This is a genomic window from Nonomuraea sp. NPDC052116 (genome assembly GCF_040680035.1).
Taxonomy (GTDB): Bacteria; Actinomycetota; Actinomycetes; order Streptosporangiales; family Streptosporangiaceae; genus Nonomuraea; species Nonomuraea angiospora_A.
In genome coordinates this window covers 1-45,208 of record NZ_JBFAWA010000063.1, presented here as the reverse complement: position 1 = coordinate 45,208, position 45,208 = coordinate 1, and the positions used below count along the sequence as shown (strand labels likewise).

Genomic DNA, 45,208 nt, shown 5'->3' with positions numbered 1-45,208 from the left:
AGCCACGACTACCTCCCAGCTTCAGAGGCAGCCAGCCTGACGGGTTCACCAGCCGAGATCAATTACCCGGTCAACGTTCCGGGACGGCCCACTAGCTGAACAGGATGGTGGTCCGCAACGTCCGCCGGTTCGCCTTGTCGTACAGGTCCTGGCCCAGCGGACTCCTGGCCTGCCCGGTCACGTGCCGGCCACGGCTTCTTCAACCGCGCGATCCTGCGTGAGCGTGATGAACGTGCCAGAGGCCTTGGGCCCGCGCGCCTCCAGCCCTCCGGGGACTCCCGCCGCAATCGCCCTACGGGTCTCGCCAACCGCGTCGGCCGCTCCCTTCGAGCCGTACTTGGGCTGCGCGACATCAGCGCTGAATATTGACCACCAGAGCGGAACGAGTGCGGGAGATCTTCGCCTCCATCACGTGCCCGCAGCTTCGACGTTTTTGTCTTCTTGGCAGGCGGCCCGGCGTAGGGCGTAGGCGGCGGCCAAAAGCGCGAAGCCGAACCAGACGGACGGTAACTCCCAGCCACCCGAGGGCAGCGCCTCGAAAACGACAAGAAAGAAGCCCTCGTTTCCCAGCACCCTGCCCAGCGCGTTCGCCAGTACGTTCACCATCCCACCGATGATCAGCAACCCGATCACGACCTGGGCGAACCGGCGTCCAGGCCACTTGCCCGTCAGCGCCACGAGCAGCGCAGGAAATGCGAATATCATCAGCGTGGACTCGATAAGCGTCAGCCAAATCAGCACATTCCCACTGAACACCACCGAGGCGAGAGCGGCGAACCCTAAACCACCGTCTGAGCTCGTGATCTCGCAGTAGCCGGGGGTCGTCCGGGCCCAGCCGCATGGGGAATACATCGTCGGAAGCAACGCCAACATACCGCTGATGAGTCGCCATAAACCCTGTCGCATATCCCGTCCCCCAATATGTTGATCACGGCGAATAAGGAGTATGCCACAGTAACTGGTTCGTGTTAAGTGCGTGATTGAAAGCCTCTCTTCGGCTGTGTATTCAATTGCCGATGTTGCGAGGTTGGCGTCGGGCGGGTCCGCCTCGGGTGAGTCGGCGGGTCATGCCCGCGATGGCGGCCCAGCGGATGATCGCCTCGGAGACGCTGGGGTCGCGTTCGAAGTCGCGCGCAAGCCATGGACAGGCGGTCACGTTCTCTCCACCACCCAAGGGCGGAAGACGACGCTGAAGCCGAGCCGGTCAGCGGGTTTGCGCGTGGTCTCCAGAGTGGTGCGTAGAGTGTCACGACCCCCGCGAAGGCTTGGTCGGCGAAACGTGCCGGCTCGGGGTGGTCAGGTACGCCGACAGCAGGGCGGTCATGGCGCCATCGCGGTCTTGCCGGCCTGCCGCCACCACCGCGACCGCGATGAGCAGGCCAGTGGTGTCAGCGATGATGCGACGAGCCTTGGTACGCAGCTCGGTCAGCAGCGCCTCGGCGACGCCGACTCGTTCCCACTGCTGGATGTGCCAGTACACGGCCTGCCAGAGCGGCAGGTCGGTGGGCAGGTACCGCCACGCATTATGCAAAGGCGCGCATTGACGATCTCTCGGCGCGGGTGCTTCTCCAGGTGCCCGGACCGATGTCCGGTCCGGCTGTAATGGCAGAAGGCCGCAGAAACGCCGAAGAAACAAACTGCGTGCTTGCATCCCCCTCGCAGATCTTTCCTCGTGAAAGGATTTCCATGGCGTTGTCGCATCCCTCCTCGTCCGACCACGGCCCTTCGCGCCGCTCCGCCCTCGGGTTCCTGGGCGCGGTCCCGCTGGCGGCCGGTGGTCTGCTGGCCTCGCAAGGAACCGCCGAGGCGAACGCCGACCGGTCCTCAGGCTCTGGCCGCATTCCCAAGGACCTGCTTCCTGGAGGCGCCTTTGACCAGCACATCAAAGAACTGGCGGACAAGGATCAGTTTTCCGGCACCGTGATGCTCGCACACCGCGGCCGCCAAGTCCTGGCCCGCGCCTACGGCTGGGCGGACAAGGAAGGCAAGATCCCGAACAAGATCGACAGCATCTACGCTCTGGCCTCGTCCTCCAAGCCGTTCACCGGGCTGGCTGTCGTGCAGCTCGTCCAGCAGGGCAAGCTCAAGTTCTACGACCTGGTGAGCAAGCATCTGGAGGGCCTGCCGGCGGAGATGGCCGAACGCATCACCGTGCATCACCTCCTCACCCACACCAGTGGCCTGGGCGACGCCCGGCGCCCGGGCGAGCAGCCACCACCGGAGGAGATCCACAACAGCTACGAGCAGCAGATGGCAAGCTTCTGGACGAATCTGAAGACCTTCGAGCTGGAGTTCGCCCCTGGGACGAAGAAGGCCTACAGCAGCATGGGCTACACCCTGCTCGGCGAACTCGTGGCGAAGGTCTCCGGCATGTCGTTCCAGGACTACGTCCGCCAGAACATCTTCCTCCCGGCCGGCATGGAGGACTCCGCCTACTACGACCGCCGCCAGTGGCTGACCGACAAGCGCATCGCTCACCCGTACATGTATCAAAAGGACGGCACGCGGGTCGACGCCGTCCGCAACCTCGACAAGGGCTCCGTCTACGGCGACGCCGGCCAAGGCAGCAACTCCGCCCGGGGATGGATGGGAACAGGCGGCGGCAACGGCTTCGCCACCGCCCCGGACCTTGTCCGCTTCGCGATCGCACTGCAGGGCGGCAAGCTCACCGCCCGGCCCTACACCGAGTTGTACGTGAACGGAAAGATCTCCGCCAAGCCGCTGAAGCCGGACACCTCCGGCAACTCCCTCCGCGGGGAGACCTTCCAGGCGTACGGGCCTGTGGCCGCCACCTACAACAACCAGCGCATCATCACCCACGGAGGCGGTGCGGGCGGCATATCGACGAGCTGGTCCATCTACCTTGACATGGACTGGACGGCCGTCATTCTGAGCAATTATGACCTGCAGAGCATCGAGCCGATCATCGACCTGGAACGACGCCTGATCACCGGCGCCTAGTGCTCTGACCGCATAGCTTCGCCGTGGTGGCGGTCGTGGCGGTTGGATGTGCGGTGACGTCCATTCGACCGCTGGAGGCGCGGTGGCTGAGCCTGTCCGTGTGCGCAGACTGACCGACCAGGAGGGGCAGAAGCTGCAGCAGATCGTGCGGCGGGGCAGCACGAGTTCGGTGCGCTATCGGCGCACGATGATGCTGCTGGCCTCGGCCGGCGGGAACCGTGTTCCGGTGATCGCCCAGCTGGTGCAGGCTGACGAGTGTGATCCACCGGTTCGACGAGATCGGTCTGGCCTGTCTGGACCCTCGGTGGGCGGGAGGCCGTCCCTCACTCCGTCGGCGACGACCGCCTCTGGGGCGTCAACCACCGCCGCAAAGGCACCGCCAACACTCTGACCGCGCTGAAGTCGACCCGCGCCGCCCGACCCGACGGCGCCCCGATCTACATCATTCTGGACAACCTCTCCGCCCACACCGGCGCGGACGTCCGCCGCTGGGCGAAGAAGAACAAGGTCGAGCTGCGCCTCACTCCGACCTACGCTTCCTGGGCCAACCCGATCGAGGCCCACTTCGGTCCGCTGCGCCAGTTCACCCTGGCCAACTCCAACCACCGCAGCCGTCCCGCGCAGACCCGGGCCCTGCACGCCTATCTGCGCTGGCACAACGCCAACGCCCGCCACCTCGACGTACTCGTCGCCCAACGCAAGGAACGCGCCCGCATCCGCTCAAACGACCCCAGCGGAGAACGTCAGATCCTCGCACTACGGGCGATGCGGTACAGCACGTTCGGACGCAGTGGCCCTTCGGGCTCGGTGGGGTCGTCGAAGTCGTCGGCCGGGTCCCGGGTCATGCCGATCCGGCGCATCACCGCCTGGGAACGAAGGTTGCTGGCCGTTGTGACAGCGAGGATCTCAGGAAGCTCAAGAGCGTCAAAGCCGTGGACCAGGACTGTCAGCGCAGCCTCGGTAGCGTAGCCCTGGCCCCAGGCCGAGCGGGCGAGCCGCCAGCCGATCTCCACTCCCGTGAACGGCATGTAGTCGTCCACTTCATCCAAGCCTGCGAAGCCGATGAACTCGCCCGTGGCCTCGTCACGCCATCGGCGCAAGATGAGGCGATCGGTACGCGGTTCAGCCATGCTGCCCAGCCAACATGAGCGCTGGTCCCGAGGCAATCACTTTTCTTCTGCGTGACACCGCCACCCAGAAACGCAGATCGCTCCCAGGGTGAACGAAGCGACCACCGACCCGGCGAACCTATGCGGTCAGAGCGCTAGCCCCGTTTTCCGCATGTGAGTGATCTTCAGCGGAGGCCTCGTGGATCGATATCGAGGAGGTCCAGGAGATGGAGTTGGAGGTCGGTGGGTTGCGGAAGGGACTTGCCGTCAGATTGAACGTATGTTTAATATGTCAAATGTGTGTTCAGCCCATGTGCAGGGCCCAAGCGCGGCGGATTTGACCGCGCAGGCCAAGATCCGTACCGCCGCCATCGCCCACTTCGCCCGCGACGGCTTCCAGAAGACGAACGTGCGGACCATCGCGGCCACCGCGGGAGTGAGCGCGGGCCTGGTCATCCACCACTTCGGCAGCAAGGAAAAGCTGCGTGCCGTGTGCGACGACCACGTCCTGCGCATCCTGACGCAGCGGGCTAACAGCACCAGCCCGGCCGGCCTGCAGGAGCTCTTCGGCCAGTACCAGTCGGACCCGGAGGAATACCACCTGCACATGCGCTACATGGTGCGCGCGATCGAAGAGGACACGCCCGCGGCCACCACGTTCGTCAACACGATGGTGGACGAGTCCGAGCAGATCCTGCGGGCCGGGATCGCCGACGGCTCGCTGCGCCCCTCTTCCGACGTGCGAGTGCTGGCGGTGCTGTCCGTGCTGGTCAGCCTCACCACGCTGACCATGCCGGCGCCGCTGGCCCGGACGCTCGGCCACGAGCAGGCCGGGCCCGACCTGCTGCGCCGCATCGGGCTGCCCATGCTCGAGGTCTTCACCCGCGGCATGTACGCCGACGACTCGATCCTGAAAGCGGCCCAGGCCGCCTGGGACGACGCGCAGGAATCACCACATCCTGAGAAAAGAGATGAATGACTCAATGGCACTGACTGTCCCGGCCTTCACGCCGTTGCAGGCCAGCCTGTGGCTGACACTGTGCGGCAGAGCGCTCGACAACCGCCTGCCCCGCCCCATCCTGGGCGACACGATGGCCGACGAGATCGTGCGGAAGGTCGACTACGACTACAAGAAGCTCCACATTCCGTCGGGCAGCGTCATCAACATCGCCCATCGGGCCAAGAAGCTCGACGAGGTCGCCCAGCGCTTCATCGCCCGCCACCCTGACGCGGTCGGCCTTGACCTCGGGGCCGGCCTGGACAGCCGGGTGTTGCGCATCACTCCGCCGCCCACAGCCGACTGGTACGACATCGACTTCCCCGAGGTCATCGCCGCGCGGCGGGAACTCCTGCCCGCCGCCGCGACACCCCATGGCATCGCCGCCGACCTGACCGGCTCCACGTGGCTGGACCCGCTGCCTACCGACCGGCCGGTGGTGGCCGTCGCCGACGGGCTGATCGCGTTCCTCTCAGAAGAGGAGATGATCTCCCTGGTGGGCCGCGTCATCGACCATTTCCCCAGTGGGGTGATCGCCTTCAACGGCTACAGCACCTTCGCCGTCCGGATGCAGAAGATCGCGCCCGTCGGCAAGGCGATCAGGGAGGTCAGCAAGTTCCCCGGCTTCAACGATCCCCGGACGCCCGAACGCTGGCATCCCAAGCTGAAGCTGGCCGAAGAGATCCTGTGCACGCGCGAGCCCGAGGTGGACCGATTCCCGCTGGGTCTTCGCCTGATGAACCGCCTGGCGGCGCCGAGCGCGGTGCTGTCCCGCCCGGGCAACACCGTCCTCGTCTACCGCTTCTAGCCCGATCCTCAGGGCCGCTCCCATCTCAGAGCCCACCCATAGCGCATTTCATCGCAAGGACACCCACCATGACGCAGACCAATGCCATCACCGTGGCCGGATTGGTCAAATCCTTCGGCGCCACCCGGGCGCTGAACGGCCTGGACCTCACCGTGCGAACCGGTGAGGTGCACGGCTTCCTCGGGCCGAACGGCGCGGGCAAGAGCACCACCCTCCGCATCCTGCTCGGCCTGATGCGGGCCGAGGCGGGCACCGCCCGGTTACTCGACGGCGACCCCTGGACGCGGGCGGCCGAGCTGCACCGCCGCCTGGCGTACGTGCCCGGCGACGTCACCCTGTGGCCCAACCTGTCCGGCGGAGAGGCCATCGACCTGCTCGGCCGCCTGCGCGGCGGCGTGGACCGGCGGCGCCGGGACGAGCTGATCGAGCGCTTCGACCTCGACCCGCGCAAGAAGGGCCGCGCCTACTCCAAGGGCAACCGGCAGAAGGTGGCCCTGGTCGCCGCGCTGGCCTCCGACGTCGAGTTGCTCATTCTCGACGAGCCCACTTCCGGCCTGGACCCGCTGATGGAGGAGGTGTTCCGGGACTGCGTCGCGGAGCAGCGCCGCACCGTGCTGCTGTCCAGCCACATCCTGTCCGAGGTCGAGGCGCTGTGCGACCGGGTCACCATCATCCGCGACGGCCGCACCGTCGAGAGCGGCACCATGGCCGAGCTACGCCACCTCACCCGCACCTCCATCGAGGCCGAGTTGGCGAACCCGCCGGCCGGGCTGGCCGGGCTGCCGGGTGTGCACGGCCTGCGCGCCGACGACAACCGGGTACGCTTCAGCGTCGACGCCATCGCGCTCGACGAGGCGCTGCGCCGGCTCACCGCGGCGGGCGTGCGCAGCCTGGTCAGCCGCCCGCCGACGCTGGAGGAGTTGTTCCTGCGGCACTACGACCGCTCCGCGCAGAGCACCGCGAGCAGGCACGCGAAGGCGGCACGATGAACGCGCTCACCGGCACCGGAACGCTCATCCGCCTGGCGCTGCGGCGCGACCGCGTCCTGATGCCCCTGTGGATCTTCTATGTGGTCCTGATCGCGGCGGTGTTCGTCGAAGCCTTCAACGGCGCGTACCCGACGGCCGAGGCCCGCCAGGCCTACTACGAGACCAGCATCCACTCCAGGGCCTTCATCTTCGCCTACGGCGCGCTGAACGGCTCCAGCCTCGGCGAGATGATCGCCTGGCGGACCGGGGTCCTGCCCTGCATGGTCGCGGTGTTCGCGCTGCTCACGGTCATCCGGCACACCCGTACGGAAGAGGAGGCCGGGCGGCGCGAACTGGTGGGCGCCACCGCCGTGTCCCGGCACGCGGACCTGGCGGCGGCCCTGATCGTCACCTGCGGGGCCGGCCTTGTCGTGGGCCTCCTGTCGGCGCTGGCGCTGATCGCCCAAGGTCTGCCGATCGCCGGCTCCCTGGCGCTCGGGCTCGGCTTCTGGATCGCCGGCTGCGTGTTCGCGGCGGTCGGCGCCGTGGTCGCGCAACTCACCACCGGCGCGGGCGGCGCACGCATGATCGCGATCGTCGTCCTCGCCGTGGCCATCATGTTGCGCGGTGTCGGCGACATCGCGGCCCAGTCCGGCGACGGGCCGGCCTGGGTGTCCTGGCTGACGCCGTTGGGCTGGGTGGAAGCGCTGCGACCGTACGGCGGTGAGCGCTGGTGGGTGCTCGCGCTCGCCGCCGTCGCGGTCGCCGCGCTCACCGCGCAGGCCGTGGCGCTGTCGGGACGGCGCGACCTCGGCGGCGGCCTGCTGCCCGCCCGTCTGGGTCCGGCCGCTGCCGAGCCGGGGCTGCGCAGCCCGCTGGCGCTGGCCTGGCGGCTGCATCGCGGGCCGATGGTCGGCCGCACCGCGGGCCTGGCCCTGGTCGGGCTCGCGGGCGGCGCCATGACGCAGAGCCTGGGCGAGTTGATGAACAACAGCGGGCCCGGGGCACGGGAGGCGCTCGCCCGGATCGGCGGTCCAGGATCGCTCGCCGAGCAGTTCCTCGTTCCCCTGATGACCGTGCTCGGCCTGGTCTGCGCCATCTTCGCGATCCAGGGCACGCTGCTGCTCCGCAACGAGGAACGCGACGGGCGGGCCGAACCGCTGCTGGCCACGCCGGTCGACCGGCTGCGATGGGCCGGCGCCCATCTCTTCCTGACACTGCTCGGCTCGGCGCTCGGCCTGGCGGCGTTCGGCGCGGCGGCCGGGCTGGCGCACGGCCTCAACAGCGGCGACGTCGCCCGTGAGCTGCCCCGCCTGCTGACCGCCGCGCTCGTGCAACTCCCTGCGGTGTGGGTGTTCACCGGCCTCGCCTTCGCGCTGTTCGGGCTGCTGCCCCGGCTGGTCGCCGGAGCCTTCGCCGTGCTCACGGTGAGCATGCTGGCCGGGTTCATCGGCCTGGAGCTGCAACTCGACGAATGGGTGGCGAAGCTGTCGGTCTTCGAGCACCTGCCCAAGCTCCCCGGCGGGGACTTGGCGGTCCCGCCGCTGATCCTCATGACCGCCGTCGCGGCCGCCCTGATCGTGATCGGCTTGACCGGCCTCCGGCGCCGGGACATGCCCGCCTCCTGACCTCTGGCCGGCCGGGCGGCCTCCCGCCTCCCGGCCGGGGCGCGCCGCATGATGAACCCCCGGCTCGGATGCGCCCATTACTGCGCAAGACTTCGGCGCTGGCCTGGGTAAACACTGGTGATCCGACGTCCGGCATCTCCTCCCGGACGCAACCTGTCGATCAATCTGTGACCACGCGAGTACAATACGTGTGCATCTTTGTTCGAGAGGTGAGCGTGATGTCCCGTGAGGGCTATCGAGTTCTGCTTCTGTCCCGTTCGTGAAGCAAGCGCCTACGTGAGAAGGGCTTCACGTGGGATCAGATCGCCGACGTCCTCGCACTAACGCAGAACGTCAGCCCGCTGCGCCGCTACCGGCTGGCCCACGGCCGGACCGCCGCCGAGGTGGTGGCCATGGTGAACGACGCCGACCCGGCGGGCACGGCCTGCATGCGAGACGCCCGGCTGTACTCCTTCGAGACATGGCCGCAAGCGGGGCCGCCGCCCGTCCGCGCGGCTCCTCACGATGCTGGCCAAGATCTACCAGACCGCCGCCGCCCACCTGGTCGCCGGTGACGTCCTGGGCTCCTACGGCGGCGTCGATCGGGACCAGATAGACGGCGCGGATTTCCGCGACCTGGACGGTAATCGTCCTCGCGAAGCTCGTGTCACCATGAAACCGAGCGCAGCGGCCACTCCCACCGACACGTCGCTCTTGGACGCTTCGGCATGCGTGCGACTGCTGCGCGCCATCGACGTCGAGGAGACCGACGTGAAACGACGGGAACTGCTTTTCCAACTGGCCCTGGTCCTGGGCGGCAGCAAGGCACTGGACTTCCGCGCATCTTCACTCCCGACGAGGAAACACGCCTGGCCGGGGTGCTCCGCGGCACGTGGCGGGTGGACGAGGCGACGGCGCGCACCTTCGAGAAACTCACCTTGCACGCCCGCCAGGCCGACGACAAGTTCGGGCCGGCCACGCTGCTTTCCGTGGTGAACGGGCATCGCACGGCGCTCGCCCAGATACTGGCTCGCGAGTCGATGCCCCCCATGCTGCGAGGCCGACTCCTCGGCTCATACGCGCAAATGTCCCAGCTCTATGACCTGCTCGATTACCCAGCAGCCGAGCAGGCCTACAACGGTGGGCTGCGAGCCGCGCTTGAGCTCGGCGACCCAACGTCGATCGGCTTCCTGCATTCCCGGATGAGCACCATGGCCGCCTACCGGCAGCAGGCGACCACGGCTCTGGACCATGCCTTCGCCGCGAGGGGTTGGGCGGCACGATCCCCGAGCAAGTTGTTGCGCGCGCACGCCGAATCGGTGACCTCGCAGGCCCATGTCCTTGGAGGCAATGCCTTGGCGAGCGGCCAGGCGCGGGACAGCGCCATCGCGATAGCCAGCAAGCCGGGGGACACCGAGCCCGCGTTCCTCTACTGGGTGTCGCCTTCCATGATCGAGAGTTTGGCGGCCCGGTCGCTGGTCTGGTTGCGACAGGCTGGGCCTGCTGTGGCGGTGGCTCAGCGGTCGCTGGCAGGGCTCGATCCGCGTTTCAAGCGGGACCGTGCGCTCACACTCGTCAAATACGCCGAGGCCGCGTGATCCTTGCCAAGGAGATCCCCGAGGCGACGGGCAGGCTGACAGAGGCCGCCGGCCTCGCCGCGAAGCACAGTTCGGCCCGCCTGACCGATCAGCTCAGAAGGGTGCGGGCCCGGCTGGAGCCGTGGGCCAGAGACTGCCACGTTCGCCGGTTGGACGAGACCCTGCGGTTTCACGGGCTGAAGGCGCAGGTTATCTCGGACTGACAAGTGACCGTACGCCGCCGTGGAGACGCTTCCGTCTCCACGGCGGCTTCCGTTTTCGCGCCCCACTGCAGATCGGCAGGGCGGAATCGTCAGTGATCCAGAAGGATCCGCGGAACTGCGACCAGTTGAGAATGACGTGACACGTCTGTGATTCGCCCAAGTGTTGGGTGGGCCTCTGGGGTGAACCGCCGAATACCGCACGGCGTATCTGCTCGATCTGGTGGCTCTCGTTCAGATCGGTGATCTCGATGGGTTCGCCCAGCCAGCCGTCCTGGCTGACCGTGTCCAGTTCCGGATAGATGGCCTTCGACTTGCCGGCCTCGGCTTCGATGGCCTCAACTCAGCGGCCTCGGCCACGCAGAATCTCCTCCAAGAGTCGTAGGCGTGAAACCGCGGCGAAGTTGCAGAGCACAGTGTTGTCGGGGAACCAGTACCAGGTCATGACGCCAGCGGGGGTTCCTCTCCGGCTTGTTCGAGCGCTTGACGGATGGTCTCGCTGTCCATGCCGATCAGGTTGGCGAAGGGACGCAGGGTCGAGGCGCCGTCGAGGTAGGCATGGAAGGTGTCGCGCAACAGCAACTGCGGGATCCGGCGGTGGGAGGCGGCGGCGATCCACTCGGTGAACGAACCCAGCTCACTGGCCAGCAGAGCCGCCGACTCAGTGGTCATGCCTCGATACCGGTCGCAGAGGTCCTTGGGGATCAGGTTCAGGTTGTGCAGCCGCCAGGCCAATGCGCTGGGTGATACCCACCACCGGAAGGACAGCTTGGCGAAGGCCTCGTTCGTCCAGACCATTCCGCTCGTCTCCGACTTCAGCATGTCTTCGGGTAGGAGAAAGGCGGTGGCGAAGGCGTTGGCCCGAATCTCGGAGGACTGCCGACTGTGGCGTTTGTCGTAAATGTCGGCTTCTGCAAGCAGGCCCTGATCGTCACCGGCAAGCACATGCCCCAGTTCATGGGCGAGTGTGAACCGCTGGCGGCTGGGGACCGTCGAGGTCCCGACAACGATCAGCCGAGCATGCTCCTTGCTGCAGGCCAGGCCGTCGAATCCGTTAGGTAGGTCGCTGATCGCCACGTCGATCGCGAAGGCATTCTCAATCAGCTCGGCCAGATCGCGTGTGTGGCTGGGATCGGCTCCGGCATTGCGTGCCAGGTCAAGGGCCCATGCGGCGAGTTGCCGCCCTTGCCCGATCCACCTGTCGCTGATCGGTTGGGTTCGAGGGAGAGCAGAGTGTTGCTCATAGCCGAGGAAGGCAAGGTCAGCGCGTAGATGAGTGAGCCGGTCGGCCTCCAGAGTGACACTCCCCGCAGAACTGTCCAGCGGGGACGAGAGTCGTGCCGCCAGCACAGGGGTTTCATCGGCACCGAGCAGCCAGTCAACCGTCACGCCGCCGAGTTCAGCGAGCCGTGCCAGGTCGAGAGAGGTGAACCTCCGGGTTCCGGAGAGCGATTTGGACATCTTGGACGGGTCGAGCCCGGCCGACGTCGCGAACTCGCCCTGGCTCCGTCCGCTCCGTGTGATCAGTTGGCGGACACGCTGCGCCACGACATCCCTGTTCATGGCTCCACGAAAATCGCAACAGAGGCTAAGAGGGTTGGTCTCGCCGGGGCGGAAACGTCGTTTGAAGATCGCTAACATGCGGAAAACGAGGCTAGCCCGCCGAAGCCGGCACAACCTAGCGGGTCGAGCTGATGACGAACGTTCAGGGCGCGTGGCTCGACAAATTCACAATCAAATGTTTCGTGGGCACAAGCCACGGCTGATGGCCGACGACGTGACTCTGGAGACCGCTTCATCGATCCTCGTGGAGCAAGGGGGTCGCCCGGCCGTTCTCAGCGCCGAGGGCGGCATCTTCGCCGCTCTCAGCGGCCCCGGCCATACCCGCAACGGACCGAGAATCTGCAGGCGCAGGTTATCTCCGGAGGAGGGCCGACCGTGGCTACCGGCACAGACCGGAGGCACTGAGCCATCCACGCTGGTTCCCACTGTGACGCGCAGTCGACGCGCAGACACCAGCCGACAGGGAAGTCGCCGTTCACTCCTCTCGGGTTTCGTTCAGTGCTAGTCAAGTTCGCTTTCGTACGTTGAGGCTGCTGAGGATCGAGCTCGCGTTGGAGGGGCCAGCCGGCACATGACCTGCCTCCCACACCAGCCCATGCGTAACCCGAGCCACAAGGAGCGTTGGATGCCAACTCGCGTGAACCGGCAGACCGTCGATCTGTCCGCCTATCCAGACCTGCTCGTCCTGTACCTCGGCATGCGGGTGAATCATCTGTACGGGATCCGGACCTTCTTCAGCTTCGGCCGGAAGATCAGTGAGTCGGTCGCGGGCAAGCCGGACGGGCTCCTGCTGCACGAGCCCGTTTACTACTCGTTCTTCCCGATGAACATGGGGATGCGTCAGTACTGGCGGGATCTGCCGTCGCTGCTCGCCTTTGCCCGGTCCGAGCCGCATCGGGAGTGGTGGTTGGACTTCCTGCGGGACTCGGGCGGCACCGGTTTCTGGCATGAGACGTACTCGGTCAAGGGTGGCATGGAGGCCGTCTACGACGACGTGCCCAAGCCGATCGGTTTTGGACGGTTCGCTGGGATCCAGCGCGCTCGTGGGCCCATGTTCGGTTCCGCGGCCCGCCTGGGACGCTCCGACGACAGCAGCCCGGTCCTGAGCGAGACGGACCTCTACGGGTCCTAGCCGCTCGGGCCATCGTCGGTGATCGCAGAGGGTGTGCGCCTGGTAACACCGACGGTGGCGAAATTCATGGGTGCTACAAATGCCCGCGAATGAAGCGATCGTGGCGGCGGAACGTGCCCGGCAGGCTCCGCCCGATGGCGCGCCGGAACAGCCCGCCTCGGTGGGCATGACCATCAGTGCGGCGATGGACCGGCCCCGGTTGGCGGGAGCGCCGTCGAGGTGGGCGAGGCCCTCGACACAGAGGCGGGAGTTCAGCGGCACGACCTGGCCTTGCCGAGCCGGACCCGCAGGTCATCGTCGGTGGGAATGCGCGTCAGGTGCCTTGCCGGGGAGCTCGCCGAGGAAGCCGCCATTGGCCTTCGTACGCACGCTGATGCATCGTCTCCTCCTCCAGACGATCAACGGAGATCAGGGGCGGCCCCGCAGGCGCCGCCCGCGGGGCCGTCAGGCGATATCGGTACGGCCCTGATCCGGCGTCAGCGCGCGGCGCGTTTGATGAGGTCGGCAGTCACGGCGGGCTGCGAGATCATCGCGACGTGCGAGGCTCCGACCTCGCGGACCTGTGCCCCGGCCCGCCGCGCCATGAACCGCTGTGCCGCGGCGGGGAGCACCTGATCGTTCCGAGCGACGAGGTAATAGGAGGGAATGGTCTTCCACGCCGGAGCGCCGGACGGCTCCCCGAGCGTGCGCGCGTCAGCGGGCCGCTGGCCGGCCTGCATCAGGTCGGTGGTCGCCCTCGGCACGTCCCCGGCGAAGACGTCGTGGAAGAACTCCTTCTTGATGTATCCGTCGACGAGGTTCTCACCGTAGGGACGGAAGTCCAGCGCCGCCTCATTGAGCTTGCTTCCCGGATACTTCGTCTGTAGGCCCAGCAGCGACTCACCCTGGTCGGGGGCGAACGCGGCCACGTAGACCAGTGCTTTCACGTTCGGGTTGCCGGTCGCGGCGTTCGTGATGACGATCCCGCCATAGGAGTGCGCGGCGAGGACGATCGGGCCGCTGAGTGTGGCGAGGATGGAGGCCAGGTAGGCGGAGTCGGCGGCCACGCTGCGCAGTGGGTTCGCCGGGGCGATCACCGGATAGTTCTCGCGGATGAGCCTGGCGCTGACGTCGTTCCAGCCGGAGGAATCGGCGAACGCGCCGTGCACGAGCACCACGGTGGGTTTGGGCCTGCCTTCCAGCCGGGGCTGCGCCTGCGCCTCGGACGTTCCCAGCAGGGTACCGGCCGCGACCGCGGCGGATCCGGCCAGCACCGCTCGGCGGGTCGTCGTCATAATGTGGTCCTTTCAACGTGGGCAGCTTGCATCTCAATTGCGGGTCAGAGTAGATCCCGGTAGTTGACGATCGCTGAGCCCGGTAATTCAGTCTTTGGTAAGTACGCCGACCTAGCCTGCAGGCATGAGAACAAAGAAGAGCGAGACCGCCCGGAAGTGGGGTCTGCGGATTCACCTGCTCTTTTATGTGCTGTCCAATGTGGTCCAGGTCGTGGTGTGGTCTCTCTACGACTCGGGAAGCCACTTCTGGCCTGTGTGGTCGATAGTCTTCTGGGGCATCGGGCTGGCCTTTCACGCCTGGAGCGTCTATTCACCGCCCCAATCGAATACCGCGCACTGAGCCGAGCAGTCAGCGAAGTGGGGATGGCCGACGTCATTCTCGACTGGTCCGCCACCCGGGGCGGCCGGTCAGTGGGCACAGGCCGGCGGTCGAATTATGGGGACCGGAGCCAGGAAGCTCGAATCCGACCCGGCACTGGCTGACGCCGGTGAGTCGGACGAAGGTGGTGGCGGAAGGCGCCAGCCCCGCGGTCAGGTCCTCAGCGTCGCCGCAACTGAGCAGGACGGAGGTTGCGGTTTCCAGGTGACCGCGGCCGTGATGTCCGGCACGCGCGCCAAGCTGAACGAGCACCTGACCGCCGAGCGGGACATCCGTGACGATCCTGCCTGGCAGGTGGATCCCTTCTACGACCAATCCTGGGCCCATATACTCGGTGCACGCTGCGGTCCGAAACGGGTCGCAAGCGGACCAATCTGTCATGTCCATCCGGGAGTCGACGTGACTGGGCCCGCCCATCCCGTTCGGCCCGACGGCGAAGATCCGCCGACCGGTGCCGGTTCGCTGCGCCTGCAGGTCCTCGGTCCGTTGCGGCTGTGGCGCGATGGCGCCGAGCTGGACGCCGGCCCCCGGCAGCAGGCGCAGCTGTTGGCCCTGCTCCTGGCGCGCGTGGGCCATCCGGTCAGTACGAGGGAATTGATCGACCTGATCTGGGCCGATGACGCTCCTGCCAGCGCGCTCAACCTCATCCAGAAGTACATCGGGGCACTGCGGCGGGTGCTCGAACCCGCGGTCCCCGCCCGGGCGGCCGGTACGTACCTGCACCGCCGCGGCAACACGTACGCGTTCAGCGCCGGCCCCGGCACGCTGGACCTCGTCACGTTCCGGGAACTCCTCGAAGCCGCCCAGACCGCCCTCGCCCAGCAGGCTCCCGAAGTGGCGCTCGACCACCACATCGAAGCGCTCGGCCTCTGGCGTGGCCCCGCGGGGGACGGGTTGTCCTATGGACCGACCGCGATCTCGATCCTGGCCACCCTCGACGACGAGTTCTACGCCGCCTGCGCGGCGGCGGCCGAACTGGCCGTGTCGTTACGCCGGCCGGAGCGGGTGATCCCGCCGTTGCAGCTGGCCGCGTCGATGGCACCGTTCCACGAACCCGTACATGCCGGCCTGATCACCGCCCTCGGCGCCGCCGGACGGCAGGCGGAGGCGTTGTCGGCGTTCCACGCGGTCCGTGGCCGCCTCGCCGAGGAGCTCGGCATCGACCCCGGCCCGGCGCTGCAGGCCGCGCACCTGCGAGTGCTGACCCAAACCCCGACGTCGCCGACGGTGCCGAGCACGGAAAGTGAGAGTGACCGCGCACCGGGGAGCCTGGTCGGCCGGGACGAGGAACTCGGCGTGCTGCGGCAGACCATCGAAGCGGCGCTCACCGGCCGCACCGGACTCGCCATCGTCGAAGGCGAACCGGGCGCGGGCAAGACACGACTGCTGGAAGAGGCCACCGCCGCCGCGGACCGGCGTGGCGCGCTCGTCGTCTGGGCATCCTGTTTGGAAGGCGACGGAACACCATCGATGTGGCCATGGGAGCAGGCGCTCACCGTTGTCCTCGACAGCCTGCCCGCGTTGGCGCGCGAGAAGTGGCTGGCCAGCGAACTCGGCCGCCTCCTCGAATCTCGGGACGATGACGCCGCGCCACCGGTTTCCGGCGGCCGCGCCCAGTTCCGCCTGTTCGAGCAGGTCGTCACCTTTATCGGCCAGGCCTCGGCAGAACGGCCGATGCTGCTCGTCATGGACGATCTTCAATGGATCGATGCCACCTCGCTCCAGCTGTTCAACCACCTGGCGGGCCGGCTACCCACCGGCACCGCGATCGTCGGCGCCCTTCGCGACCGCGCGCCCACACCCGGTCCCGACCTTTCGCGGGTACTGGCCGCCGCCAGCCGGCTGCCCAACCACCGCAGGATCCAACTCGGCCCGCTCAGCCTGACCGACGTGGCCGAACTCATCCGCCGCGAGACCGGCCACGAACCCGGTACGGACATCGCCCGCAACATCCACGTTCGCACCGCCGGCAATCCTTTCTTCGTCCGCGAACTGTCGCGGCTCCTCAGCGACCGCGGCGCGCTCAGCGACGGCGACGCGTCGGCCCGGGCCGGGGTGCCGTCCACCGTGCGAGACGTCGTCCGCGACCGGATGGCGGGCCTCGACGACAGCGCTCGCGACCTGCTGCGGGTCGCCGCGCTGATCGGCCGCGACGTCGACCTCGGCCTGCTCGCCCGCGCCGCCGGTGTCGACTTCGCAGACTGCCTCGAACACCTTGAACCGCTGCGCGCACTGGGCCTGCTCGAAACGGGGCCGGAGGACCCGTTCTCGTGGCGCTTCGCGCACGACCTGGTTCGCGAATCGATCATGGAGACAACGGAGCAACTGCGGACCATCCGGCTGCACCTGCGTATCGCGGACGCGCTCGAAGAGAGCCAGGCGGACGACGAGTCCATCACCGAACGTCTCGCCTTCCACCTGTCCGCCGCCGGTCCCCTCGCCGACCCGGTTCGTACCGTGGAGGCGCTGAAGCGCGCGGGTCGTCGCGCGACGACCAAGCTCGCGTTCGCCGCCGCCGACCGGCACCTGCAATCGGCCGCCCAGATCGCACGGAACGCCGGGCTCCCGGAACTCGAACTCTCCGCCCTCTCGCTACTCGCCATCGCCCCGCGCCGGCAAGCCGGGTTCGGGGGCACGACGTTCGATCTGCTGGAGCGTGCGGAGCACCTGGCCCGCCAACTCGGCCGGGAGGTGGAGGCCGCCGGCCTCCTCTTCGCGCGCCTGTTCGGGGCTTACACCTTCCTGGAGTGGGACCGCGTTCGTCTGGTCCGCCGGCTGTACGAGCAAGGGGAGGTGTCCTCCGATCCGGTCGTCCGGGTGTACGGCCGGCAGGCCTGGGGCCTGCACCAGTGGGACATCGGCAACATCGGCGCGGCATACCGGTGCTTCAGCGAGAACAACCCCGCCCTTCTCGACGGGGTTGTCTCCGCGCACAGCGAGACCCCGATCCGGCGTGACGTGTCGGGTGAGTGGCCCGGCTGGCAGGCCGTCATAACGGCACTGCACGGTGACGCCGGGACGGCGGAGACCATGATCGACAAATGGAACGGCCCCGACGACTCGTATGCGGTCGCGACCTGGGCCTACTACACCACGATCATTGCTTCGATGGCCGGTGACGCGGGCTGGGTGATACGCACGATCGAGCGGTGGATGGCCGTGGGCACTGGCCGCGCCGCCGTCCAGCAGGAGCACTACGTACGGCTGAACTGGTACTGGGCCCGTGCCCTCACCGGCGATGACCCGGCCGGTATCGCGGCCGAGGCCGACCAGCTCCTGGCCGGGACGCTGGTCGATCCGCCGCGGTGGGGCGTCGCGTACCACCACGCGCTGATCGCCGAGATGTGGCTGGCCGCCGGGATGCCGGACGAGGCGGGCGTCGCCCTCGACCGAGCGGACCAGGCCCTCGAGGCCTACGGCCAACGCTACGCCGAAGGACTGGTCCTGCTACTGCGGGCGCGCCTGCTCCACGCCCGCGGCGAACCGGCCGAAGTCGTACGAGCCGCCGCCGAAACGGCCCGCGACCGGTCCGACGAACGCGGGTCTCACCTCTTCGCCCGCCGCGCCGAGAAGTTCCTCACCGAGCTTTGATCGCACTCAGGCTCTGTGGATGCCGTCGAGCTCGGCTCCTGATCAACCAGCCGAATCCGGTCGCCGTGAAGAACATGACAATGCCGTACACCGCGCCCGGGATGGCGATCTCGGTACTGTTCAACAGCGTCGGGCTCAGCGCGATCGTGATGGCGAGCCCGGTGTTGTGGATGCCGATCTCGAACCCGGCCGCGGTGGCCGCGCGGTGGTCGACGCCGGCCAGGCGCGGCACGCCGTAGCCGATCAGCAGGCTCACGATGTTGAAGACCAACGCGGCGAGCCCGACCGAGACGAAATAGCCGACGAGGTTCTCCCGCTCCGCGTACAGAACGGCGTAGATGACCCCGACGAGGACCACGACCGACAGCGCCCGGACGGGGAGGTTGAGCCGCCGCGCCGCCTCCGGCGCCCATGCGCGTACGAGCATCCCGATCGCGACCGGTACGAGCACCATCACGAAGACCTGCAGTATCTTGTCGAACTGCAGCCCGAGGGCGGCCCCATCGGGTAGGAAGTACCCGGCCGAGAGGTTCACCACGACCGGCAGGACGACCACGGCCAGCACCGAGTTGATCGCGGTGAGCGTGACGTTCAGCGCGACGTTCCCGCCGAACAGGTGGCTGAACAGGTTGGCCGCGGGGCCACCGGGCGACGCCGCGACCAGCAGCAACCCGACCGCCAGCTCCGGCGGAAGCCGGAAGGCGAGCACCACGCCGAAGCAGATCGCCGGCAGCAGCACGATCTGGCACAGCAGCGCGACCACGGCCGCCTTCGGATACTGACCCACCCGCCGGAAGTCGTCCAGCGTCAGGCTGAGGCCCAGGCCGAGCATGACGATGCCGATGGCGAAGGGCAGACTGGCCAAGATCAATGCGGACCCCATAGCGGACATTCTCGGGCATACCTACAAAGTTCTGCTAGGTCGCCGCAAGGTTTGTCGGGCGGGGGACGGTGGCTACCACTCGTCAGCAGCCTGGCCACTGCTCAGGTCGGCCATGCGTGATCAGCGTGAGGCATTCCGAGCCGCGGGGACTGTGACGGCGACCGTCCCAGCCGCCTCGCCGACCTGCGCTGCCCAAGGACATGCACGAGGTGCCGGTCAGCCTCGGGCGAGGACGGCGCGGGCGGCCGCGAGCTGCCGATCCTTGGTCTCCTGAAGCGCATGGAACTCGGCGGGGTGAGCCGCGACGGCATCGTCCTGGATGCGTTTCTCCACGGCGGACCAGATGGAGACGAGGTCGGTCCGCGCCTTGCACCCCACGTCCGCCTGCGCCGCGCGGATCTCCTCCTGGGAGGCGGGGCCGCCCTTCATCCACCGCCGGTCGGTGATGGCGGCGAGCGGGTCGGCGTACTGCAGGCCCTGCTCCCGCATGCACGTGCTCCAGGCCCGGAAGACCTGGACGACCTCCGGATCCCCCTGAGAGCGCTCGAAGGTCTCCGAGATGAGCCTGTTGAACAGGGCCTCGTCGACCTGCGGGGTGCCCTGCTCCAGGTGGTTCCGCGCCTGTCGCAGGCAGCCGTCCTTCTCGTCGTACGCGGCCTGCCGTTCCTTCGCCGACAGGCTTCGCATGCGTTCGGCACGTGCGGCGGCTCGCTGGGCCACGGTTGGACGGTCCGGCGGGTTGTGATAGCCGAAGAGGCGAGCGATCTCCGGTTCGACGACACCGTAGCGGCGGCGGTTGGCCGGCTCCACGTCCTCCGCCGCGCTCTGCGGCAGCACCTCCCACGCCATGCCCCGCCGCCGCATGCAGTCGCGGATGAGGAGCTCTTCGGCGCCCTCAAGGATGCCGACGTCTGACGGCGAGAAGTTGTACCGGTCGAAGGGGATCGAGAGCTCGCGCGCCTCCACCCCCGGCGTCGGCACCGGAACCCGCGGCTCCGTCGCCGCCGCCGTCGAACAGGCGGCTGTCGCCGCGGTCAGGAGCACCCCGACCGCTCCCCGCAGCCGAACAGACACGCTGATTCCTCCGATCGGCCGCGGGGCGGGGGTACCGAACTCGGTGTCCTGCGAGCGGTTCAGGACCTTACGGCCTGACGTACCTGATGGAGCTGGTCTTGTTGTCGAACCCGTTGTTCGTCAGGTCGCCGTCCGAGGAGGAGGGCTTTGCCGCGTAGCCGTACGCGCCGGAGCAGTTGGCGGAGTTGTAGAACTGCACCCTGGCGGCGCTGTCGTTCCGCATGGAGCTCGCCTTGTTGTTCACTTTGAGCACGTGTAGCACAGGCCCCAGCCGTCGAACATGAACTCCTCTTCTGCGCCCTTGAACTTGTCGTGCTCGTACAGGCAGAAGGCCAGCTCACAGGAGCTCACCGCCGGGTCCACCTCGGCCTGCGCAGTGGAGCCGACCCCCACCAGGCTGACCAGGGCCAACGCCACCACACCGGCGCTGCGCACCCTCGCTCGCTTCATGCACACCTCATTCTCGTGGAGCCGAAATTGTTGTGATCATAGTCAGGTACATGCCGGAAAATTCCACGAATTGGGTTAAGTGGCGAGCATGCCCAACCTCGTGTATGCGGCCAACGGGTCACCCCCACGTACCCCTGTGGGGGTGCCGTGGGCGGCCGGGCACAAAGCGAGAGGCCCGTCACCGCGTTTCCGCTGGTGACGGGCCTGATCACGAGAGCTCAGCCCGCACCCGTCTGCCCCAGGATCGCCGATCCAGGGGCAACGGGGTCTTCACTGGTGAGCAGCACCCAAACGCCTTCGGCGTACTCCTGGCGGGAGATCCTGCCGTCGCCGTCGGTGTCCAGTTGGGCGAAAGCACCCTCGGCCACCTCATGGGGGATACCCATCCCGCTGAAGAAGTGATCGAGTTCCGGCGCTGAGATGAACCCGTCTTCGTCGGTGTCGGCGGCGTCGAAGGCGGCGCACGACAGCGCGCTGGTCATCTGCTGGAAGTGCGGATGGCTCGCGACCAGGTGGTCCACCGCCTGGGCGAACTCCGCCTCGCTCACCGCGGCATCGCCATCGAGGTCGGCGTCCTCGCGGATGTGTTCCCACCAGTCCGCGCACAACTGCTGAATGGCCTGATGCTGACGCGAGCCCGGGTCGGGGGCCACCGCGGCACATACCTTGTCCGCGATGTGCTTGAAGTCATCGGCAGCGATCTGCCCGTCGCCAGTGCTGTCAAGCAGAGCGAACAGGGCAGCGACGTTGGACTCGTGCAGAGAGCGGGTCACAGGTGTACCTCCCGGATCGAACGGCGTGGATCGCGACCGATCCCTAAGTATCCGGATGGCTCCGCTCAGTGACAGATGGCGTCATGGTGGCGACGCGGCAACACTAATGTGCCTTGAGAGACCGCGTGGGAGCAGTACGCCGGTGCTCGCGAAATAACGGCCTCCGGGAGAGAGTCCGACCACTGTCAAGCCATGTGGATCGTCAGTCACGCCTCAACACTCGACATCATCACTCATGACCCCGAACCTTCCTCCGATGCCGACAACACCACCCGGCGGCACAGCACCCACAACGGGCCACCGCCCATCACATAGCCGAGCCGTACAAGCTGGTGACCAGGAGCGATGCCGCTATTCGATCGTGCGGAGCGCGCCCTCGGCCAGCACGTGCGCCGCCTTGATGCCGTCGGGCACGCCCGGGGCCTCCAGCCACTTCGGTTCCAGGTGATCCGCCCAGTCGATGATCTCGGAGGCGAGAGCCAGTGCCTGCGCGTCGCGGCCGTGCACGAGCTCCACGGCGAGCCGCAGGTACGCACCCTGCCGCGTCCCGTCGAGCTCGGCGGCCAACGCAGCGATCCGGTCGGCGGCCCGCACACCGTGCCCGGGATGCTGCGCGGCAAGGACCGCGAGCACGAAACGGATTCCCGGCGGCTCGGCGTCCCACCGGTCCAGCAGCACCGGAACCTGGTCACCGACGGTCCGGAACACCTCCTCGGTCCACGCACCCGGCTGGAGTGGCTCCTCCTCGTCCAGCGCGAGGTCGGCGAACGCGACCAGGTTGTCGTTGCGGCGGCCACCGGCGGCCATCAGCCACAGATAGAGGTCCCGGCGCTGACGCGCGGGCACCACGTCGGCGACGATCAACTGGGTGAGGAACGGCAGCGCGGGGGCGGTGGCCTCATAGCAGTCGCCCTGGTGCAGCAGGTCGTCGCCGAACAACTCGTCGAGGACCTCGTCCCACTCCCCCGTCCCGTCCGCCAGCTCGCGCAGCAGGTCGGGGACGTCGTCGGCGGAACCGTGCGCATGCTCCAGATCACGCCACGGCACGTCGTCGAGACCGGCCAGCTCCACGATCCCCGGGGCGGCGAAGTCCGGTGTGAGCGCCAGTGGTTCCAGAGGCGGCGCCGGGACGACGGTGACCTCCGGGACCGGCGGACGCGCCTTTGTCCCTCTCACCTCGATCGGGGCGGTCCAGCTGCGATACTCGGCAATCCTGCCGACGTCGAACCGGCTGCCGCCACTGGGCCGGCCACCATGCATCCGCGCGATCGCCGCGGCTTCCCGGCTCACCGCCTCGATCTGCCGGTGACCCACGGTGTCGAGCGGGTAGGGCCCCTCGTCGAGCGCCATCACCAGCCAGCCACTGTCCGGGTGCGGACGGGCGAAAACGCAGGGGAACCCGTACTCCGCGAGCTGCTCGGCGAACGCCTGCGCCGTCCCCTCGTCGGGCACGACGAAGTCGTGCATCCCCGCCATCGCGCTCCAACCGGCCACGCGCTCGTCTCCGTCCTGCCGCTTCTGCCGTCCTCCTCCTGCCAGCCTGCCAGATCGCCCGTTCTCGTTTTCCGCGACTGCCCGGCCTCCCGCGGAAGGCGAGCTCGAATGACCGCGTTCGACGCCTCGCTCTACAACGCTCCCGGGCGCCTGCCGAGCCGGGGCGAGTCCGCCGCCGCCCACCACGACCTCGACGTCCGCACCATTCTCCTCGAGGTCGGCGCCCGCAACCTCGTAGGCGGCCAGGAAGACCTGATCATCGACATCGCGGCGCAACGCTGAATCACAGCCGCACCGAACAGCGGGCAGTGGGTTCGGCGGGATCGACCCGGCGACGGCCAGGGGGTTCGCGCAGGTACTGGACTGCGCTGAGGAGCAACTCGACCTGGCGATGAGCACCGCCCACAGCGCGTTCCGGGCCCGGCGGCGTGACGATGACAAACGGCGGGCCGTACTGCGCGAGGCCGCAGCCACGGTCGGGGCGCTCCCAAGCTGGTCGTGCACCAGCTTGTCCTCGATCTGCACGACAAGGGCCTGGTGAGCGTCACAGAGAGCCTCGCCTGCCAACAGGCGGCGCCTCGGGCGTAGCGGGCCGGCTGCCTGTGGGTTTGTCCGCTGCCGGGAAAGATCATCCTGCGTATATCCCACGAGGCAGCGGCAGGCAGGATCATCCCTTCACACCACCAGGCTCGACGCCACCAACGCGTGATTTCAAGATCCAGTAGACGTCTTGAGCATCTTCGCCTGCTGGTCTTACCGTCGTGGCCATGCGACAGATTGACGACCCGGACGTGCTCAAGGTCTTGACCAGCCGGTTTCGATGGAAGCTCTTCAGCCTCCTCTTCCGGATCGGCCCGGTCACGGTGAGCGAGCTCGCCAGACGGATGGATGCCGACCCCGGCCAGGTGAGCTATCACCTGCGGCAGCTGCAGAAACATGACTTGATCGAGGACGTGCCGGAGCTCGCCCGCGACAGCCGGGAACGCTGGGTGCGGTCAGCCATGGGCGGGTTGGCGGTGGTGAAAGACTTCGAAGCCCCGCAAGACAGAGCCGTGGTGCGGGCGTGGACTTCACAGTGGGTGATCGACCAGTTCGAGCGGCTGCGCGACTTCGAACGCACTCACATGACGCTTCCTGAGGACTGGCAGAACGCGGGCTTCGGAAGCAGCCGCCACCTACGGCTCACCAAGGATGAGCTCGCGGAGCTCGGCGACCAGCTCAATGCCGTGTTGCAGCCGTGGCGCGAGCTGACCAATTCGCGCGTCGAATCGAGCGAGGCTCCGCCGGACACCCGCCCGATCTTCCTCTTCTACCACGCATTCCCCGAGGAACCCTGAGGAGCCTTCCATGCATCACATGTATGAAGAGCTCGTCCGTGCGGACCTGGCCGAGCAGCGAGCCGAGGCCGCACGGTTACGCGTGATCCCGCAGCGCCCGCGCCGACCTGTTCTTCTGCGCCTCCGCGGCCGGTTCGCGATCACCCTCCGCCGCCTCGCCGACCACCTCGAACCTGCCTGACCAGTACCACCTGGCGGTTGCTCCGGGCACGAAGGTCGGCAGATGGATCGACTGGTTCCCATCTCCCGAGACGGTCACATGCGGTCACGGTCATGAGATGGCGCACCTGCTGACCATCGCCAAGTTGGGAGCACGATCCCGGATCCGCGACGAGGTGGGTACCGCTTGAGGAGCGGCCCCTCCTCAGCTCGGACTTCGACCCAGAGCAGATGGGTCCCTCCGGGCCCATGATCGGCGATGCCGGACGACACCCGGGGATGCGTAGGAAACGGTAACCTTCGGGCCCAACGTCGCGGCCCGAGCGGCTCGGGCAATGCCACGCTGAGGCTCCCACTGTCCACCTACGGCCGAGTCAGCGCCCACATGCGTGGCCACGCGATCTAAGAACACCGTTATCCGAATCTTCGATCGCCCCCGACCACGAATGGAGACCGGCCATCACCAGACGGTTGTAGGGCTGCATATGTGAGGCGGCGGCGCGAGCACCGAGCCGGTCGCGATCCCGCCGGCGTCGGTCGGTTCATCTCGCCCCACCGCCTTGCCGAGAGGACCTGTCATCCAGCTCGCCGACGCCCAAGCTCAGTGCTGATCCGCCCACTCCAGTCACGTGTCCCGACACCTGATCGGAACCGATCACTGCCGATGATGGCCGTACGCGGTGACCCGCTGCCGGACGGCTCAAGGTTGGGCGGCGGCCATGACGCCGTGTACGGCCTGATCGATGCGCTGAGCGGCCTGGTCGGGGTCGGGCTGGCCGGCATCCAGCCAGGCGATGACGGCCTCGAGGGTCAGGGTGGGGATCAGGTTCGCGGCCCAGTCCAGCCAAGGGCCCGCGGGGATCCTCCTGGCCAGGTTGCGGCGGGCGACCTCCCGGGAAGCAGCGGTCATGGAGTCGATCAGCTCGCGGAAGTCGGGCTCGCGGGCCGCGTAGCGGAACAGCAGCCTGAAACCGTCGGGGTCGGCCGCAGCAGCGCGCACGAGGGCGGGGAGAGCGCGCTCGTCGAAGTCGTCGGTGCCGGTGGCCTCGGCCAGCCGCACGCACGCCCGGTCGAGCACGGCTCGGTACAGGTCGGCCTTGGAGTCGAAGTGCCGATACAGCATCGCCCGGGTCAGCTCGGCCTCGGCGGCGATGTCGTCGAGGCCGGTGGCGGCGTAGCCGGCGCGGGCGAAGGCGCGGGTGGCGGCGTCCAGGATCTGCTCACGCCGCTCGGCGCGCCGCAGCCGCCGCACCGGTGAAGCCGGGACGGCCTCAGGGCCGGTGCCGCCTGCTTCGGGGTTGCTCATCCCGCCTCCACTTGTAGAAGCGGAAGTATACATGTAGCTTTTTAGACATTGGAGTATACAAATCCGCGTCTACCTCTTGGGGGAGCCGTGTCCGAACCCGTCCGGCTGCCGTTCCAGCAGCCCGGCCCGATGCAGCCGGCGCCGCTGCTGCGCCGGCTGCAGGCCCAAGGCCCGATCCACGCCATCCGCACCGCCGTCGGCGACCCGGCCTGGCTGGTGACCGACTATGAGCAGGTACGCGCTCTGCTGGATGACGACCGGCTCGGTCGCGCTCACCGCGAGCCCGAGCGCGCTTCCCGCACCGGCGAGTCAGCACTGTTCGGCGGTCCGCTGGGCGACTTCGACACCGAGCAGACCGACCACCGGCGGATGCGTGCGCTGCTGCAGCCGCATTTCTCGCCCAAGCGCATGCGCGCGCTGCGCGGCCGCGTCGAGGCGCTCACGGCGAACCTGCTGGACGAGATGGCCGCCGCCGGCCCGCCCGCCGACCTGCACGCCGCGCTTGCCCTGCCGCTGCCGATCGCGGTCATCTGCGAGCTGCTCGGCGTCCCGTTCGAGGATCGGACGCAGTTTCGCGCCTGGACGCAGGCTGCCGCCGACATCACCGACCGGGCCCGCTCCGAGCAGGGGCTGGCCGAACTGTTCAGCTACGGGCAGCAGCTGGTGGCCCGCAAGCGCGCCGCAGGGGAAGCGGACGCCGATGTGATTTCCCGGCTGGCCGCCACCGACGGCGTCAGCGACGACGATGCCGCCGCGATGGGCATGACTCTGCTGTTCGCCGGGCACGAGACCACGGTCACCGTGATCGGCAACGGTGCGCTGTGGCTGCTGACCGCCCCCGGCCAGTGGCAGGCCCTCGTGGACGACCCGTCCCGGATCGACGCTGCCGTGGAAGAGATTCTGCGCGCGCCTGGTCTGGGCGGCAACGGCATCCCCCGCTACGCCCGCACCGACCTGGCGATCGCCGGAGTCCACGTCTGGGCCGGAGACCTGGTGCTGCTGGACACCGGCGCGGCCAACCACGACGCCGCCGTCTTCGCCGATCCCGACCGCTTCGATCTCGACCGGCCGCCGGCGTCGCACCTGACCTTCGGCCACGGCGCCCGCTACTGTATCGGCGCGCCACTGGCCCGCATCGAACTGCAGGTCGTCTTCTCCCAGCTCGTCGCCCGCTTCCCCACCCTGAAGCTCGGCTGCGCGGTGGAGGAGCTGACGTTCAACCCGAACGTGCTCACCGGCGGCCTCACCGCCCTGCCCGTCACCTGGTGAAGGCGACCGTACGGCGGCCGTCCAGTCGATGACGACGAGGCGTCCGTCGTCGTCGATCAGGGCGCCGTGGCACATCACTCCGCGAATGCTTGACCAGCGGGCGAGGTCGGCCGGGATCGCCCGCTTGATCAGCCCCAGCTGATCCGTTCCTCCAGCAGCGCCTGCTGGGCCGGGTTGGCGGTCAGCTCCAGCGCCCGCTCATCGGCCCGGCGCGCCTCGTCGCGGCGTCCCAGCTCGCGCAGCAGCTCGGCCAGGGTGGCGTGGAACAACGGGTAGCGCTCCAGCGCCGCGCCGACCTCCTTCAGCTCCGCCAGCGCCGCCTCCACTCCTTGCGCATAGCGCACCGCGATCGCCCGATGCAGGCGGGCGACCGGCGACGGCGCCAGATACAGCAGCATGTCGTACAGCATCATGATCTGCGGCCAATCGGTGTCGGCGAAGGTCGTGGCCTCGGCGTGACAGGCCACGATCGCCGCCTGCACCTGGTACGGTCCCGGCCGGTGGTAGGCGCGCGCCGTACGAGTCAGGAGCGCGGTCGCCTCCTCGATGGCCTGCCGATCCCACAGCGAACGGTCTTGATCGGCCAGCAGCACCAGCCGGCCCTCTGCATCGAAGCGGGCCGCGCCGCGCGCCCGGTGCAGCCGGATCAGCGCCAGCAGCCCGGCCGCCTCCGGCTCCTTCGGCATCAGATTCGTCAGCAGCGCCGCCAGCCAATCGGCGTCGTCGACGAGGTCGCGCGCGTGCGCTCGTTCGCCTGTGCTGGACAGATAGCCCTCGTTGAACAGCAGGTAGATGACCGCCAGCACCTCGCCCAGCCGCTGCGGCAGCTCTTCCTGCGCCGGGATGCGGTAGGGGATCCCGGCCTCGCCGATCTTCCGCTTGGCCCGCGTGATCCGCTGCGCCACCGTGGTCTCGGGCACCACGAACGCCGCGGCGATCTGCGCCGTGCTCAGCCCGCACACCACCCGCAACGTCAGCGCGATCTGGGCCGAGCGCGACAGGGCCGGGTGACAGCAGGTGAAGATCAGCCGCAGCCGGTCGTCGAGCGGAGCGGGTTCCGGCCAGGTGAGCTGGGCGAGCTTGGCGCGGTAGTTGGACTCGCGCCGCAGCACGTCCAGGCCGCGCCGCCGGGCCACGGTGAACAGCCAGGCGTCGGGCCGCTCCGGCACGCCTTCGACCGGCCAGCGACGCAAGGCCGTCTCGACCGCGTCCTGCACCAGGTCCTCGGCGGCGGAGAAGTCGCCGAGCAGCGACACCAGGGACGCGGCCAGCCGGCCCGCGTGCTCACGCACGGTTCGGGCCAGCATCTCCGCGCTTGCCTGCTCAGTCATGACGCCGGGCGGATCTCCACGATCGGGCAGGCGGGCCAGGTACGGGCCAGCTTCAGCGCCTCGTCCAGGTCTGCCACCTCCACTTCGGCGAATCCGCTGACCACCTCCTTGCCCTCGACGAACGGCCCGTCGGTGACCACCGGCTCGCCCACGCCCAGCCGCATCGTGGTGGCGGTGTGCACCGGATGCAGGTGCGTGTGGTGGGTGATCTTGTCGGCGTTCTCGGCGAACCAGCGGCCCACCGCCTCATAGGCGGCCTCGCGTTCCAGCTCGCCCATCTCCTCCAGTTCCTTGGCGAACTGCTCGGTCTCGACGAACATCAGCACGTACTTCACGATCGGTTCCTCCCCTTCCGTGTCAGCTTGCCGGGAGCGTCGCGTACAAGTCCACGCCGTTGCCGTCCGGGTCGGCGACCGTGGCGTACCGCATACCCCAGAACGCGTCGAACGGCTCGGCGATCCCGCGATAGCCGGCCTCGATCAGCTCGGCGTACTTGGCGTCCACCCCCGCCGGGCTGTCGAACTCGAAGCACAACAACGTGCGCGGGCCGCCGGTCGGCGCGGTCCAGCCGGGCAGGAACGGCGTGCGGAACGGCTCGGTGTCGAGCATGACGTGCAGCCCGTTGGGCAGGTCGCAGCCGGCGTGTTCGGGGCTGTGCGGGTCGAGCTTGAACTCCAGCCCGAGGTGGGCATAGAACGCGATCGTCGCGTCCATGTCGGACACCACGATGTCGATCGTGTTCAGCGTCGGGTTCATGACGGCTCCGTTTCCTGGATCGGTTCTTGGCCTTCATCAGGAAGACGATCGGCACCCGACCTGACACGACATCACCGGCCGGACATTTGCCAGGGCAGGCCGCTGCGGTGCATCTACCACCGGCATTCCAACTCCGGGCAGCACGCCAAATGGCACCTTAGTACAGCAGATCCTGAATCAAGTCTGTACTTGATTCAGGATCGACTGTATCGTCGAGAACATGGAGACGACCGACTCCCCTACCTTCGCGGTGGCCGTCAACGCCGAGGCGCTGGCCCGCGTGGGCACCGCACTGGCCGACGAGAACCGGCGCCGGCTGCTGCTGGAGCTGCTGAACGAGCCCGCCTACCCCGCCGACCTGGCCGAGCGGCTCGGCATGACCCGCGGCAACGTGTCCAACCACCTGGCCTGCCTGCGCGGCTGCGGGCTGGTGCGCACCGTGCCGGTGGGCCGCCGCGTGCGCTACGAGTTGGCTGACCCCAAGCTGGCGCACGCCCTGGCCGAGCTGGCCTCCCTCGTACTGCTCGTCGACCAGGCCGAGACCACCCCCTCCGGCGAGCCCTGCACGCCCGGCGACTACTCCTGCACGGCGCAGAGCGACCCGCTCCCAGGGGAAGAGGCAGGCCATGTCTGACGCATGCTGCGCCACCACCACCCCGGACATCGAGACCGCAACGACTCCCTCGGCGATCTGGCAGGTGCGCGAACTGCAGGCGGCCGCCACCTCCGGGGTGCTGTTGCTGGCCGCCCTGCCGGCGTCGGACAGGTGGGCGACGGCACTGCGACTGGCGGCGCTGGTGGTCGGCGCGGCCACCTTCGTCCCCGGCACTCTGCGCGCTCTGATGCGGGGACGGCTCGGCGTCGGCCTGCTCATGACCATCGCCGCCATCGGCGCCGTCGCATTGGGCGAGTACGGCGAGGCCGCCACGCTGGCGTTCCTGTTCTCCATCGCCGAAGGGCTGGAAGGCTACGCGGTGGCCCGCACCCGGCACGGCCTGCGCGCCCTGCTGGACCTGGTGCCCCCGACCGCGCGCGTGCTGCGCGACGGCGCCGAATCCGAGGTCTCGCCCACCGACCTGCGCGTCGGCGACGTGCTGCTGGTACGGCCGGGCGAGAAGATCGCCACCGACGGCGTGGTCACCTCCGGCCGCAGCGCCCTCGACACCTCGGTCGTCACCGGCGAATCGGTGCCCGTCGAGGTCGGTCCCGGTACGGAGGTCTTCGCCGGGACGGTCAACGGCACCGGAGCACTGGAGATCATCGTCACCGCCACCGCCCGCGACAACTCGCTGGCCCGCCTCGTCCACATCGTGCACGAGGCCCAGGAGCGCAAGGGCACCAGCCAGCGCCTGGCCGAGCGCTTCGCCCGCCCACTGGTGCCCGGCGTGCTCGTGCTGGCCGCGCTGGTGGCCGGCCTGGGCAGCCTGCTGGGCGAACCCGACGTGTGGATCGAGCGCGCCCTGGTGGTGCTGGTCGCCGCCGCCCCCTGCGCGTTCGCCCTGTCCGTACCGGTCGCCGTGATCGCCGCCATCGGCTCCGCCTCCAAGGCAGGCGTGCTCGTCAAGGGCGGCGCCGCGGTCGAGGCGCTGGGCAAGGTCAAGATCGTGGCCCTGGACAAGACCGGCACCCTGACCCGCAACGAGCCCGCCGTCATCGACGTCATCACAGCTCCGGCCACCGAACGCGACCACGTCCTGGATGTGGCCGCCGCGCTGGAGGCCCGCAGCGAGCATCCGCTGGCCACCGCGATCCTCGCCGCCCGCCCCGCCCCACGACCGGCCGACGAGGTGGCGGCCGTACCCGGCAGTGGGCTGCGCGGCACGGTCGGCGGCCGTCCCGCCCGGCTGGGCAAACCTGGTTTCATCGAGCCCGGCCCGCTCGCCGACGACGTGACCCGGCTGCAGGACGCCGGCGCGACCGTCGTCCTCGTCGAACACGACAACATCCTGCTTGGCGCAGTCGCCGTACGCGATGAAGTCCGCCCCGAAGCCGCCGAAGCCGTCGCCCAGCTCAAGCGGCAAGGCGTCGAGGTCGTCATGCTCACCGGCGACAACGCCCGCACCGCCGCCGCGATCGCCGCCGACGCCGGCATCACCGACGTCCACGCCGAACTCCTGCCCGCCGACAAGGCCCGCATCGTCACCGAACTGCAGGCCCGCGGACCGGTGGCCATGGTCGGCGACGGAATCAACGACGCCCCCGCCCTGGCCACCGCCGAGGTCGGCATCGCCATGGGCGCCATGGGCAGCGACGTCGCCATCGAGGCCGCCGACATCGCCCTCATGGGCGAGGACCTGCGCCGCCTGCCCGACGCCATCGCCCACACCCGGGCCGCCCGCGCCATCTTCATCCAGAACCTGCTGATGTCCGGCGGCATCCTCATCACCCTCGTGCCGCTGGCCGCCACCGGCGTGCTCGGCCTGGCCACCGTGGTCGCCACGCACGAACTGGCCGAGGTCCTGGTCATCGCCAACGGCCTGCGCGCCGGACGGCGCACCCGCCTGCCCCACCACGCCGCACTGCGCGCCGCCGCCCGCGCCGCGCGTACAGCCCCGCAGCCGACACCGCAACCGGTCGCCGCACCGCTCGCCCCGGCCGGCAGGACACTCCTGCCGATCGCGGCCGGCGCCTGCACCGACGGTTGCTGCTCGCCCATCTCAGAGGATTCCCTATGATCGGCCGCCCGATGCCCGCCCGCATACGCGCCGCCTACCGCTTCGAGATGCGCGCCGCCCGCACCGCCACCGACGATGCGGCGCGCTGGCGGCACCTGGAACGGGCGCACATCATCTCCCAGCCGTGGCCCTGGCCGCACACCGCCAACCATGTCGCCATGTTCGCCCTCGCCGTACGCCAACGTGACCGGCGTGAGGCGATCGGCCAAGTGATCCGGATCATCGTCGCCGCGCCCGGCTCCGCGCTCGGCCGCTACCCGGAGGGCAACACCGGCCGCGCCACCGTCGGGCTCACCCAACCCATGCCCATCCCGAAAGACCTGGCCCTACTGACGCTGCGGCCTGCGATGAACGGTCCTCGGTGATGTCAGCGCACCCACCGAAATTCCATCAAACCAGTTTGATGTATTATCCGAAGCATGGTGCCCGGTCAAACCGTTCCGCCGCCGTTCGTCCGGTTGGCCGCCCATGAGGTGCGCTGGCGGCTCCTGAGCGAACTGGCACGCAGCGATCTGCGCGTGCGGGAGCTCGTCACCCTGCTCGGCCAGCCGCAGAACCTGGTCTCCTACCATCTGCGGCTCCTGCGCTCGGCCGGGCTGGTCGAGGCCCGCCGCAGCAGTTTCGACGGCCGCGACAGCTACTACCACCTGGACCTGGAGCAATGTGCGCACGCAATGGCCGCCGCCGGTGCCGCCCTGCATCCCGCGCTGCGTCTGCTCCCCGCCGAGCCGGCGAAAGCGGCAGGAACATCGGCGGTGCCTTCCGTGCTGTTCATGTGCACCGGTAACAGCGCCCGTTCACCCATCGCCGAGGCCCTGCTGCGCCACCGCGTCGGCAACCGCGCCGAGGTGACCAGCGCCGGCAGCCACCCCAAAACGCACCTGCACCCCGACGCCGTGCGAGTGCTGCGCCAGAAGTACGGCATCGACATCGCCGACCAGCGCCCACGGCGTCTGGACACGATGACCGGCCGCCGCTTCGACTATGTGATCAGCCTGTGCGACAAGGTCCGCGAGGTCTGCCGCGACTTCGACGACCACCCGCAACGCCTGCACTGGAGCATCCCCGACCCCGCCGCCGCCAACGGCGACAACACGGCCCGGGACAGCTATCCCGCCTTCGACCGTACCGCCGCGGAGATCGACCGCCGCATCCGATACCTGCAGCCCATCCTTTTGCCCACCCCGCACCGGGAGGTTCAGCCATGACAGCAGCCGACCAGGTCGCCAGCGTCCGTTACATCGTCGACGACGTCCAAGCGGCCATCGACTTCTACACCACTCACCTCGGCTTCACCCTGAACTTCAGCGCGGCGCCCGCCTTCGCCGACGTGGTACGCGGGCCGCTGCGGCTGTTGCTGTCCGGGCCCACCAGCTCCGGTGCCCGTGCCACCCCCGACCAGGCCGCAGGCGCGGGCCGCAACCGCATCCACCTGATCGTCGACGACCTGGACACCGAGATCGCCCGGCTGCGCGACGCGGATCTGTCGTTCCACAGCGACGTGGTCTCCGGCCCCGGCGGGCGCCAGATCCTGCTCGCCGACCCCGCCGGCAACCTGATCGAACTGTTCCAGCCCGCCCATCGGCCCGCGTCCTGAGCGACGCCTCTGAACAACGGGCCCGAAGCCATATGTCCCATGGGTGAGCCGATCGGCTCACCGCACGTACCTAGATGCTGTTCGTCGGCGTGCACAACGCCGCACCCCCAGCCAAGCAGTCTCGTGACCCGAGATCGGGATCCGTTCCAATGGGAGGTCGCCGTGGCAGGCACACCCGCCCCCACCGGTCAGGGGCAACTGGAGCGCCGCCTGGGCCTGGCCGACGCGGTCGTCATCGGACTCGGCTCGATGATCGGCGCCGGCGTCTTCGCCGCCTTCGCGCCGGCCGCCCGCGCCGCCGGTTCGGGGCTGCTGCTCGGGCTGATGCTCGCCGCGGTGGTCGCGTACTGCAACGCGACCTCCTCGGCCCGTCTGGCCGCCCGCTACCCCGCCTCCGGCGGCACCTACGTCTACGGGCGAGAGCGTCTGGGGGACTTCTGGGGCTACCTGGCCGGATGGGGATTCGTGGTCGGCAAGACCGCCTCGTGCGCGGCGATGGCGCTGACCGTCGGCTCCTACCTCTGGCCCGAGCACGCGCACGCTGTCGCGGTGACCGCCGTGGTGGCGCTCACCGCGGTCAACTACGCCGGGATGCACAAGACGGTCTGGCTGACCAGAGCGATCGTCGCCGTGGTGGTGGCCGTGCTGGCTGCGGTTGCGGTCATCTGCCTCACCTCCGGCGCCGCGAACGCCACACGCTTGGATGTGGCCTCTGATGCCACTGTCGCCGGGACACTGCAGGCGGCAGGTCTGCTGTTCTTCGCCTTCGCCGGGTATGCCCGCATCGCCACGCTGGGCGAGGAGGTCCGCGACCCGGCCCGGATCATCCCCAGGGCCATCCCGCTCGCGCTCGGCCTGACCCTGGTGGTGTACGCAGCGGTCGCGGTGGCGGCGCTGACCGTGCTGGGCAGCACAGGTCTGGGCCGGGCGACCGCCCCGCTGGCCGAGGCCGTGCGCGCCGCCGGGCTGCCCGCCCTGGCACCGCTGGTCAGCGTGGGCGCGGCGGTGGCCGCGACCGGCTCGCTGCTGGCGCTGATCCTGGGTGTCTCCCGCACCACGCTGGCCATGGCCCGCGACCGGCACCTGCCGCACGTGCTGGCCGCCGTCCACCCCCGCTTCAAGGTCCCCCACCGCGCCGAGCTGGTCATCGGCGCCATCGTGGCGATCCTGGCCGGTACGGCTGACCTGCGCGGCGCGATCGGCTTCTCCTCCTTCGGCGTGCTGGTCTACTACGCCATCGCCAACGCCAGCGCCTGGACCCTCACACCCGGCGAGGGCCGCCCCGTGCGGCTGATACCCGCCGTCGGCTTGGCCGGCTGTTTGACCCTCGCTTTCGCCTTGCCGCTTTCCTCAGTGATCGCGGGAGTAGCGGTGCTGACCGTTGGCGCCGCCACATACGGCCTACGACGGGCGATCCAGCGACCTGCCTAAGTTCGCTGTCAATAGAGACCAGGCGGGCCGTGATGCGCGCTTTTGGATGTATGTCCGCATGAGGGGAAGTGGTCAGGCGGCTACGGAAAGTAACGCGCCACGCCGCTCGATGGGGAGATCTCCCTGGCCAAGTACGTCGACGCGGTGCCGCGCCTGCCGATACCGGAGCCGCAGCGGTCGGCATACCCCGGGGCGGACTACTACGAGCTGACGATGCTGCAGGCTCCCTGGCGTTTCCACCGTGACCTGCCGCCCGGGCAGGCCTGGGGATATTGGGCCGCGGGCGAAGACGGACCGATCGGCCTGGGCTACCTGGGGCCGACGCTGGTAGCGCGACGGAACCGCCCGGTGGTGGTCCGCTACCGCAACCACCTGCCCACCACGCACCTGCTGCAGCCGGCGGTCGACGTCACCTTGTGGCGCACCGTTCCCGGGGACCCGCCCGGCGTCCGGATGCCCCAGGACTTCCCTTCGGCCAGGAACGTCTGGGCCGTCCCTCACCTGCACGGCGCCTTCAACCCACCGCAGGCCGAACAGGCCGGAATCAACCTCCAGACCCTGCGCTACTACGAACGCCGCGGGCTGATCGCCGAACCGGCGCGCAGCCCCGGCGGGCACCGCGCCTACCCACCCGAAACCGTCGCCCTGCTGACCGTGATCAAAGCCGCCCAGCGGCTCGGCTTCACCCTGGCGGAGGTGGCCGAGCTGATCGACACCGGCCGGCCCGGCCACCCCACCCCCGACCTGCGCGCCCGCGCCCAGGCCAAGATCACCGAGGTGGACGCACGAATCGCCGACTTGACCACCATCCGGGAAGCGCTGACCCAGGTGGTCAGCGCCGGTCATGGTGCCTGGTGAAGCGGATGTTGGGTGCCTGCCGGAGGTGTGGTCGGACCTCCGGGGACGTTGCTGCGCAGGAGATGAACGCCCACCGCGGTGATCCAGCCAAAGCCGGTCAGCAAAGAGAGGTGTTCAAGCAGGCCCGCGGGGGCCGGACGCCACAGGCCCAGGACATCGAGGCGGTAGGCGATGCCCGCGGCGAAGGCGAAGGTGATGATCAGGGAGCCGGACAGGCGCGAGTTGACAACCCAGGCGCGACTCTGCCGTCCCAGGCGCCGGGCCAGCACGAACGCGGCGGCGCTTAACCCGGCGAACAGGGCGAAGCCGGCTGCCTGGTGGATGAGGCCGCTGGTGGTGAGCCCGCCGGTGGTCGAGGCCGGCTGCCCGGGCGGATAACCCAGGGCTGGATCGGTGGGCACCAGCCCGGCCACGATCATCCCGGTCGCCGCGACCGCGATCAGTACCGGTCCCCAGGTGGCGCCGTGGCCGCCGCGCAAGACCCGGCGTAGCCCGGCCGCGAAGGCCAGCAGGAGCAGCCCGCCGAGCACGAAGTTGGCCGTCTGCAGCCAAGCACGTTCGCCGGTGCCGAGCTGGCTGGCGCCGTGGTGCCAGAGGCTGTAGCCGGGGCGGGTGGCGCCGTCGGCCCATAACAGCACCGGTACGAGCACACCGGCGGCGACGCCGCTGCCGATCAGCACCGTGAGAGTACGCGTGGCCATAGGAAAGTCCTCCGTTCTCCGCAACCGCAGGTCACGGGCCGACCAGGCTTCCCGGCTCACCAACAGCACGCCCCTTGGTTGAGGCGTATCTTTGATCAATACATGGATTTTAGCGCATACTGAAATAACTGCAATGGGAGGCGGATCGGGCGTGACCGAACAAGAGCAACTGCTGGAGTGGGTGGAGCGGGTCGCCATGTACCTGGCGCGCGACGGGGTGCCGCCGATCGCCGGGCGGGTGCTGGGCTGGCTGATGATCTGCGATCCGCCCGAGCAGTCCGCCGGGCAGATCAGCGACGCCATCGGCGCCAGCCGCGCCTCGCTGACCTCGAACCTGCGGCTCCTGACCAGCATGGGCTTCCTCGACTGGCGGACCCGGCCAGGCGAGCGGACCGTCTACTACCGGATGGCCGAGGACGCTTGGACGGTTGTGGTGCGTCGGCAGGTCGCCGGGATCGCCGCGTTCTTGGACATCACCCGGGATGGACTGGCGCTGACCGGCCAGGAGGAGGACCGTGCCGGGCGGATGCATCAGGCGCACGCCACGTTCGAGTGGATGGCAAAGGTGTTCGACGACGCCCCACTGCCACCATCGCAGGCACGGGCCGATCGGAGGGATGAGGCATGACGCGGCGGCCCGCGGCGGCGCAGACCGCGCTCGGCCCCATGATGATCGCCGCCGCCGAGCAGTACGAGCCGCCCGGCCGGCGCCTGATCGAGGACGGGCTGGCGATCGGGCTCCTGCCCATGACCATGCGCGCAGCCGTCCGGGCATGCCGATGGCCTGCCGTGCGCCGATGGATGATCGCAGCATCGGAGAAACGCGCACCGGGGATCTGGGGCGCCGTGCTGTGCCGCAAGCGGTACGCCGACGACAAGGTCACTGAGGCCTTCCATACCGGGATCACGCAGGTGGTGGTGCTCGGGGCGGGGCTGGACACCCGTGCCTGCCATCTGACGCCGTCCGGCGGGCGCGCCTATGAGCTGGACCTGCCGGCGAACGTCGAGGACAAACAGCAGCGGCTGCAAACACTGTCCGGCGGCGTGCCGGAACACGTGCGGCTGATCGGTGTCGACTTCGAGACCGACGATCTGGGGGAAGTGCTGGCCGAGCACGGGTTCCAGACTGGGAGGCCGGCGGTGTTCGTGTGGGAGGCGGTCACGCAGTACCTGACCGAGGAGGGGGTTCTCGCCACCTTGGCGTTCTTGTCCCAGGCCGCGGCAGGCAGCCGGCTGCTGTTCACCTACGTGCTGCGGGATTTCTTGGACGGTGGCGGCCACGGGGCTATGGCGCTGCACGAGGAGTTCGTGGTCAAGCGGCGGCTGTGGCGGTTCGGTCTGGCTCCGGGAGAGGTCGGCGGCCTGCTGGCGAGCTATGGCTGGGTGGAGCGTGAGCAGGTCGGCGCCGCCGAATATCGGGCCCGCTACCTGGAGCCGGTGGGTCGTGAGCTGCTGGTGTCCGACCTCGAACGCTTCGTCTATGCCGAGAAGCGGTAGCCGCGCTCAGCCTGCGGCGAGGAAATCACGGATCTTCGCGGCGATGCGGGGGTGGTCAGGGCCGAACCAGATCATGTGGCTGTCGGCCCGGGTGTCCACCAGTTCGGCATTCGGCATCGCCGCAGCCAAGGACTCGGCGTGAGCGAAGGGCACTGACCGGTCGTTGCGGGTGGCGATGACCAGCGTGGGCTGGCTGACCTGCGCGGCGCAGTCCGGCACGGGGAGCATGTCGGCGACGAAGCCGCTTCCGGAGCGCATCACTGTGAACAGTCCGGCCAGCGTGGCCCGCTCGGCGGCAGACAGGCCCGCCAGGACCTGGCGGGCGGGCAGGATTGACAGGTCATGGAGCAGCAGGCGCAGCCCCAGGGACGGTGCGAGGCGGACCAGGGACCGCAGGATCGCCCAGGTACCGGCCTCCACCCGGGCATTGAACACCACCCGGCCGCCCAGCGGGGTCAGCCGGTCGGGCCAGGGCAGGAATCCGACGGCGCTTTGCAGGATGACGCGCTCGACCAGGTGCGGGTGGCGGGCGACCATGGTCAGCGCGGTACGCCCGCCGGCCGAAATCCCCACCACTGCGGCCAGGCGTTCGATGCCTAAGGTCTGGCACAGCTGGGCGGTGGCGTCGGCGAAGCCGGCCGGCGTGGTGCCCGTGGTCATCGGCGTACGCCCGTAACCGGGGCGCGAGGGCGCCAGCACCGTGAGACCGGCGTCGGCGAAGACCTCCTCCCCCAGCGCCAGCCCTGCCCGCATGTGACCGCCGTGGAACACCACGACCGTCCTGGGACCATCGCCCTCCAGCCGGTATTCCACCGGGCCCGCCGGCAGGCGCGCGACGACGGTAGCGCGCTCGGAAAAGGCTGCGCGGGAAGTGGACACCATGACACCTCCTTGTGTGAAAGGGGGACGGGCAGATATCCGGGACGAGCCGGCGGATCAGCCCCGGCACGGTCACTCCCGTCGGCGCATCTTGCGGGTGACGCTCCCGTACCAGGCCGGCACCTCACGCTCGTCATCGAACCAGCGCGCCACCACGATGTCGGTCGAGGAGTGCAGCAGGATCGAGGCCACGATGGTCACCGCGACGAGCTGGAACACCTGCTCGGCGGGCGCGATGCCGGAGCCGAGCACGAGCAGCCCGTACACGACGGAGGCGAAGCCCTTGGGGCCGAACCAGGCCACCGCCGCCTGCTCGCGCACCGACAGCCCCGATCGCAGGAACGACAACCAGATGGCCGCCGGCCGGGCGAGCACGAGGGCGAGGATCGCGAACAGCCATCCCTGCCAACCGACCGACCCGAGCAGGGACGGGGTGATGAGCGCGCCGAACACCAGCAGCGCGGCCAGCTTGAAAACTTCGGCGATGAGCTCGCCGAAGTGCTCGAACGACTCACGTTGCCGCTGCCCGATGGTGGCGACGGTGATGCCGGCGAAGAAGGCGGCCAGGAACAGGTTGCCGTGTGTGGCCTTGCCGACGGCGAGCACGAGCAGGCCGATGGCCAGGGCGTTGAGCGGTTCGTACTGCGTCGAGGCGGAGAACCAGCGCGTCTGCTCCAGTTTGATCGCCGCCCAGGGGATGACGACTCCGATGAGCACGCCAAGGCCGAGCTCCAGACTGAGCTCGCCCAGGTGCAGGTTCTGCGCTCCGGAGGCGATGGCCAGGAAGAGAATGACGAACGGCAGCGCGAGCCCGTCGTTGACCCCCGACTCGACGTTGAGCAGCTGCCGCAGCCGGGGTGGCACCTTCTCGTTGCCGACCAGGGCGGCGGCGAAGACCGGGTCGGTGGGCGCCAGGATGGCGCCGATCAGCAGAGATTCGACCCAGCCCAGCCCCACAAGGTAGTGCGCACCCACGGCGGTGATGACCAGGGTGAGCGGCAGTCCCCAGCCGAGCGCCCGCCCCGGCAGTCTCCAGGCGCTGCGCAGCTCCGGCCAGCCCACCCGCATTCCGTCGGTGAACAGCACGGTGAACAGAGCCAGCTCGGCCAGCGTCGCCACCAGCTCGTCGCCCGGCTTGAGCGAGACCACGCCCAACACCCCGTCGCCGAGGACGAACCCGGCCACCAGGAACAGCGCGGCCGTGGACAGGATGGTGCGGTGGGCCAGGCTGGACAGCAGCACAGCCAGCAGCAGCACGCCCGCGAACGCCGTCAGTAACGCGCTCATCAGGGGCACCGCGAAGAACACATCATGGAACGCCTCCGGTCGGTCCAGCTATCGCGATCTTGCCGACCAGACTTCCCGGCGCACCGACGCTCACCTTAGCAGCGGCCGTGTCAAGCGAACAGACGGATTCTTGACGGCGCCGACGGCCGCCTTCACGGTGAACGGGGCGGTGAACTGCCGATCCGCTCGCGGCGATCTTGACAGGCCTTGATACGTTGTCTACAGGTGAGCCGGGAAGTCTGGTCGGCACGTTCTGTCCCCGTTGAGCGAAGGATGTGCCGGTGCGCGCCCGAGAGTTGCTTACCGACTTCCCCACGGTCCGCCTGGATTCTCCCGTGATCGACGCGGCCAGGTTGCTGGCCGAGCAGGACCTGCCGGGTCTCATCGTGGTCGACGGCGGAGACTCGCCGGTCACGATCCTGCCCGGCACGCAGGTGCTGCGTCTGGCCGTGCCCGGCTACTGCCAGGACGATCCGGCGCTGGCGCGGGTGGTGGACGAGGCCCACGCCGACGCCTTCCTGCGCGAGCTGCACGACCGTACCGTACGCGACGCCCTGCCACGGCAGCCGCGCGAACTCCCGGTCGCCGACCCTGAGGCGACCGTGTTGGAACTGGCCGCGCTGATGGCCCGCACCCACAGCCCGCTGGTCGCCGTCGTCGACGAGTACCGGCGGCTGATCGGGGCGGTGACGCTGCAGGCACTGCTGGACCGGGTGCTCCCGATATGAGCGTGCTCGCGTGGGTGAGCGTGGCGGTCTTCCTGGTCGCGTACGCACTGATCGCCACCGAAAAGGTCCACCGAGTCGCGGCCGCGCTCGGCGGCGCGGGAATCATGCTGCTGATCCATGCCACCAAGGGCGAGGCGGCGTTCTTCTCCCGGCACGCCGGGATCGACTGGAACGTCATCTTCCTCCTGCTGGGCATGATGATCATCGTCGGTGTCCTCAAGCAGACCGGCGTCTTCGAATACCTCGCCATCTGGGCCGCCAAGCGTGCCCGGGGCCGGCCGTTCCGGTTGATGGTGCTGCTGGTGCTGATCACCGCTGTGGCCTCGGCGCTGCTGGACAACGTGACCACCGTGCTGCTGGTCGCACCGGTGACGTTCCTGGTGTGCGAACGGCTCGCCGTCAACCCGGTGCCCTTCCTGATCGCCGAGGCGATGGCCTCCAACATCGGCGGCGCGGCCACCCTGGTCGGCGACCCGCCGAACATCATCATCGCCAGCCGCGGGGGCCTGACCTTCAACGACTTCCTTGCCCACATGGCCCCGATGGTCATCGTTCTGACGGCGGTGTTCGTGGGGTTGTGCTGGCTGATGTTCGGCCGGTCATTCCGCTACGACCCCGAACGCGCCGAGTCCGTCATGGCGCTGGACGAGCGGGAGGCGATCGCCGACCGGCGGCTGCTGTGGCAGTCGCTGGCCGTGCTGGCGTTGGTGATGGCCGCGTTCGTGCTGCACCCGGTGCTGCACTACGAGCCCTCGGTGGTCGCGCTGCTGGGCGCGGGCGTGCTGGTGGCCGCGACCAAGGTGACCACCGAAGAGGCCATCGCCGAGGTCGAGTGGCCCACGCTGGTGTTCTTCGCCGGTCTGTTCGTCATGGTCGGCGCTCTGGTCGAGACCGGCGTCATCAAGGAACTGTCGCGAGCCGCCGTCTCGGTCACCAGCGGGCAACCGGAGGCCACCGCCCTGGGACTGCTGGGCGTCTCGGCCGCGCTGTCGGCCATCGTGGACAACATCCCCTATGTCGCCACGATGAGCCCCATCGTGGAGCAACTCGTCCAGGCCAACGGTGGGCACGACGTGCTGTGGTGGGCGCTGGCCTTCGGTGCCGACCTCGGCGGCAACGCCACCGCGGTCGGTGCCGCGGCCAACGTCGTCGTTCTCGGCATCGCCGCCCGCAACGGCACGCCGATCAGCTTCTGGCAGTTCACCAAGTACGGCCTGATCGTCACGGCGGTCACCGTCGCCCTGGTCGCCCCGTACCTGTGGCTGCGCTACCTCCTCTGACCAGCGTCAGCACCCACAGGTGGACAGAGTGGGCCACAGCGACCCCTCATCTGCAGCAAGACACCCCCTCTGGACACACCGGAGTAGTTGATGGATTATGTTTACGATCCCGTTCCGTTAATAAATTGAGGCTGATCATGGAGACCGATGTTCTGGTGGTCGGCGCCGGGCCGGTGGGCCTGGCGACGGCGTGCGCGTTGCTGCAGTACGGCGTCTCGGTACGCGTGATCGACAAGGCAGCGGGACCGGCCACCACGTCCCGGGCGAACTTCGTGCACGCTCGCGGCTCGGAGGTGCTGGACCGGCTGGATGCTCTCGGCGATCTGCCGGAGGAGTCGGTGCGGGCGATGGCCATCACCACGTACGCGGGGGACCGTCCGATGATGAAGATCCGGTTCGGCGACCCAGGGCTGGGCACCGCGGCTCCGCCGATGGTGATCTCTCAGGCCAGGGTCGAGGCGCGGCTGCGTGAGCGACTTGCCGAACTGGGCGGACAGCCGGAATGGGACAAGAGACTGACAACCTTGGACCAGGACGCGGCCGGGGTCACCGCGGTGCTGGCCGATGGGAGCACCGCCCGGGCGGGCTGGCTGGTGGGCTGCGACGGAAGCGGCAGCGCGGTTCGTAAGCTGGCGGGGATTCGCTTTCCCGGGGTGAAGGTCAGCGAGCGGTTCCTGCTAGTCGACGGCCGCCTCGACCCCGAGCTGGACCGGTCGGGCACCAGCGGCTGGGCGCACCCCGACGGCGTGCTGGGCGCCATGCCGATGCCGGGCGATCAGTGGCGGCTGCTCGCCTACGACGCCACCTTCCGCGACGACAAACCCGGCGAGGAACAGATCGCCGAACGCATGCGACGCATCCTGCCCGAACGCACCGGCCTGACCGGTCTGCGTCTGCACGACGTCACCTGGGCGTCGTTGTTCAGCGTCCACCGGCGGCTGGCCGACACCTATCGCGACGGGCGCATCCTGCTGGCCGGGGATGCCGCACACGTGCATGCTCCGTTCGGCGGGCAGGGCATGCTGACCGGGCTCGGCGACGCCGAGAACCTCGCCTGGAAGCTGGCCCTGGTCGTGCAGGGGTTGGCCGCGGAGCGCCTGCTCGACACCTACCAGGCCGAACGCCGCCCGCTGGCCACCCAGGTCTTGCGCGGCAGCACCGCCGCCACCAAGGTCAACATCGCCGGCAGCCCGCTCGGCCGCCTCCTGCGCGACCAGGTGCTGATGCGGGTGTTCAACCAGGCATGGATCCAGCGCTGGACCACGTACACGACCTCCCAGCTGTGGGTGAGCTACCGGCGCGGCCCGCTCGGTGGGCGCGGTCGCAAGCCCCGCCCCGGCGACCGCATCGGCGACCTGGCCTGCGAACGCCCCGACGGCAGCCGCACACGCTTGCACGCCGAGCTGCGCGGGAAGTGGGCCGTGCTCGGCGATCAGCCCGCCTTCGAGGCAGCCCGGCAGCGGCTCGGCGACCAGGTGGTCAGCCTCCGCGCCGCAGGGCCCGCAGGCGGGCTCGCCATGCTCGTACGCCCGGACGCCCACCTGGCCTGCAAGGGCGGCCCCGCCGAGCTCGCCCGCTGGCTGGACGGAGCCCTCGGATGACCGCCACCCGAGGGCGCGGACGCCCGCGCGACCCCGAGACCGACACCGCGATCCTGAACGCCGCGCTGGAGCTGTTCGTCGAGCGCGGCGTCGAGGGCACCAGCATCGAACAGATCGCCAAGCGCGCCGGGGTGGGAAAGCTGACCGTCTACCGCCGCTGGAGCACCAAAGAGGACCTGCTCGCCCAGGCCATCGAACGGTGGGTCAGCGACGAGGTGACACCGTCGGCCGCCGACGTCTCCGCCCTACCGCCGCAGGCCATCGTCGAGCACATCCTTCCCGCAGCGGCCGAGATGGCCGCGAGCCCCGACTTCCGCGCACTGGTCGCCCGCATCATGGGCTCCGCCGTGAGCCATCCATCGCTGATGGCCGTCTACTGGAAGCACTACATCCTGCCCCGCCGAGAGCTGGCCGCCGCCATGCTCCGGCGCGCCCAGCAGGACGGCATGGTGGCCCCCGACACCGACCTGGACGTGCTGATCGACATGATGGCCGGGGCCGTGACCTATCGCGTGCTGCAGCCGGATCCGCCGGACGCCGCCGAGATGCTGCGCTACCTCACCGCCGTCTACCGCCAGGCCGGCCTGTATCCGCCCACCCAGCAGACGCATTCATGACAGCAACCTCCCCTGGGCCTGGAGGCCGGGGTACCGGTCCGGGCGGGGTGCTTGTGCAGCGGGCGAAGAACTAGGGCTGCTGGTAGAGGTCGGGAATCCCGTCGTGGTCGGAGTCGGCGGTCTCGGCCTGGTGGATCCGCCGGTAGACGCGGGCACGCAGCCGAAGGATCATCGTGGCCAGCAAGGCGGCGGCCAGGGAACCGGCCAGGATCGCGATCTTGACCCGTGCGTCGGCCTCGCCCGTGCCGAACGCCAGTTCCCCGATCAACAGCGACACGGTGAACCCGATGCCGGCTAGGACGGCCAGCCCGGCCATGTCGATCCAGGCCAGCCCTTCGTCCAAGGTGGCGCGGGTGAAGCGGGCCACCAACCAGGTGGCGGCCAGGATGCCGACCGGCTTGCCGACCAGCAGTCCCGTCACGATCCCCATCGCCACAGGGTCGCTCAGCGCTCCGGCCAGCCCGCTGAGGCCACCGAGGCTGACCCCGGCGGAGAAGAACGCGAAAACGGGCACGGCCACACCGGCGGACAGCGGCCGGAACAGGTGCTCGAAGTGCTCGGCCAGCCCCCGCCTGTCCGCCGTACCGGTCCCGGTGCCGCCCGGCGGTGTCCGGGACAGCACGGGGACGGTCAACGCCAGCAACACGCCGGCCACGGTGGCGTGCACCCCTGAGGCGTGCACCAGTGCCCAGCAGGCGAACGCCAGGGGCAGCAGCAGCCACCACGCGCGTACGCCCCGTCGTACCAGTACGGCGAAGACCGCCAGCGGCACGACAGCTGCCAGCAGCGGGAGCACCGACAGGTGCGAGGTGTAGAAGATGGCGATGATGATGATGGCGATCAGGTCGTCCACCACCGCCAGGGTCAGCAGGAACGTGCGCAGCGCGTCCGGCAGGGAGCGGCCGATCACCGCGAGCACCGCCAGCGCGAAGGCGATGTCGGTGGCCGTCGGGATCGCCCACCCCCTGGCCGCCGTTCCGCCGGCGACCGCCAGATACACCAGTGCGGGCGCCACCACGCCGCCGACGGCCGCGGCCA

The 45,208-nt window shown here is 69.0% G+C and carries 47 protein-coding genes and 1 pseudogene; 29 read left to right on the top strand and 19 right to left on the bottom strand.

The window, feature by feature from the left end:
• Window positions 1–408: 408 nt before the first annotated feature.
• Together AB0L65_RS59920 and AB0L65_RS59915 are read right to left on the bottom strand one after the other, a co-directional pair.
• Window positions 409–741 (bottom strand): hypothetical protein, encoded by a 333-nt coding sequence (locus AB0L65_RS59920; protein ID WP_364266069.1) that lies wholly within the window; start codon window positions 739–741, stop codon window positions 409–411.
• Between the two features lie 505 nt (window positions 742–1,246).
• Window positions 1,247–1,531 (bottom strand): hypothetical protein, encoded by a 285-nt coding sequence (locus AB0L65_RS59915; RefSeq protein WP_364266067.1) that lies wholly within the window; start codon window positions 1,529–1,531, stop codon window positions 1,247–1,249.
• 53 nt (window positions 1,532–1,584) lie between these two features.
• Here AB0L65_RS59915 and AB0L65_RS59910 point away from each other — a divergent pair, with 53 nt between their 5' ends.
• Together AB0L65_RS59910 and AB0L65_RS59905 are read left to right on the top strand one after the other, a co-directional pair.
• Complete coding sequence (locus AB0L65_RS59910; protein WP_364266065.1) at window positions 1,585–2,961, top strand: serine hydrolase domain-containing protein; 1,377 nt, start codon at window positions 1,585–1,587, stop codon at window positions 2,959–2,961.
• A gap of 82 nt (window positions 2,962–3,043) precedes the next feature.
• Window positions 3,044–3,684 (top strand): annotated as a pseudogene (locus AB0L65_RS59905) (transposase); the annotation flags it as partial.
• A gap of 20 nt (window positions 3,685–3,704) precedes the next feature.
• Here the strand turns inward: AB0L65_RS59905 and AB0L65_RS59900 are convergent.
• Window positions 3,705–4,091, bottom strand: coding sequence for a GNAT family N-acetyltransferase (locus tag AB0L65_RS59900; protein WP_364266063.1), 387 nt, complete (start codon window positions 4,089–4,091; stop codon window positions 3,705–3,707).
• A gap of 277 nt (window positions 4,092–4,368) precedes the next feature.
• On the opposite strand from AB0L65_RS59900, the gene AB0L65_RS59895 reads away from it, so the two are divergent.
• The 6 genes from AB0L65_RS59895 to AB0L65_RS59870 all read left to right on the top strand — a co-directional run bounded on the left by AB0L65_RS59895 (window position 4,369) and on the right by AB0L65_RS59870 (window position 10,251).
• Window positions 4,369–5,049: a TetR family transcriptional regulator gene (locus AB0L65_RS59895; protein WP_364266061.1), complete on the top strand. Its 681-nt coding sequence runs from the start codon at window positions 4,369–4,371 to the stop codon at window positions 5,047–5,049.
• A 4-nt stretch (window positions 5,050–5,053) separates the two neighbouring features.
• A complete protein-coding gene (locus tag AB0L65_RS59890) occupies window positions 5,054–5,875 on the top strand; it encodes a class I SAM-dependent methyltransferase (protein ID WP_364266059.1) in 822 nt (273 codons plus the stop codon).
• A 68-nt stretch (window positions 5,876–5,943) separates the two neighbouring features.
• The gene (locus tag AB0L65_RS59885; protein WP_364266057.1) at window positions 5,944–6,864 is read left to right on the top strand and encodes an ABC transporter ATP-binding protein; all 921 of its coding nucleotides are present in this window, start codon (window positions 5,944–5,946) and stop codon (window positions 6,862–6,864) included.
• Window positions 6,861–8,471 (top strand): ABC transporter permease, encoded by a 1,611-nt coding sequence (locus AB0L65_RS59880; protein ID WP_364266055.1) that lies wholly within the window; start codon window positions 6,861–6,863, stop codon window positions 8,469–8,471. The genes AB0L65_RS59885 and AB0L65_RS59880 overlap by 4 nt, the downstream gene beginning before the upstream one ends.
• Before the next feature lie 878 nt (window positions 8,472–9,349).
• On the top strand, window positions 9,350–10,048 hold the full coding sequence (locus AB0L65_RS59875) for a hypothetical protein (protein ID WP_364266054.1): 699 nt from the start codon (window positions 9,350–9,352) through the stop codon (window positions 10,046–10,048).
• Window positions 10,045–10,251, top strand: coding sequence for a hypothetical protein (locus tag AB0L65_RS59870; RefSeq protein ID WP_364266052.1), 207 nt, complete (start codon window positions 10,045–10,047; stop codon window positions 10,249–10,251). The genes AB0L65_RS59875 and AB0L65_RS59870 overlap by 4 nt, the downstream gene beginning before the upstream one ends.
• A gap of 438 nt (window positions 10,252–10,689) precedes the next feature.
• Here AB0L65_RS59870 and AB0L65_RS59865 read toward each other — a convergent pair whose 3' ends face one another.
• Window positions 10,690–11,811: an XRE family transcriptional regulator gene (locus AB0L65_RS59865; RefSeq protein ID WP_364266050.1), complete on the bottom strand. Its 1,122-nt coding sequence runs from the start codon at window positions 11,809–11,811 to the stop codon at window positions 10,690–10,692.
• Here AB0L65_RS59865 and AB0L65_RS59860 point away from each other — a divergent pair.
• Both AB0L65_RS59860 and AB0L65_RS59855 read left to right on the top strand, forming a co-directional pair.
• Entirely contained in the window at window positions 11,810–12,316 is a 507-nt protein-coding gene (locus tag AB0L65_RS59860) for a DUF3987 domain-containing protein (RefSeq protein ID WP_364266048.1), read from the top strand. The two genes, AB0L65_RS59865 and AB0L65_RS59860, sit on opposite strands and share 2 nt — an antisense overlap.
• A 120-nt stretch (window positions 12,317–12,436) precedes the next feature.
• Window positions 12,437–12,943 carry a DUF4188 domain-containing protein gene (locus tag AB0L65_RS59855; RefSeq protein WP_364266046.1) on the top strand — a complete coding sequence of 169 codons (507 nt, stop codon included), beginning with the start codon at window positions 12,437–12,439 and terminating at the stop codon, window positions 12,941–12,943.
• Window positions 12,944–13,419: 476 nt separating this feature from the next.
• On the opposite strand, the gene AB0L65_RS59850 is transcribed toward AB0L65_RS59855, so the two are convergent.
• Window positions 13,420–14,217: an alpha/beta hydrolase gene (locus AB0L65_RS59850; protein WP_364266044.1), complete on the bottom strand. Its 798-nt coding sequence runs from the start codon at window positions 14,215–14,217 to the stop codon at window positions 13,420–13,422.
• 124 nt (window positions 14,218–14,341) lie between these two features.
• On the opposite strand from AB0L65_RS59850, the gene AB0L65_RS59845 reads away from it, so the two are divergent.
• Both AB0L65_RS59845 and AB0L65_RS59840 read left to right on the top strand, forming a co-directional pair.
• Window positions 14,342–14,557, top strand: a complete 216-nt coding sequence (locus tag AB0L65_RS59845) for a 2TM domain-containing protein (RefSeq protein WP_364266042.1) — start codon at window positions 14,342–14,344, stop codon at window positions 14,555–14,557.
• A gap of 243 nt (window positions 14,558–14,800) precedes the next feature.
• A complete protein-coding gene (locus AB0L65_RS59840) occupies window positions 14,801–18,187 on the top strand; it encodes a BTAD domain-containing putative transcriptional regulator (RefSeq protein ID WP_364266040.1) in 3,387 nt (1,128 codons plus the stop codon).
• Here the strand turns inward: AB0L65_RS59840 and AB0L65_RS59835 are convergent.
• The 6 genes from AB0L65_RS59835 to AB0L65_RS59810 all read right to left on the bottom strand — a co-directional run bounded on the left by AB0L65_RS59835 (window position 18,174) and on the right by AB0L65_RS59810 (window position 22,861).
• The gene (locus tag AB0L65_RS59835; RefSeq protein ID WP_364266038.1) at window positions 18,174–19,070 is read right to left on the bottom strand and encodes a bile acid:sodium symporter family protein; all 897 of its coding nucleotides are present in this window, start codon (window positions 19,068–19,070) and stop codon (window positions 18,174–18,176) included. The two genes, AB0L65_RS59840 and AB0L65_RS59835, sit on opposite strands and share 14 nt — an antisense overlap.
• Before the next feature lie 216 nt (window positions 19,071–19,286).
• Window positions 19,287–20,144: a hypothetical protein gene (locus AB0L65_RS59830; RefSeq protein WP_364266036.1), complete on the bottom strand. Its 858-nt coding sequence runs from the start codon at window positions 20,142–20,144 to the stop codon at window positions 19,287–19,289.
• A 67-nt stretch (window positions 20,145–20,211) separates the two neighbouring features.
• Entirely contained in the window at window positions 20,212–20,367 is a 156-nt protein-coding gene (locus AB0L65_RS59825; RefSeq protein WP_364266034.1) for a hypothetical protein, read from the bottom strand.
• A gap of 17 nt (window positions 20,368–20,384) precedes the next feature.
• Window positions 20,385–20,594, bottom strand: coding sequence for a hypothetical protein (locus AB0L65_RS59820; protein WP_364266032.1), 210 nt, complete (start codon window positions 20,592–20,594; stop codon window positions 20,385–20,387).
• Between the two features lie 218 nt (window positions 20,595–20,812).
• Window positions 20,813–21,367, bottom strand: coding sequence for an EF-hand domain-containing protein (locus AB0L65_RS59815; protein ID WP_364266030.1), 555 nt, complete (start codon window positions 21,365–21,367; stop codon window positions 20,813–20,815).
• A gap of 351 nt (window positions 21,368–21,718) precedes the next feature.
• Window positions 21,719–22,861, bottom strand: coding sequence for a hypothetical protein (locus AB0L65_RS59810; protein ID WP_364266028.1), 1,143 nt, complete (start codon window positions 22,859–22,861; stop codon window positions 21,719–21,721).
• Window positions 22,862–22,969: 108 nt separating this feature from the next.
• Between AB0L65_RS59810 and AB0L65_RS59805 the strand changes: the two genes are divergently transcribed.
• The 3 genes from AB0L65_RS59805 (at window position 22,970) to AB0L65_RS59795 (ending at window position 24,379) form a co-directional block, all read left to right on the top strand.
• The gene (locus AB0L65_RS59805) at window positions 22,970–23,143 is read left to right on the top strand and encodes a hypothetical protein (RefSeq protein WP_364266026.1); all 174 of its coding nucleotides are present in this window, start codon (window positions 22,970–22,972) and stop codon (window positions 23,141–23,143) included.
• Between the two features lie 485 nt (window positions 23,144–23,628).
• Entirely contained in the window at window positions 23,629–24,198 is a 570-nt protein-coding gene (locus AB0L65_RS59800; RefSeq protein ID WP_364266024.1) for a helix-turn-helix domain-containing protein, read from the top strand.
• Between the two features lie 10 nt (window positions 24,199–24,208).
• Window positions 24,209–24,379, top strand: a complete 171-nt coding sequence (locus AB0L65_RS59795) for a hypothetical protein (protein ID WP_364266022.1) — start codon at window positions 24,209–24,211, stop codon at window positions 24,377–24,379.
• A gap of 678 nt (window positions 24,380–25,057) precedes the next feature.
• On the opposite strand, the gene AB0L65_RS59790 is transcribed toward AB0L65_RS59795, so the two are convergent.
• On the bottom strand, window positions 25,058–25,663 hold the full coding sequence (locus AB0L65_RS59790) for a helix-turn-helix domain-containing protein (RefSeq protein WP_364266020.1): 606 nt from the start codon (window positions 25,661–25,663) through the stop codon (window positions 25,058–25,060).
• Window positions 25,664–25,750: 87 nt separating this feature from the next.
• Here AB0L65_RS59790 and AB0L65_RS59785 point away from each other — a divergent pair, with 87 nt between their 5' ends.
• Window positions 25,751–26,932: a cytochrome P450 gene (locus AB0L65_RS59785; protein WP_364266018.1), complete on the top strand. Its 1,182-nt coding sequence runs from the start codon at window positions 25,751–25,753 to the stop codon at window positions 26,930–26,932.
• 128 nt (window positions 26,933–27,060) lie between these two features.
• Here AB0L65_RS59785 and AB0L65_RS59780 read toward each other — a convergent pair whose 3' ends face one another.
• Genes AB0L65_RS59780 through AB0L65_RS59770 form a run of 3 tightly spaced genes read right to left on the bottom strand, consistent with a single transcriptional unit; the run spans window position 27,061 to window position 29,019 of the window.
• Window positions 27,061–28,263: a sigma-70 family RNA polymerase sigma factor gene (locus AB0L65_RS59780; RefSeq protein ID WP_364266016.1), complete on the bottom strand. Its 1,203-nt coding sequence runs from the start codon at window positions 28,261–28,263 to the stop codon at window positions 27,061–27,063.
• A complete protein-coding gene (locus tag AB0L65_RS59775; RefSeq protein ID WP_364266014.1) occupies window positions 28,260–28,598 on the bottom strand; it encodes a YciI family protein in 339 nt (112 codons plus the stop codon). The genes AB0L65_RS59780 and AB0L65_RS59775 overlap by 4 nt, the downstream gene beginning before the upstream one ends.
• Before the next feature lie 22 nt (window positions 28,599–28,620).
• Complete coding sequence (locus AB0L65_RS59770; protein ID WP_364266012.1) at window positions 28,621–29,019, bottom strand: VOC family protein; 399 nt, start codon at window positions 29,017–29,019, stop codon at window positions 28,621–28,623.
• Between the two features lie 220 nt (window positions 29,020–29,239).
• Between AB0L65_RS59770 and AB0L65_RS59765 the strand changes: the two genes are divergently transcribed.
• The 7 genes from AB0L65_RS59765 to AB0L65_RS59735 all read left to right on the top strand — a co-directional run bounded on the left by AB0L65_RS59765 (window position 29,240) and on the right by AB0L65_RS59735 (window position 35,580).
• Entirely contained in the window at window positions 29,240–29,653 is a 414-nt protein-coding gene (locus AB0L65_RS59765; protein ID WP_364266010.1) for a helix-turn-helix domain-containing protein, read from the top strand.
• On the top strand, window positions 29,646–31,694 hold the full coding sequence (locus AB0L65_RS59760) for a cation-translocating P-type ATPase (RefSeq protein ID WP_364266008.1): 2,049 nt from the start codon (window positions 29,646–29,648) through the stop codon (window positions 31,692–31,694). Before AB0L65_RS59765 ends, AB0L65_RS59760 begins: the two co-directional genes overlap by 8 nt.
• Window positions 31,691–32,059 (top strand): DUF3703 domain-containing protein, encoded by a 369-nt coding sequence (locus tag AB0L65_RS59755; RefSeq protein ID WP_364266006.1) that lies wholly within the window; start codon window positions 31,691–31,693, stop codon window positions 32,057–32,059. Before AB0L65_RS59760 ends, AB0L65_RS59755 begins: the two co-directional genes overlap by 4 nt.
• A 54-nt stretch (window positions 32,060–32,113) precedes the next feature.
• The gene (locus AB0L65_RS59750) at window positions 32,114–32,902 is read left to right on the top strand and encodes a metalloregulator ArsR/SmtB family transcription factor (protein WP_364266004.1); all 789 of its coding nucleotides are present in this window, start codon (window positions 32,114–32,116) and stop codon (window positions 32,900–32,902) included.
• Window positions 32,899–33,291, top strand: coding sequence for a VOC family protein (locus AB0L65_RS59745; protein WP_364266002.1), 393 nt, complete (start codon window positions 32,899–32,901; stop codon window positions 33,289–33,291). The genes AB0L65_RS59750 and AB0L65_RS59745 overlap by 4 nt, the downstream gene beginning before the upstream one ends.
• Window positions 33,292–33,453: 162 nt before the next feature.
• Window positions 33,454–34,722, top strand: a complete 1,269-nt coding sequence (locus AB0L65_RS59740) for an APC family permease (RefSeq protein WP_364266000.1) — start codon at window positions 33,454–33,456, stop codon at window positions 34,720–34,722.
• Between the two features lie 144 nt (window positions 34,723–34,866).
• Window positions 34,867–35,580: a MerR family DNA-binding protein gene (locus AB0L65_RS59735; RefSeq protein ID WP_364265998.1), complete on the top strand. Its 714-nt coding sequence runs from the start codon at window positions 34,867–34,869 to the stop codon at window positions 35,578–35,580.
• Here the strand turns inward: AB0L65_RS59735 and AB0L65_RS59730 are convergent.
• Window positions 35,565–36,260 carry a DUF998 domain-containing protein gene (locus tag AB0L65_RS59730; RefSeq protein ID WP_364265996.1) on the bottom strand — a complete coding sequence of 232 codons (696 nt, stop codon included), beginning with the start codon at window positions 36,258–36,260 and terminating at the stop codon, window positions 35,565–35,567. The two genes, AB0L65_RS59735 and AB0L65_RS59730, sit on opposite strands and share 16 nt — an antisense overlap.
• A 172-nt stretch (window positions 36,261–36,432) precedes the next feature.
• Here AB0L65_RS59730 and AB0L65_RS59725 point away from each other — a divergent pair, with 172 nt between their 5' ends.
• Window positions 36,433–36,909: a transcriptional regulator gene (locus AB0L65_RS59725; protein WP_364265994.1), complete on the top strand. Its 477-nt coding sequence runs from the start codon at window positions 36,433–36,435 to the stop codon at window positions 36,907–36,909.
• The gene (locus AB0L65_RS59720) at window positions 36,906–37,778 is read left to right on the top strand and encodes an SAM-dependent methyltransferase (RefSeq protein ID WP_364265993.1); all 873 of its coding nucleotides are present in this window, start codon (window positions 36,906–36,908) and stop codon (window positions 37,776–37,778) included. The genes AB0L65_RS59725 and AB0L65_RS59720 overlap by 4 nt, the downstream gene beginning before the upstream one ends.
• Window positions 37,779–37,784: 6 nt before the next feature.
• Here the strand turns inward: AB0L65_RS59720 and AB0L65_RS59715 are convergent, their stop codons facing one another.
• Together AB0L65_RS59715 and AB0L65_RS59710 are read right to left on the bottom strand one after the other, a co-directional pair.
• Window positions 37,785–38,660 carry an alpha/beta hydrolase gene (locus AB0L65_RS59715; RefSeq protein WP_364265991.1) on the bottom strand — a complete coding sequence of 292 codons (876 nt, stop codon included), beginning with the start codon at window positions 38,658–38,660 and terminating at the stop codon, window positions 37,785–37,787.
• Window positions 38,661–38,729: 69 nt separating this feature from the next.
• Window positions 38,730–39,944: a cation:proton antiporter gene (locus tag AB0L65_RS59710; protein WP_364265989.1), complete on the bottom strand. Its 1,215-nt coding sequence runs from the start codon at window positions 39,942–39,944 to the stop codon at window positions 38,730–38,732.
• Between the two features lie 281 nt (window positions 39,945–40,225).
• Here AB0L65_RS59710 and AB0L65_RS59705 point away from each other — a divergent pair, with 281 nt between their 5' ends.
• The 4 genes from AB0L65_RS59705 (at window position 40,226) to AB0L65_RS59690 (ending at window position 44,170) form a co-directional block, all read left to right on the top strand.
• Entirely contained in the window at window positions 40,226–40,672 is a 447-nt protein-coding gene (locus AB0L65_RS59705; RefSeq protein WP_364265987.1) for a CBS domain-containing protein, read from the top strand.
• A complete protein-coding gene (locus AB0L65_RS59700) occupies window positions 40,669–41,952 on the top strand; it encodes an ArsB/NhaD family transporter (protein WP_364265985.1) in 1,284 nt (427 codons plus the stop codon). The genes AB0L65_RS59705 and AB0L65_RS59700 overlap by 4 nt, the downstream gene beginning before the upstream one ends.
• A gap of 137 nt (window positions 41,953–42,089) precedes the next feature.
• The gene (locus AB0L65_RS59695; protein WP_364265983.1) at window positions 42,090–43,553 is read left to right on the top strand and encodes an FAD-dependent oxidoreductase; all 1,464 of its coding nucleotides are present in this window, start codon (window positions 42,090–42,092) and stop codon (window positions 43,551–43,553) included.
• Window positions 43,550–44,170, top strand: a complete 621-nt coding sequence (locus AB0L65_RS59690; protein WP_364265981.1) for a TetR/AcrR family transcriptional regulator — start codon at window positions 43,550–43,552, stop codon at window positions 44,168–44,170. Before AB0L65_RS59695 ends, AB0L65_RS59690 begins: the two co-directional genes overlap by 4 nt.
• A 70-nt stretch (window positions 44,171–44,240) precedes the next feature.
• Here AB0L65_RS59690 and AB0L65_RS59685 read toward each other — a convergent pair.
• Window positions 44,241–45,208: Na+/H+ antiporter NhaA (locus tag AB0L65_RS59685; RefSeq protein ID WP_364265979.1), on the bottom strand; the 968-nt coding region annotated here is incomplete at its 5' end.

Excerpts from the sequence above, each read along its gene's own strand:
- AB0L65_RS59800 (WP_364266024.1), top strand. The coding sequence starts at position 23,629 with ATGCGACAGATTGACGACCCGGACGTGCTCAAGGTCTTGACCAGCCGG.
- AB0L65_RS59845 (WP_364266042.1), top strand. The coding sequence starts at position 14,342 with ATGAGAACAAAGAAGAGCGAGACCGCCCGGAAGTGGGGTCTGCGGATT.
- AB0L65_RS59795 (WP_364266022.1), top strand. The coding sequence starts at position 24,209 with ATGCATCACATGTATGAAGAGCTCGTCCGTGCGGACCTGGCCGAGCAG.
- AB0L65_RS59755 (WP_364266006.1), top strand. The coding sequence starts at position 31,691 with ATGATCGGCCGCCCGATGCCCGCCCGCATACGCGCCGCCTACCGCTTC.
- AB0L65_RS59750 (WP_364266004.1), top strand. The coding sequence starts at position 32,114 with ATGGTGCCCGGTCAAACCGTTCCGCCGCCGTTCGTCCGGTTGGCCGCC.
- AB0L65_RS59695 (WP_364265983.1), top strand. The coding sequence starts at position 42,090 with ATGGAGACCGATGTTCTGGTGGTCGGCGCCGGGCCGGTGGGCCTGGCG.
- AB0L65_RS59745 (WP_364266002.1), top strand. The coding sequence starts at position 32,899 with ATGACAGCAGCCGACCAGGTCGCCAGCGTCCGTTACATCGTCGACGAC.
- AB0L65_RS59880 (WP_364266055.1), top strand. The coding sequence starts at position 6,861 with ATGAACGCGCTCACCGGCACCGGAACGCTCATCCGCCTGGCGCTGCGG.
- AB0L65_RS59690 (WP_364265981.1), top strand. The coding sequence starts at position 43,550 with ATGACCGCCACCCGAGGGCGCGGACGCCCGCGCGACCCCGAGACCGAC.
- AB0L65_RS59890 (WP_364266059.1), top strand. The coding sequence starts at position 5,054 with ATGGCACTGACTGTCCCGGCCTTCACGCCGTTGCAGGCCAGCCTGTGG.
- AB0L65_RS59780 (WP_364266016.1), bottom strand. The coding sequence starts at position 28,263 with ATGACTGAGCAGGCAAGCGCGGAGATGCTGGCCCGAACCGTGCGTGAG.
- AB0L65_RS59835 (WP_364266038.1), bottom strand. The coding sequence starts at position 19,070 with ATGGGGTCCGCATTGATCTTGGCCAGTCTGCCCTTCGCCATCGGCATC.
- AB0L65_RS59910 (WP_364266065.1), top strand. The coding sequence starts at position 1,585 with ATGTCCGGTCCGGCTGTAATGGCAGAAGGCCGCAGAAACGCCGAAGAA.
- AB0L65_RS59860 (WP_364266048.1), top strand. The coding sequence starts at position 11,810 with ATGGCTCCACGAAAATCGCAACAGAGGCTAAGAGGGTTGGTCTCGCCG.
- AB0L65_RS59865 (WP_364266050.1), bottom strand. The coding sequence starts at position 11,811 with ATGAACAGGGATGTCGTGGCGCAGCGTGTCCGCCAACTGATCACACGG.
- AB0L65_RS59820 (WP_364266032.1), bottom strand. The coding sequence starts at position 20,594 with ATGAAGCGAGCGAGGGTGCGCAGCGCCGGTGTGGTGGCGTTGGCCCTG.
- AB0L65_RS59790 (WP_364266020.1), bottom strand. The coding sequence starts at position 25,663 with ATGAGCAACCCCGAAGCAGGCGGCACCGGCCCTGAGGCCGTCCCGGCT.
- AB0L65_RS59855 (WP_364266046.1), top strand. The coding sequence starts at position 12,437 with ATGCCAACTCGCGTGAACCGGCAGACCGTCGATCTGTCCGCCTATCCA.
- AB0L65_RS59700 (WP_364265985.1), top strand. The coding sequence starts at position 40,669 with ATGAGCGTGCTCGCGTGGGTGAGCGTGGCGGTCTTCCTGGTCGCGTAC.
- AB0L65_RS59770 (WP_364266012.1), bottom strand. The coding sequence starts at position 29,019 with ATGAACCCGACGCTGAACACGATCGACATCGTGGTGTCCGACATGGAC.
- AB0L65_RS59850 (WP_364266044.1), bottom strand. The coding sequence starts at position 14,217 with ATGACGACGACCCGCCGAGCGGTGCTGGCCGGATCCGCCGCGGTCGCG.
- AB0L65_RS59760 (WP_364266008.1), top strand. The coding sequence starts at position 29,646 with ATGTCTGACGCATGCTGCGCCACCACCACCCCGGACATCGAGACCGCA.
- AB0L65_RS59885 (WP_364266057.1), top strand. The coding sequence starts at position 5,944 with ATGACGCAGACCAATGCCATCACCGTGGCCGGATTGGTCAAATCCTTC.
- AB0L65_RS59805 (WP_364266026.1), top strand. The coding sequence starts at position 22,970 with ATGACCGCGTTCGACGCCTCGCTCTACAACGCTCCCGGGCGCCTGCCG.
- AB0L65_RS59710 (WP_364265989.1), bottom strand. The coding sequence starts at position 39,944 with ATGAGCGCGTTACTGACGGCGTTCGCGGGCGTGCTGCTGCTGGCTGTG.
- AB0L65_RS59720 (WP_364265993.1), top strand. The coding sequence starts at position 36,906 with ATGACGCGGCGGCCCGCGGCGGCGCAGACCGCGCTCGGCCCCATGATG.
- AB0L65_RS59715 (WP_364265991.1), bottom strand. The coding sequence starts at position 38,660 with ATGGTGTCCACTTCCCGCGCAGCCTTTTCCGAGCGCGCTACCGTCGTC.
- AB0L65_RS59900 (WP_364266063.1), bottom strand. The coding sequence starts at position 4,091 with ATGGCTGAACCGCGTACCGATCGCCTCATCTTGCGCCGATGGCGTGAC.
- AB0L65_RS59765 (WP_364266010.1), top strand. The coding sequence starts at position 29,240 with ATGGAGACGACCGACTCCCCTACCTTCGCGGTGGCCGTCAACGCCGAG.
- AB0L65_RS59825 (WP_364266034.1), bottom strand. The coding sequence starts at position 20,367 with ATGCGGAACGACAGCGCCGCCAGGGTGCAGTTCTACAACTCCGCCAAC.